This window comes from Jiangella asiatica (genome assembly GCF_004349065.1).
Lineage (GTDB): Bacteria > Actinomycetota > Actinomycetes > Jiangellales > Jiangellaceae > Jiangella > Jiangella asiatica.
Window position 1 is genome coordinate 57,672 of record NZ_SMKZ01000009.1, and the last position, 53,368, is coordinate 111,039.

57 protein-coding genes (2 of these 57 only partly in view) are annotated in these 53,368 nt (G+C 71.1%); 24 read left to right on the forward strand and 33 right to left on the reverse strand.

What is annotated here, in order from left to right:
* From E1269_RS08610 to E1269_RS08625, 4 genes are all read right to left on the reverse strand, one after another.
* Positions 1-508 carry the 5' end (the start) of a tripartite tricarboxylate transporter permease gene (locus tag E1269_RS08610; protein WP_131893403.1) on the reverse strand. 1,007 nt of this gene lie to the left of the window's left edge, so only the first 508 of its 1,515 coding nucleotides appear in the window; it begins with the start codon at positions 506-508; the stop codon falls past the left edge of the window.
* Position 509: 1 nt separating this feature from the next.
* The gene (locus E1269_RS08615; RefSeq protein WP_131893405.1) at positions 510-1,019 is read right to left on the reverse strand and encodes a tripartite tricarboxylate transporter TctB family protein; all 510 of its coding nucleotides are present in this window, start codon (positions 1,017-1,019) and stop codon (positions 510-512) included.
* Positions 1,016-2,026, reverse strand: coding sequence for a tripartite tricarboxylate transporter substrate binding protein (locus tag E1269_RS08620; RefSeq protein WP_131893407.1), 1,011 nt, complete (start codon positions 2,024-2,026; stop codon positions 1,016-1,018). Before E1269_RS08620 ends, E1269_RS08615 begins: the two co-directional genes overlap by 4 nt.
* Positions 2,027-2,110: 84 nt before the next feature.
* Positions 2,111-2,641, reverse strand: a complete 531-nt coding sequence (locus E1269_RS08625; RefSeq protein WP_131893409.1) for a MaoC family dehydratase — start codon at positions 2,639-2,641, stop codon at positions 2,111-2,113.
* 203 nt (positions 2,642-2,844) lie between these two features.
* On the opposite strand from E1269_RS08625, the gene E1269_RS08630 reads away from it, so the two are divergent.
* Both E1269_RS08630 and E1269_RS08635 read left to right on the forward strand, forming a co-directional pair.
* Positions 2,845-3,414, forward strand: coding sequence for a carboxymuconolactone decarboxylase family protein (locus E1269_RS08630; RefSeq protein ID WP_131893411.1), 570 nt, complete (start codon positions 2,845-2,847; stop codon positions 3,412-3,414).
* A 7-nt stretch (positions 3,415-3,421) separates the two neighbouring features.
* Positions 3,422-4,597: an MFS transporter gene (locus E1269_RS08635; RefSeq protein ID WP_131893413.1), complete on the forward strand. Its 1,176-nt coding sequence runs from the start codon at positions 3,422-3,424 to the stop codon at positions 4,595-4,597.
* A gap of 10 nt (positions 4,598-4,607) precedes the next feature.
* Here the strand turns inward: E1269_RS08635 and E1269_RS08640 are convergent, their stop codons facing one another.
* The 6 genes from E1269_RS08640 to E1269_RS08665 form a co-directional block, all read right to left on the reverse strand.
* The gene (locus tag E1269_RS08640) at positions 4,608-5,381 is read right to left on the reverse strand and encodes an alpha/beta fold hydrolase (protein WP_131893415.1); all 774 of its coding nucleotides are present in this window, start codon (positions 5,379-5,381) and stop codon (positions 4,608-4,610) included.
* A complete protein-coding gene (locus E1269_RS08645) occupies positions 5,368-6,021 on the reverse strand; it encodes a cyclase family protein (RefSeq protein WP_131893417.1) in 654 nt (217 codons plus the stop codon). The genes E1269_RS08640 and E1269_RS08645 overlap by 14 nt, the downstream gene beginning before the upstream one ends.
* Positions 6,022-6,083: 62 nt before the next feature.
* Positions 6,084-6,785, reverse strand: a complete 702-nt coding sequence (locus tag E1269_RS08650) for an alpha/beta fold hydrolase (protein WP_162606289.1) — start codon at positions 6,783-6,785, stop codon at positions 6,084-6,086.
* Positions 6,782-7,930, reverse strand: a complete 1,149-nt coding sequence (locus tag E1269_RS08655; protein ID WP_131893421.1) for a beta/alpha barrel domain-containing protein — start codon at positions 7,928-7,930, stop codon at positions 6,782-6,784. Before E1269_RS08655 ends, E1269_RS08650 begins: the two co-directional genes overlap by 4 nt.
* A 1-nt stretch (position 7,931) precedes the next feature.
* The gene (locus E1269_RS08660; protein ID WP_203433194.1) at positions 7,932-8,717 is read right to left on the reverse strand and encodes an enoyl-CoA hydratase/isomerase family protein; all 786 of its coding nucleotides are present in this window, start codon (positions 8,715-8,717) and stop codon (positions 7,932-7,934) included.
* Positions 8,718-8,787: 70 nt separating this feature from the next.
* The gene (locus tag E1269_RS08665) at positions 8,788-9,819 is read right to left on the reverse strand and encodes a TIGR03617 family F420-dependent LLM class oxidoreductase (protein ID WP_131893423.1); all 1,032 of its coding nucleotides are present in this window, start codon (positions 9,817-9,819) and stop codon (positions 8,788-8,790) included.
* Positions 9,820-10,009: 190 nt separating this feature from the next.
* On the opposite strand from E1269_RS08665, the gene E1269_RS08670 reads away from it, so the two are divergent.
* Genes E1269_RS08670 through E1269_RS08690 form a run of 5 tightly spaced genes read left to right on the forward strand, consistent with a single transcriptional unit; the run spans position 10,010 to position 15,558 of the window.
* Complete coding sequence (locus tag E1269_RS08670; protein WP_131893425.1) at positions 10,010-11,164, forward strand: acyl-CoA dehydrogenase family protein; 1,155 nt, start codon at positions 10,010-10,012, stop codon at positions 11,162-11,164.
* Between the two features lie 39 nt (positions 11,165-11,203).
* Positions 11,204-12,205 (forward strand): tripartite tricarboxylate transporter substrate binding protein, encoded by a 1,002-nt coding sequence (locus tag E1269_RS08675; protein ID WP_131893427.1) that lies wholly within the window; start codon positions 11,204-11,206, stop codon positions 12,203-12,205.
* Positions 12,206-12,218: 13 nt separating this feature from the next.
* Positions 12,219-12,821 carry a tripartite tricarboxylate transporter TctB family protein gene (locus tag E1269_RS08680; protein ID WP_131893429.1) on the forward strand — a complete coding sequence of 201 codons (603 nt, stop codon included), beginning with the start codon at positions 12,219-12,221 and terminating at the stop codon, positions 12,819-12,821.
* Positions 12,818-14,365 (forward strand): tripartite tricarboxylate transporter permease, encoded by a 1,548-nt coding sequence (locus E1269_RS08685; RefSeq protein WP_131893431.1) that lies wholly within the window; start codon positions 12,818-12,820, stop codon positions 14,363-14,365. Before E1269_RS08680 ends, E1269_RS08685 begins: the two co-directional genes overlap by 4 nt.
* Positions 14,365-15,558 carry a CaiB/BaiF CoA transferase family protein gene (locus E1269_RS08690; protein WP_420810609.1) on the forward strand — a complete coding sequence of 398 codons (1,194 nt, stop codon included), beginning with the start codon at positions 14,365-14,367 and terminating at the stop codon, positions 15,556-15,558. Before E1269_RS08685 ends, E1269_RS08690 begins: the two co-directional genes overlap by 1 nt.
* A gap of 16 nt (positions 15,559-15,574) precedes the next feature.
* Here the strand turns inward: E1269_RS08690 and E1269_RS08695 are convergent, their stop codons facing one another.
* A complete protein-coding gene (locus tag E1269_RS08695; protein WP_162606290.1) occupies positions 15,575-16,555 on the reverse strand; it encodes an alcohol dehydrogenase catalytic domain-containing protein in 981 nt (326 codons plus the stop codon).
* 109 nt (positions 16,556-16,664) lie between these two features.
* Here E1269_RS08695 and E1269_RS08700 point away from each other — a divergent pair, with 109 nt between their 5' ends.
* The 3 genes from E1269_RS08700 to E1269_RS08710 are packed head-to-tail and all read left to right on the forward strand — an operon-like array spanning position 16,665 to position 19,327.
* Positions 16,665-17,714 carry a zinc-dependent alcohol dehydrogenase gene (locus tag E1269_RS08700; protein WP_162606291.1) on the forward strand — a complete coding sequence of 350 codons (1,050 nt, stop codon included), beginning with the start codon at positions 16,665-16,667 and terminating at the stop codon, positions 17,712-17,714.
* 10 nt (positions 17,715-17,724) lie between these two features.
* Entirely contained in the window at positions 17,725-18,552 is an 828-nt protein-coding gene (locus tag E1269_RS08705) for an SDR family oxidoreductase (RefSeq protein WP_131893439.1), read from the forward strand.
* A gap of 4 nt (positions 18,553-18,556) precedes the next feature.
* Positions 18,557-19,327 carry an IclR family transcriptional regulator gene (locus E1269_RS08710; protein ID WP_131893440.1) on the forward strand — a complete coding sequence of 257 codons (771 nt, stop codon included), beginning with the start codon at positions 18,557-18,559 and terminating at the stop codon, positions 19,325-19,327.
* Positions 19,328-19,572: 245 nt separating this feature from the next.
* Here E1269_RS08710 and E1269_RS08715 read toward each other — a convergent pair whose 3' ends face one another.
* Both E1269_RS08715 and E1269_RS08720 read right to left on the reverse strand, forming a co-directional pair.
* A complete protein-coding gene (locus E1269_RS08715) occupies positions 19,573-21,102 on the reverse strand; it encodes a golvesin C-terminal-like domain-containing protein (RefSeq protein WP_203433196.1) in 1,530 nt (509 codons plus the stop codon).
* Between the two features lie 112 nt (positions 21,103-21,214).
* Positions 21,215-22,657, reverse strand: a complete 1,443-nt coding sequence (locus E1269_RS08720) for a helix-turn-helix transcriptional regulator (RefSeq protein WP_203433198.1) — start codon at positions 22,655-22,657, stop codon at positions 21,215-21,217.
* Between the two features lie 122 nt (positions 22,658-22,779).
* Between E1269_RS08720 and aceA the strand changes: the two genes are divergently transcribed.
* Positions 22,780-24,114: an isocitrate lyase gene (gene aceA, locus E1269_RS08725; RefSeq protein WP_131893446.1), complete on the forward strand. Its 1,335-nt coding sequence runs from the start codon at positions 22,780-22,782 to the stop codon at positions 24,112-24,114.
* A gap of 352 nt (positions 24,115-24,466) precedes the next feature.
* Here the strand turns inward: aceA and dhaM are convergent, their stop codons facing one another.
* From dhaM to dhaK, 3 genes are read right to left on the reverse strand one after another with little or no spacing between them, the layout of a single operon-like run.
* The gene (dhaM, locus tag E1269_RS08730; RefSeq protein ID WP_131893577.1) at positions 24,467-24,859 is read right to left on the reverse strand and encodes a dihydroxyacetone kinase phosphoryl donor subunit DhaM; all 393 of its coding nucleotides are present in this window, start codon (positions 24,857-24,859) and stop codon (positions 24,467-24,469) included.
* Positions 24,860-24,861: 2 nt separating this feature from the next.
* A complete protein-coding gene (gene dhaL, locus E1269_RS08735) occupies positions 24,862-25,491 on the reverse strand; it encodes a dihydroxyacetone kinase subunit DhaL (protein WP_131893448.1) in 630 nt (209 codons plus the stop codon).
* Positions 25,492-25,493: 2 nt separating this feature from the next.
* On the reverse strand, positions 25,494-26,486 hold the full coding sequence (dhaK, locus tag E1269_RS08740) for a dihydroxyacetone kinase subunit DhaK (RefSeq protein ID WP_131893450.1): 993 nt from the start codon (positions 26,484-26,486) through the stop codon (positions 25,494-25,496).
* Between the two features lie 104 nt (positions 26,487-26,590).
* On the opposite strand from dhaK, the gene E1269_RS08745 reads away from it, so the two are divergent.
* Positions 26,591-27,235 (forward strand): IclR family transcriptional regulator, encoded by a 645-nt coding sequence (locus E1269_RS08745; RefSeq protein WP_239000834.1) that lies wholly within the window; start codon positions 26,591-26,593, stop codon positions 27,233-27,235.
* Between the two features lie 28 nt (positions 27,236-27,263).
* On the opposite strand, the gene E1269_RS08750 is transcribed toward E1269_RS08745, so the two are convergent.
* Entirely contained in the window at positions 27,264-27,737 is a 474-nt protein-coding gene (locus tag E1269_RS08750; protein WP_131893454.1) for a hypothetical protein, read from the reverse strand.
* Between the two features lie 37 nt (positions 27,738-27,774).
* A complete protein-coding gene (locus E1269_RS08755) occupies positions 27,775-28,251 on the reverse strand; it encodes a hypothetical protein (RefSeq protein WP_131893456.1) in 477 nt (158 codons plus the stop codon).
* 145 nt (positions 28,252-28,396) lie between these two features.
* On the opposite strand from E1269_RS08755, the gene E1269_RS08760 reads away from it, so the two are divergent.
* The gene (locus E1269_RS08760) at positions 28,397-29,872 is read left to right on the forward strand and encodes an FAD-dependent monooxygenase (protein WP_131893458.1); all 1,476 of its coding nucleotides are present in this window, start codon (positions 28,397-28,399) and stop codon (positions 29,870-29,872) included.
* 73 nt (positions 29,873-29,945) lie between these two features.
* On the opposite strand, the gene E1269_RS08765 is transcribed toward E1269_RS08760, so the two are convergent.
* Positions 29,946-30,410 carry an Lrp/AsnC family transcriptional regulator gene (locus E1269_RS08765; protein WP_131893460.1) on the reverse strand — a complete coding sequence of 155 codons (465 nt, stop codon included), beginning with the start codon at positions 30,408-30,410 and terminating at the stop codon, positions 29,946-29,948.
* Positions 30,411-30,543: 133 nt separating this feature from the next.
* Between E1269_RS08765 and hppD the strand changes: the two genes are divergently transcribed.
* Positions 30,544-31,752, forward strand: coding sequence for a 4-hydroxyphenylpyruvate dioxygenase (gene hppD, locus E1269_RS08770; RefSeq protein ID WP_131893462.1), 1,209 nt, complete (start codon positions 30,544-30,546; stop codon positions 31,750-31,752).
* A 57-nt stretch (positions 31,753-31,809) separates the two neighbouring features.
* Here hppD and E1269_RS08775 read toward each other — a convergent pair whose 3' ends face one another.
* Entirely contained in the window at positions 31,810-32,904 is a 1,095-nt protein-coding gene (locus tag E1269_RS08775) for a sensor histidine kinase (RefSeq protein ID WP_131893464.1), read from the reverse strand.
* The gene (locus tag E1269_RS08780; protein WP_131893466.1) at positions 32,897-33,580 is read right to left on the reverse strand and encodes a response regulator transcription factor; all 684 of its coding nucleotides are present in this window, start codon (positions 33,578-33,580) and stop codon (positions 32,897-32,899) included. The genes E1269_RS08775 and E1269_RS08780 overlap by 8 nt, the downstream gene beginning before the upstream one ends.
* Positions 33,581-33,667: 87 nt before the next feature.
* Here E1269_RS08780 and E1269_RS34180 point away from each other — a divergent pair, with 87 nt between their 5' ends.
* The gene (locus E1269_RS34180) at positions 33,668-34,354 is read left to right on the forward strand and encodes a M15 family metallopeptidase (protein ID WP_131893468.1); all 687 of its coding nucleotides are present in this window, start codon (positions 33,668-33,670) and stop codon (positions 34,352-34,354) included.
* Between the two features lie 183 nt (positions 34,355-34,537).
* Here the strand turns inward: E1269_RS34180 and vanX are convergent, their stop codons facing one another.
* Genes vanX through vanH form a run of 3 tightly spaced genes read right to left on the reverse strand, consistent with a single transcriptional unit; the run spans position 34,538 to position 37,134 of the window.
* Positions 34,538-35,146 carry a D-Ala-D-Ala dipeptidase VanX gene (gene vanX, locus E1269_RS08790; protein ID WP_131893470.1) on the reverse strand — a complete coding sequence of 203 codons (609 nt, stop codon included), beginning with the start codon at positions 35,144-35,146 and terminating at the stop codon, positions 34,538-34,540.
* Positions 35,136-36,182 carry a D-alanine--(R)-lactate ligase gene (gene vanA, locus E1269_RS08795; protein WP_131893472.1) on the reverse strand — a complete coding sequence of 349 codons (1,047 nt, stop codon included), beginning with the start codon at positions 36,180-36,182 and terminating at the stop codon, positions 35,136-35,138. The genes vanX and vanA overlap by 11 nt, the downstream gene beginning before the upstream one ends.
* The gene (gene vanH, locus E1269_RS08800; protein WP_203433236.1) at positions 36,175-37,134 is read right to left on the reverse strand and encodes a D-lactate dehydrogenase VanH; all 960 of its coding nucleotides are present in this window, start codon (positions 37,132-37,134) and stop codon (positions 36,175-36,177) included. The genes vanA and vanH overlap by 8 nt, the downstream gene beginning before the upstream one ends.
* A gap of 344 nt (positions 37,135-37,478) precedes the next feature.
* On the opposite strand from vanH, the gene E1269_RS08805 reads away from it, so the two are divergent.
* Positions 37,479-38,675: a lipid II:glycine glycyltransferase FemX gene (locus E1269_RS08805; RefSeq protein ID WP_131893476.1), complete on the forward strand. Its 1,197-nt coding sequence runs from the start codon at positions 37,479-37,481 to the stop codon at positions 38,673-38,675.
* Here the strand turns inward: E1269_RS08805 and E1269_RS08810 are convergent.
* Positions 38,579-39,160, reverse strand: a complete 582-nt coding sequence (locus E1269_RS08810) for a hypothetical protein (protein WP_203433204.1) — start codon at positions 39,158-39,160, stop codon at positions 38,579-38,581. The genes E1269_RS08805 and E1269_RS08810 overlap by 97 nt on opposite strands.
* A gap of 172 nt (positions 39,161-39,332) precedes the next feature.
* Between E1269_RS08810 and E1269_RS08815 the strand changes: the two genes are divergently transcribed.
* On the forward strand, positions 39,333-39,776 hold the full coding sequence (locus tag E1269_RS08815) for an ArsR/SmtB family transcription factor (RefSeq protein WP_131893478.1): 444 nt from the start codon (positions 39,333-39,335) through the stop codon (positions 39,774-39,776).
* Entirely contained in the window at positions 39,776-40,699 is a 924-nt protein-coding gene (locus tag E1269_RS08820) for a cation diffusion facilitator family transporter (protein WP_131893480.1), read from the forward strand. Before E1269_RS08815 ends, E1269_RS08820 begins: the two co-directional genes overlap by 1 nt.
* 82 nt (positions 40,700-40,781) lie before the next feature.
* Here the strand turns inward: E1269_RS08820 and E1269_RS08825 are convergent, their stop codons facing one another.
* The 3 genes from E1269_RS08825 to E1269_RS08835 form a co-directional block, all read right to left on the reverse strand.
* A complete protein-coding gene (locus tag E1269_RS08825; RefSeq protein WP_131893482.1) occupies positions 40,782-41,729 on the reverse strand; it encodes a type IV toxin-antitoxin system AbiEi family antitoxin domain-containing protein in 948 nt (315 codons plus the stop codon).
* Positions 41,730-41,833: 104 nt separating this feature from the next.
* Complete coding sequence (gene fahA / locus E1269_RS08830) at positions 41,834-43,057, reverse strand: fumarylacetoacetase (protein ID WP_131893484.1); 1,224 nt, start codon at positions 43,055-43,057, stop codon at positions 41,834-41,836.
* A complete protein-coding gene (locus tag E1269_RS08835) occupies positions 43,054-43,926 on the reverse strand; it encodes a hypothetical protein (RefSeq protein WP_131893486.1) in 873 nt (290 codons plus the stop codon). Before E1269_RS08835 ends, fahA begins: the two co-directional genes overlap by 4 nt.
* Positions 43,927-44,097: 171 nt before the next feature.
* Between E1269_RS08835 and E1269_RS08840 the strand changes: the two genes are divergently transcribed.
* The gene (locus E1269_RS08840) at positions 44,098-45,300 is read left to right on the forward strand and encodes a homogentisate 1,2-dioxygenase (protein ID WP_131893488.1); all 1,203 of its coding nucleotides are present in this window, start codon (positions 44,098-44,100) and stop codon (positions 45,298-45,300) included.
* Between the two features lie 127 nt (positions 45,301-45,427).
* On the opposite strand, the gene E1269_RS08845 is transcribed toward E1269_RS08840, so the two are convergent.
* Together E1269_RS08845 and E1269_RS08850 are read right to left on the reverse strand one after the other, a co-directional pair.
* Positions 45,428-46,363, reverse strand: coding sequence for an ABC transporter permease (locus E1269_RS08845; RefSeq protein WP_203433206.1), 936 nt, complete (start codon positions 46,361-46,363; stop codon positions 45,428-45,430).
* Positions 46,360-47,298 (reverse strand): ATP-binding cassette domain-containing protein, encoded by a 939-nt coding sequence (locus E1269_RS08850; protein ID WP_131893490.1) that lies wholly within the window; start codon positions 47,296-47,298, stop codon positions 46,360-46,362. Before E1269_RS08850 ends, E1269_RS08845 begins: the two co-directional genes overlap by 4 nt.
* A 132-nt stretch (positions 47,299-47,430) precedes the next feature.
* On the opposite strand from E1269_RS08850, the gene E1269_RS08855 reads away from it, so the two are divergent.
* The 3 genes from E1269_RS08855 to E1269_RS08865 are packed head-to-tail and all read left to right on the forward strand — an operon-like array spanning position 47,431 to position 50,131.
* The gene (locus E1269_RS08855; protein WP_162606292.1) at positions 47,431-48,636 is read left to right on the forward strand and encodes a sensor histidine kinase; all 1,206 of its coding nucleotides are present in this window, start codon (positions 47,431-47,433) and stop codon (positions 48,634-48,636) included.
* A complete protein-coding gene (locus E1269_RS08860) occupies positions 48,633-49,304 on the forward strand; it encodes a response regulator transcription factor (RefSeq protein ID WP_131893494.1) in 672 nt (223 codons plus the stop codon). Before E1269_RS08855 ends, E1269_RS08860 begins: the two co-directional genes overlap by 4 nt.
* Positions 49,301-50,131, forward strand: a complete 831-nt coding sequence (locus tag E1269_RS08865) for an HAD family hydrolase (protein ID WP_203433208.1) — start codon at positions 49,301-49,303, stop codon at positions 50,129-50,131. The genes E1269_RS08860 and E1269_RS08865 overlap by 4 nt, the downstream gene beginning before the upstream one ends.
* Before the next feature lie 121 nt (positions 50,132-50,252).
* On the opposite strand, the gene E1269_RS08870 is transcribed toward E1269_RS08865, so the two are convergent.
* On the reverse strand, positions 50,253-50,813 hold the full coding sequence (locus E1269_RS08870) for a P-loop nucleotide/nucleoside kinase family protein (RefSeq protein ID WP_203433210.1): 561 nt from the start codon (positions 50,811-50,813) through the stop codon (positions 50,253-50,255).
* 58 nt (positions 50,814-50,871) lie between these two features.
* Between E1269_RS08870 and E1269_RS32805 the strand changes: the two genes are divergently transcribed.
* Positions 50,872-51,045: a winged helix-turn-helix transcriptional regulator gene (locus E1269_RS32805; RefSeq protein WP_203433213.1), complete on the forward strand. Its 174-nt coding sequence runs from the start codon at positions 50,872-50,874 to the stop codon at positions 51,043-51,045.
* Here E1269_RS32805 and E1269_RS08880 read toward each other — a convergent pair.
* Both E1269_RS08880 and E1269_RS08885 read right to left on the reverse strand, forming a co-directional pair.
* Positions 51,042-51,638: an isochorismatase family protein gene (locus tag E1269_RS08880; protein ID WP_131893500.1), complete on the reverse strand. Its 597-nt coding sequence runs from the start codon at positions 51,636-51,638 to the stop codon at positions 51,042-51,044. The two genes, E1269_RS32805 and E1269_RS08880, sit on opposite strands and share 4 nt — an antisense overlap.
* Positions 51,635-52,897, reverse strand: coding sequence for a nicotinate phosphoribosyltransferase (locus E1269_RS08885; protein WP_420810610.1), 1,263 nt, complete (start codon positions 52,895-52,897; stop codon positions 51,635-51,637). The genes E1269_RS08880 and E1269_RS08885 overlap by 4 nt, the downstream gene beginning before the upstream one ends.
* A gap of 269 nt (positions 52,898-53,166) precedes the next feature.
* Between E1269_RS08885 and clpS the strand changes: the two genes are divergently transcribed.
* Positions 53,167-53,368: the 5' portion of an ATP-dependent Clp protease adapter ClpS gene (gene clpS / locus E1269_RS08890; RefSeq protein WP_131893504.1), read on the forward strand. Its footprint extends 98 nt past the window's final position; only the first 202 of its 300 coding nucleotides appear in the window; it begins with the start codon at positions 53,167-53,169; its stop codon lies off the right edge, out of view.

The following is a 53,368-nucleotide window of genomic DNA, read 5'->3' on the forward strand; positions in this document are numbered from 1 at the left end:
CTTTGAGCATCTGGATGCCGCGGGACAGCCCGACGACGCCGACCAGGCCCACCACCACGAGGCCCACCATCTCCGGCGGCCCGAAGTCGACCGCGATGCCGGCGAAGACCGGCGCGAGCGCCATCAGCAGCACGATGGTCAGCGTGCCGGCGACGAACGAGGCGATCGCCGCGATGGCCAGCGCCTGTCCGGCCCGGCCCTGCCGCGCCATCTGGTAGCCGTCGAACGTGCTCACGACGGTGGACGCCTCGCCGGGTGACGACACCAGGACGGAGCTGATGGTGCCGCCGTACTGGGTGCCGTAGTACAGGCCGGCGAGCATGATGAGCGCGGTCACCGGCTCCAGCCCGAGAGTCAGCGGCATGAGCAGCGCGACGCCGGTGGCCGAGCCGAGTCCCGGCAGCAGCCCGATGACGGTGCCGAGGATGACTCCGACGGCGCAGAACAGCAGGTTGTGCAGCGACAGCGCGGTCTGGAAGCCGCCGATCACGGGGTCGAGCGCGTCCACGTCAGCCTCCCAGCAGGACGCCGACGGGTAGCGGGACGGCCAGCAGCCGGATGAAGATCAGCCACGAAAGGACGAGGATGGCGAGGGTCGCCGCGGCCGCCACCCACACCCGCAGCCTCTCCACCAGGAGCATCAGCGCGAACGACATCGCGCCCAGCGCCAGCAGCAGGCCGATGAACGCAGTGGCGAGGAGTACGGCGACAACGCTGCCGAAGACGACCCACGGCCGGGCGGCGCGATCCGCCGCCGCATCCCCGCCGGCGGCCCCCGGCGACGGCGAACCGTCCGGCGACGGCGACGGCGACCGACCTGCCGCCGCGACGGGTGCGACCCCGGCGACGGCCAGCGCCGCGCCGAGGCCGACCAGCGCGAGCCCGGCCAGCAGGGGCATGAGGCCCGGGCCCATGCGCCCGTCGTGGACGACGCCGTAGCGCTGGCCGCCGACGCAGAACCCGATGCCGAGCGCGCCCAGCACCAGCCCGGGCAGCCGGGCCTCGACCGTCGTCCTCATCGGCCGAGCACTTCCCGGATCAGCGCCTCCTGGTCGGCCAGGTACTGCTCGAAGTCGTCGCCGCGCTGGAAGGCCGGCAGGGCGAGCGAGGTCTCGAGGTACTCCTCGTACGCGGGGGTCTCGGTCCACTGCTCCAGGCAGTCGGCGTAGAACGTGACGGCCTCCTCCGGCATGCCCGGCGGGCCGATGAGCCCGCGCCACTGGCCGAAGGTGACGTCGAAGCCCTGCTCGACGGCGGTGGGCACGGGCGCCATCGGGCCGTCCTGGTAGCGCTCCTCGGCGAAGACCGCGAGGGCCCGGGCGGTGCCGGCCTCGACCTGACCGACGATGTCGCCGGCGCCGCCGAGGACCGCGTCGACGTCGTTGCCGAGGATGGCCGCCGTCGTCTCGCCGCCGTTGTTGAACACGACGGACTCGAACTCGATTCCGGCCTGCTCCTCGAGCAGTCCGCGGATGATGTTGTCCGGGCCGGACACGCCGACCACGCCGACGGTGACCTTGCGGGTCTTCGCCTCGTCGACGAGGTCCTGCAGCGACGTGATCGGTGATGCGGCCGGCACCACCAGGCTGACGGTGTCGTTGGCGATCCGGGCGATCGGGGTGTAGTTCTCCCACGTGAAGGGGGTGTCGACGAACAGCGGCAGCGTGGTGAGCTCGGTGGTGGACGCCATGATCATGTCGCTCTTGCCCTGCTGCTGCATAAAGTACGTGTAGCCGACCACGCCGCTGCCGCCCTCGCGGTACTCGACGTTGCCGGTGACGCCGTCGGCGCACTGCTCGATGCCGGCGAGCATGGCGCGCGCGACCTTGTCGGTGCCGCCGCCGGCTCCGAACGCCGCGACCATCGTGAGCGGGCCCTGGGGCGTCCAGTCCGAGCTCTCGGAGGCGTCGTCACCGCCCCCGTCGCCGGAGATGCCCTCGACGCCGCAACTGGTGATCGCGAGGACGGATGTCAGCAGGAACGCCATCCCGGCTCTCAGCCGGAGACTCGGCCGATGCGTCGTCATTGACCCACTCCTTGTCTGGACGGTGCGGTGCTCACTCGGTGCTCAGCGGACGTCTTGTTCCTCTCGTGAGCTGTACGGCCGAGCTCAGCGCCCGGGCGTCGGCGCGCCCGGCACAGGGGCGCCGTCGGCGGCGGGCTTGAAGCGGGGGGAGCCCTCGCGGGTGTAGATCATCGCGGCCCGCCTGTAGGTGATGACGGTGGTGTCGTCCTGCTTGTAGCCCCGCGTGCTGACCTCGACGATCCCGGCGTAGGGGCGGCTCTTGGACGGCCGCTTGCCGATGATCGTCGACTCGGCGAAGAGCGTGTCGCCGACGAAGACCGGTGCCGGCAGGCGGACCTCGTCGAAGCCCAGGTTGGCCACGGCGTTCTCGCTGATGTCGGCGACGGTGAGGCCGTTGATGATCGCGAGGGTGAGGCCGCTGTTGAACAGGTAGGTGCCGAACTCGGTCTTCTTCGAGTACTCGATGTTGATGTGGTTCATGTTGGTGTTGCAGGTCAGCAACGTGAACCAGATGTTCTCGGCCTCGGTGACCGTGCGGCCGACCGGGTGCTTGTGCACGTCGCCGACCTCGAAGTCCTCGAAGAAGTTCCCGACCCATCCGTACTTGACGCTCATCGCCTGATCCCGTCCCTCGACTCGGCCGAACGCTCACGTAACGCGGCAATGTCCTGCTGAATGGACAGACAGTCCAGCACGCGGACAACGTCGATGTCCAGAGTTTTGCAAGATCAATGTCCGTGCGATGGACTATCTGCCCGTTCTACGGGATCATCGGGCGAGGTGAGTCGAGGGGGTTCCCCGACCGAGAGGGAGAGTCGATGGCGCGCGTCCCGTACCTGTCCGAAGCGGACCTGGCCCCGGCCGACCGGGACATGATGGCCCGGCCGATCAACCTGTTCCGGGCGCTGGCCAACTCGCCCGGCGGCATGCGCCGGCACTACGAGTTCGGCGAGTGGATCCGCTGGGAGTGCGAGCTGGACCCCCGGCTGCGCGAGCTGGCGATCCTGCACGTCGGCTACCTCACGGCCAACGCCTACGAGTTCAGTCACCACGTCGAGATCGGACGGCGCTTCGGCGTCACCGACGCCGACGTCGACGGACTGGCACGCTTCGCCGCCGGTGAGCCGAGCGGCCTGAGCGAGCTGGAGGACCTCGTGCTCGCGGCCGCCCGCGAGCTGACCGAGGACGCCGGCCTCGCACCGTCCACGTGGGCGGCGCTGTGCGAGCGGCTGCCGGCCCCGAGGGTCACGGAGCTGGTCATCGTCGTCGCCTTCTACAACTACGTGGTGCGCGTGCTGAGCGGCCTGGACATCGACGTGGAGGACGAGTACCTGCCGTACCTCGACCGGTTCCCGCTGCCGGACACCCGGTCCGGCGCGCCGAGCTGACGCGCGCGTGAGCGGCCGCCGCGCGCTCGCGCTCGCGCTCCTGTCCACCGGCTACGGCGGCATGCCGGTCTGGCTCGCAGCCGGCTTCGCGCCGCAGCTCACCGCCGAGCTCGGGTTCGACGACGTCGGGCTCGGCGCGGCGGTCGGGCTGTACTTCGCCTTCTCCGCCCTCATCGCGGTACCCGCCGGCCGCCTGGTCGAGCGGGTCGGCTGGACCACCGGGGTCTGCCTGACCACGGGGATGAGCGCCGCCGGGCTGGCCGGCATCGTGGTGTTCGCCGACTCCTGGGCGACGCTCGCCTGCTGTCTGCTGGTCGGCGCGTTGGCGAACGGCACCTCGCAGCCGGCGGCCAACCTGGGCATCGCCAGTGTCATCCCGCTGCGCCGGCAGGGCATGGCCTTCGGCGTCAAACAGGCGGCGATGCCGGCGACGACGCTGCTCGTCGGCCTCGCGCTGCCGGTGTTCGACGGCGGGAGCTGGCGGGGCGCGTTCGCCGTCGCCGCCGGCGTCGCGGTCCTCGTGTGCCTCTGGGCGCTGACGCTGACGACGGCGCAGCGGCGCGCCCGGCCGTACCCTGCGCCGGACGACCTCCCGGCCGCGGCGCGGCCCGGCCGGCGCCGCCCGATGCGGCCGGTGGTGGTGCTGGCGGCGGCGGCAACCCTGGCGGTCGCGGCCGCCACCAGCCTGGGCGGGTTCTTCGTCGTGTTCGGCGTGGACCGAGGACTGACGCCGGCGCAGGCGGGGCACCTGCTCGCCCTCTGCAGCGTCGTCGGCGTGACGTCGCGGCTGCTCGTCGGCTACCTCGCCGACCGGCGCGGACGCCGGCACCTGGTGTCGGTGGCGGCGATGATGGTCGCCGGCTCCGGCGGCCTGGCGTTGCTGGCACTCGACGCCGGCATCGGGCCGCTGGTGCTCGGCGGTCTGCTCGGGTTCGGCTTGGGGTGGTCGTGGAACGGCCTGTTCGCGTTCGCCGTCGTGCTCAACAGCCAGGGGTCGCCGGCGCTGGCCACCGGCATCGTGCAGGCCGGCATGGGCACCGGCGCCGCGGCCGGGCCGCTGGCCTTCGGCCTGGCGATCGAGGCGTGGTCGTACTCCGTGGCGTGGCTCGGGACGGCGGTGCTGCTGCTGGCCGCGGCCGCCGCCGTCGTCGTCGCACGACGGATGATCGCCCGGCACCGCTGAGCCGCGGGCGTCATGGCAGCGAGCGCAGGAAGTCCCCCAGGAGCGGCACGAACAGGTCCGGGCGCTCCAGCGGCCCCATGTGCGGGGCGCCGGGCATGATGTGCAGGCGGGCGCCGGGGATCGCGTCGGCCAACTCCCGCGACATCGCCGGTGGGGTGGCGACGTCCGCGTCGCCGGTCGTGACCAGCGTCGGCACCCGCACCGAGCGCAGCCGGTCGAACGTGTTGTGCTCGGCGATGGCCCGGAACGTGGCCGCCCAGCCGCCGACGTCGTCGGCCAGCAGGCGCTCCCGGACCCGCGTCACCATCGGCGCGTCCATGAAGCCGGCGGTGAACCAGCGGTCGATCGCCGCAACGGTGACGGCCGCCATGCCGCCGCGCTCCGCCGTCGTAGCCCGGCCGAGGAAGATCTCACGCTCGGCCGGGGAGGTGGTGCACGACGTGCCGGACAGCACGAGTGAGCGCACGTCGCCGGGATGGTCCAGCACGAGGGCCTGCGCGACGAGCCCGCCGAAGGACTGGCCGACCAGGTGCACCGGCCCGACGCGAAGCGAGTCCAGCAGCAGGTGGACGTCGTCGGCGATGTCGGACATGCGCCACGGCGACCCGGTGTGCGGCGAGCGGCCGTGCCCGCGCAGGTCCACCCGGACCACGCGGTACTCCGGGGCCAGCGCTCCGGCGACGGCCTCCCAGAACGTCAGGTCCAGCCCGACCGAGTGCAGCAGCAGGACCGGCTCGCCGTCGCCGTCGACCCGGTGGTGCAGGGTGCGGTCAGGCTGGGACATCGAGCACCATCCGGACGTGGCCGGCGTCTCCGCCCCGGACGATCAGCGGGAACGCGCTCACGTGCACCCGCCTCCCGGCCGCGGGCGCCAGGCTGGCCAGGTTCTCGGCGATGAGGATCTCGCGACCCAGCAGGGTGTGGTGCACCGGGAAGCCGAACCCCTCCGGGCGGCGCGGCAGCGGCAGATCCGGTGTCACGACGTCGACGCCGACCAGCCCGACGCCGCGCTCCACCAGCCACTCGGCGAGGTCCGGGTGCAGGCTGGGGTGGTCGTGGTAGTCGTCGGTGCCGAACTTGGCCGCCCAGCCGGTGTCCAGCAGCAGCATGTCGCCGTCCCGGAGCTCCGGCCCGCCGTCCAGGACGTCCTGGACGCCGATGGTCTCGCCCGGCGCGCGCCGCACGGAGACCACCACGCCCGGGCCTGTGAAGCGCTCCAGCGGAATCTGGTCGATCGTCTTCGCGCCCGGCAGCACGTGCGACGGCGCGTCGATGTGCGTGCCGGCGTGTGACGGGATGGTCAGCTGCGTGACCTCGACCGGCTCGCCGTCGGCCAGCCGGCGCAGCGGCGTGATCGACACGTCGGGCAGGGTCAGCGCCTTCGGCATGCCGCCGTACAGCGGCTGGGTCACGTCGACGAGCATCGGTGCCGGCTCCTTGCGGTGAGAGGGACGGGGACGGGGGCGCGGCCAGGTCTCAGCCTGTCTCAGCCGACCCGGGCCAGGTGTTCCATGACGGTCGCGCGGAACGCCGCTGGTTCCTCCAGCATGGCCAGGTGCGGCCCGTCGACCTGGACCAGCCGCGCGTCCGGCAGCCCGGCGGCCAGCGCGGCCACCACGTCCGGCGGCGTCGACACGTCGTACCGGCCGGCCACGCAGGTGGTCGGCACGGTGATCTCGGCCAGCCGATCGGTGACGTCGTGGCCGGCGAGGGCCCGCCAGACGGCGGCGAGCGCCGTCGTGTCGATGGTCTCCAGACAGGACCGGGCGTAGGCGACGGGCTCGGCGGGCTCACCGCTCAGCGCGGCGGCGGTGAACCACCGTCGCATGGTGGTCCGGATGGTCTCGGCGCGCGGATCGGCTTCGGTGGCCGCGGCCCGGTCCAGCAGGACCTGGGTGGGTGTGCCGGCGGTGGTGCAGGCCAGCACGAGTGAGCGGACGAGGTCCGGGTGCGCCAGCGCCAGCTGCTGCGCGACCATCCCGCCCATGGACAGCCCGACGACGTGCGCCGGCTCCGGTAGCCAGCCGGCCACCTCGTCGACCATGTCGGCGAGGCTGAGGTCCGGACGGGGCCGGCCGCGCCGGCCGTGCCCGGGCAGCGTCGGGCCGAGGACCGTCGCGGGCAGGTCCAGGTAGCGGGCGGACCGGCCGTCCAGGCCGGCCGAGTGCAGCAGGAGGACGGGCGTCACGGCAGCCGGTCCCGGGCCGGCGAGACGATGGGCTCCGGCCACGGTGACATCGCGCCGCGGTGGGCCTCGGGACCGAGTCGGAAGTGCTGCGCCTGGTCGAGCGTCTCGATGAACGGCAGGTCCATCGGGTAGAGGCGCTCCCCCCGGGGCCGGCCGCCGGCCTTGGAGACGTGACCGTACAGGCGGTGGCCGACGATCCGTTCGGCGAGCACGACGGTCTCGATCAGCGCGTCGAGGTCGACGCCGGTGTCGTAGCCGAGCTCCTCGAGCAGGTACACGAGGTCCTCGGTCGGCATCAGGGTCGCGGCGCGGCCGTTGCCGCAGTACGGGCAGCCGGCCATCCCGCCGATGCTGGCGTCGAGCATGAGCGTGTGCCGCTGGTCGAGCGTTCGCAGCGCGGAGTAGACGGAGATCGGCGCGACGCCCCGGGTGTTGTGCAGGTGCAGGTGGAACGTGCGGACCGACGGCCAGCGCCGCAACATCGCCTTCAGGTCCTGTTCGACCTGGTCCGGCAGGTGCCAGCCCATCGGGTCGGCCAGCAACACCCGCGTGACCTCCACGCCGGCGTCCTCCCAGAGCCGGACCTGCTGGTCCAGCAGCTCCATGCGCCGCTCGTGGGTGAACTCGCCCAGCCAGTTGGAGCCCCAGGTCGCGCCCAGCCCGACCTGCGCCCGCGTCGCCCCGTCCGCGACGGCCCGCTCGACGGTCGCCGGCCAGGACGCGATCTCCTGCTCCTGCGACCGGTTGGTGTTGCGGCGCGCGAACACGTCGCAGACGTGCGCGGACGTGGCCGGCAGCGTGCCGTCCAGGGAGAGGGGCGGTACATGCTGGGCGCGGCGCTCGACCCCCTTCGCGTTGAGTGCCAGCGCCGTGTAGACGACACCGTCGCGCGGGGTGAAGCCGGCGACGACCTGGTCGATGTGAGCCATCTGAGGCGTCCACTTCGGGCTGACGAAGCTGCCGACGACGATGCGGCGCAGTCCGGTGCCGGACAGTGCGTCCAGCAGCTCGATCCGGTCCGCCACCGAGATGGCGGCGTCCTCGATCTGCAACCCTTCGCGCATGCCCTCCTCGACGATGACGACGCTCGGCCAGCCGGCCGGGCCGGCGGCCGCGTCGGGGAGCGTCGCAGCTGGCTCGCTCATCTCAGCGACCCTTCCACTCGGGCGTCCGCTGCTCCAGGAAGGCCCGGACGCCTTCCGCGCGGTCCTCGCTCAGGTACGGGTTCGGGCCGGCGTTCAGCCGCAGCGCCGCGTGCACCGACAGCTCCCACCCCTTGGTGGCCATCTCCTTGCAGCGGCGCAGGGTGAGCGGGGCGTTGGCGACGATGGAGCGCACCAGCTTCTCGCTCTCCGCGGCCAGCTCGGCGGCCGGCACCACCCGGTTGTAGAGACCCCACCGCAGCGCCTCGTCGGCCGGGATCGGGTCGCCGGTGTACAGCATCTCGAGAGCGACCGCGCGGGGGAGCAGCCGCGGCAGGAGCACGGTGGCGAAGTTGGCGCCCATGCCTCGCTTGGCCTCAGGCATGCCCATGAAGGAGTGGTCCGCGGCGATGCGCAGGTCGCAGGCAAGCGCCAACTCGCAGCCGCCGGCGACCGCCGGGCCGTTGAGGATCGCGATGGTCGGCTTGTACGTCTCGAGCACGACCTCGTAGAGGTTGCGTCCCGCGCCGGTCATGGGCACCGGGATCTGCCGGCCCTGGCGAGCCAGCTCGTCGAACTCCTTGAGGTCGCCGCCGGCGCAGAACGCGCGGTCGCCGGCTCCGGTCAGCGCCACCGCCCACACGTCGGGGTCCTGGTCCGCGGTGCTGAACGCGTCGACGAGCGCCGTCATCACCGACTGGCTCAGCGCGTTGCGTCGCTCCGGGCGGTTGATGGTCACGTACATCACGCGCTCGCGGACCTCGACGAGCACGTCCTGTTCTGGAGTCACGGGAGCGGGCCTCCTTCCGTGGTGGGATGTAACGCACCATACAACGGACACACTGTTCACTCTGTGAGACTTACCTCACGGGCCGTGTCAAGGCCGCCCACGCCCGGTCCCACCCGTCGCCGGACGGGCGCGGGTCGAGCGGCTGGTGCGGTGCCACCCGGTCCAGCAGGCCCTGATAGCGCTCGCGCAGCGTCGCGCCGACCTCGTCCGGCGCGGCCTCGACGGCGAACTGGCCGAGCATCTCGTCGGTGACCAGGCCGGGCAGGTCGTCCCAGCGGCCGTCGCGGGCGAGCTGGGTGAGCGCCGCGCCGGCCGACTCCCAGCCGTGCACCTCCAGCACGGTGCGGTAGCTCGGCGTGGAGGCGTAGAAGGCCAGCCGCTCACGGACGGCCCGGCGGGCGCGGTCGCGCTCGGCGGCGTCCGTGCCGGTGACGACGAACGTGCTGGCGGAGACGGCGACGGCGGACGGCCCGCGGCCGGCCGCCGCGGCGCCCCGGGCGAGGTTCGGCATGGTGACCTCGCGCAGGTAGGCGGTGCTGTGGAACGGGTGGACGTGGAAGCCGTCGCAGAGCTCGCCGGCCACCGCCGTCAGGCCCGGGTTCACCCCCGCGATCGATACCGGGATGTCCGGATGGTCGATCGGGCCCGGGTCGAACGCCGGCGTGAGCAGGGTGTGCGCGTAGAACTCGCCGTCGTGGCGCAGCCGCGTCCCGTCCTGGAACGACCGCCAGATCGCGCGCAGTGCCGTCACGTAGTCGCGCATCCGGGCGGCCGGCCGGCCCCACGGCATCGCGAAGCGCCTGGTGACGTGCGCCTTGACCTGTGTGCCCAGTCCCAGCAGGAACCGGCCGCCGGACATCCGTTGCAGGTCCCAGGCCAGCTGCGCGACCACCATCGGCGACCGTGAGAACGCGATGGCCACCGACGTGCCGACCCGCAGGCGGGTGGTCGCCGCGGCCGCGTAGGCGAGCGGCAGGAACGCGTCGTGCTTGTTCTCGCTGCTCCACAGGGCGTCCAGGCCGAGCCGTTCCGCGCGCCGGGCGACGTCCTGGACGTCGGCCGGCGTGAGTGCCTCCGGCGGGAGTCGTGCGTCGAGTTCCATGCGACCTCCGGCGTTGTTACGGACCGGTATCTAGACAGTGAAGGTACCGTGTGGTGAACTGAACGTCCATTACACGGGACGATGCCCGGCGCGTCCGCTCCGCACGGCGGTGACCCCGCCGCGGTGCGCCTCGGTTCGCATCCGATCCCGCGTCTTCCGCACCGCCGCGAGGTTCAGGAAGGGGCCGACCATGGATTTCGAACTCTCCGAGGAGCGTGCGGAGATCCGGCAGACGGTGCGCCAGCTGTGCGCGAAGTTCCCGGACTCCTACTGGAGAGAGCTCGACCAGAAGCGCGCCTACCCGGAGGAGTTCCTGCGCACGATGTTGGACTCGGGATGGCTGGGCGTGCTCATCCCGACCGAGTACGGCGGCAAGGGCATGGGCATGACCGAGGCCGCCATCATCATCGAGGAGATCAGCCGCTCCGGCGGCAACGCCATCTCCTGCCACGCGCAGATCTACAACGTGGCCATGCTGATGCGGCACGCCTCGGAGGAGCAGAAGCGCCGTTACCTGCCCAGGATCGCCGCCGGCGAGCTGCGGTTCCTGGCCTTCGGGCTCACCGAGCACAACGCCGGGCAGAACACCACGCGGCTCGAGACGAGCGCCGTCCGCGACGGCGACCACTACGTCGTCAACGGCAGCAAGAACTGGCTGTCCCGGATCCAGCACTCCGACCTGCTGCTCCTCATCGCCCGCACCACGCCGTTCGAGCAGGCGGCCCGGAAGACCGAGGGCATCACGGCGTTCCTGGTCGAGCTGCCGGTCGAGGGCATCCACGTCACCCCGGTGCCGCTGATGATGAACATCGAGACCAACGAGGTGACCTTCGACGACGTGCGCATCCCCGCCAGCAGCATGGTCGGCGAGGAGGGCAAGGCGTTCCGCTACATCCTCGACGGCGTCAACGGCGACCGCATCGCCGCGGCGTCGGCGGCCATCGGCGACGCCCGCTGGTTTGTCGACAAGGCCCGCGACTACGCCAACGAGCGGGTCGTCTTCGACCAGCCGATCGGCAAGAACCAGGCCGTCCAGTTCCCCATCGCGCGCGCCTACGCCAACACCGAGGCCGCCAGCCTGATGAGGTTCAAGGCCGCGACGCTCTACGACGCCGGCCGGCCGTGCGGGCCGGAGTCCAACATGGCCAAGCTGTTCGCGTCCGAGGCGTCCTGGGGCGCGGCGGAGGCGGCCATGTCGACCTACGGCGGCTACGCCTTCGCCGCCTCCCGCGACATCGAGCGCAAGTTCCGCGAGACGCGGCTGTTCCTCAACGCTCCCGGCTCGAACAACCTGATCCTGTCGTACCTGGGACAGCACGTGCTGGGCATGCCGAGGAGCTTCTGAGGCCGCCGGGTCACCGGACAGCAGGAGAGGAGTTCACCGATGGCGGTGAACCGCAGTGCGGTACGAGTGCGGCTGGCCGCGGCCGCGGCCGGTCTCGCGGTCCTGGCGTCGTGCACCGCGCAGAACAGCGTGAGCGCCGAGAACTACCCCCGCAGCGCCGTGCGCCTGGTCGCGCCGGCCGCGGCCGGCGGCGGCTACGACACGACCGCCCGGACCATTCTCGAGGTGGTGAAGGACGACGACCTCGTCGAGGTGCCGATGACCGTCGAGAACCGCGACGGCGCCGACGGGTCGGTGTGGATGGCCGAGATGTCGTCGAGCTTCGAAGGCGCCGACAACGTGATCTCAGTCGGCGGCACCGCGTCGATGTACAACGACGTGCGCGGCGAGACCGAGGCCACCTTTCACGACGTCACCCCGATCGCGGCGCTGATCACCGAGTACTACGTGCTGGTCGTGCCGGCGGACTCGCCGTACGACTCGCTGGACGACGTGCTCCAGGCCGTGCTCGACGACCCGCAGTCGGTGCCGGTCGGAGGCGGCAGCCTCGACCGGGCGGTGTTCGACCTCCTGGTCCTGGCGGCCGGTGGCGACCCGTCGCAGACCAACTTCGTCGTCTATCCCACCGGTGCGGAGCAGGTCGTCGGCCTGCTCAACGGCGACCTGGCCGTCGGGGTGTCCGGGACACCGGAGTTCGCCGGGCAGATCGCCTCCGGTGACCTGCAGGCCCTGGCCGTGACCAGCGACGAGCGACTGAGCGGCGAGCCGTACGACGACGTGCCGTCGGTGACCGAGCTCGGCTACGAGGTCTCCCTGGCGAACTGGCGGTGCGTCTACGGACCGGCCGGCATGCCCGACTACGCGGTCCGCTACTGGCGCGGCGTGCTGGAGGAGATGGTCGGCACCGACGCCTGGGGCGCAGCCGCCGAGCGCAACCAGTGGGAGACCACGTTCACGACCGGCCCGGACCTGACCGAGCTGATCGACACCACGTACCAGGAGATCGAGGACGCGTACCGCGCCGCCGGCGTCATCGACTGAGAGGAGGATCGGCATGACCGGGATCGAGTCGAGAGAATCCCCCAGGCTGCCGCTGCTGCGGGGGAACGCGGATGCCGTCGCCGGGTTGGTGGTGGCCGCCTTCGGCGTCTTCTTCGCCGTGGCCGCCGTGAACGTCGAGGCCAGTCCGTTCGCCAACACCGTTCTGGAACCCGGCGACCTGCCGCTGGTCGTCGCCGTGGGGTTGATCGTCGCCGGGCTGGCGCTGACGGTGCAGAGCGTGGTGCGTGCTCGGCGGCGGGCCGTGGACGTCGTGGGCGCCGCCGCGGGCCGTGCGGCCCGGGCCGACCCGGCCGCGAGCGACCCGGCCGGGAGCGGCGTAGCCGGGAGCGGCGGAGCCGAGCCGCGTCCGCGGCCGGACCGGCGCGACCTGCTGGTCTACGGCGCGCTGCTGGTCGGCTACGTGTTGACCCTCATTCCGCTCGGCTACATCGCGTCGACGTTCGTGTTCATCCTCGTCGGCTCCATGTACCACGACCGCCTGCACCTCGTCCGTAACGTCGTCTACGCCGTGGTCTTCTCCATGGGCGTCTTCGTGGTGTTCAACTACGCGCTGGGAGTCATCCTGCCCCCGGGAGTCATGGGGTTCATGCCATGACCGACATCCTCGGAGATCTGGCGACCGGCTTCGGGCACGCACTCACGCCGGCCAACATCGGCTGGGTCCTGCTGGGCGTGCTGGTCGGGACGGTCGTGGGCGTGCTGCCCGGTCTCGGCTCCATCACGGCGATCGCGCTGCTGATCCCGGTGGCGTTCGGGCTGGACCCGCTCAGCGGGCTGATCATGCTCTGCGGTGTGTACTTCGGCTCGCAGTACGGCAGCTCCACCACCGCGATCCTGGTGCAGACACCGGGCGACATGGGGTCCGTGGTCACGACCATCGACGGTCACGAGATGGCCAAGGGGGGCCGGGCGGGACCGGCGCTGGCCACCGCCGCCATCGGCTCGTTCCTGGCCGGAACGCTCTCCGTGGTCGCGCTGACCTTCTTGTCCCCGTGGCTGGCCGACGCCGCCCTCCAACTCGGCGCGGCGGAGTACTTCCTGCTCATGCTCCTGGCTCTGCTCCTGGTGTCGACGCTGACCACCGGCTCGTCGCTGAAGGCCGTCATCTCCGCGCTGATCGGCCTGGCACTGGCGACGGTGGGCATCAACCCCGGCAGCGGGGTGCCGCGGCTGACGTTCGGCTCCTTGGAGCTCAGCAGCGGTTTCGACTTCGCGCTGGTCGCGATCTCGATCTTCGCGGTCGCGGAGGCGGCGCGGGTGCTGTCGGTACGGGGACGGTCCGCCGAGAAGCGTGAGGTCGGCCGGATCTGGATGTCGAAGGAGGACTGGCGGCGCTCGGCCGGGCCGTGGGGCCGCGGCTCGGTGGTCGGCTTCGTCATCGGCGTGATGCCGGGAATCGGGCCGTCGCTGGCGTCGTACGTCTCGTACATCCTGGAGAAGACGGTCAACCGAAAGCACCGCCGCGAGTTCGGCAAGGGCGCCATCGAGGGCGTCGCCGGGCCGGAGGCGGCCAACAACGCCGGTGTCGGCGGCGCCTTGGTGCCGATGTTCACCCTCGGCATCCCCGGCTCGTCGACCACGGCGCTGCTGCTGTTCGTGTTCACCATGTACGGCCTGCAGCCGGGACCGCAGCTGCTGGAGACCAACTCGACGCTGGTCTTCGGGATCATCGCCAGCCTGTACATCGGCAACGTGGCTCTGCTGGCTCTGAACCTGCCGCTGGTGGGGCTGTTCGCGCAGTTGCTGCGCATCCCGACGCCGCACCTCTACCTCGGGGTCACCGCGTTCGCCGTGCTCGGCGTCTACGTGCTGAAGTTCTCCCAGTTCGACCTGTACGTGATGATCGCGTTCGGGGTGCTCGGCTTCCTCATCGCGCGGTACGGGTTCTCCGCGGCCACGCTGGTGCTCGGCATGGTCCTCGGGCCCTTGCTCGAACAGAACCTGGAGCGGGCGCTGAACATCTCCGGCGGCGACCCGGCGGTGTTCGTGGAACGGCCCATCTCGCGGGTGCTGGTGGTCCTGATCGTGGTCGTGCTGCTGGTGCCGCTGCTGAGCCTGCTCGCCCGGCGGCGCCGGGACCGCCGTCCGCTCGTGGACGCCGCGGCGCCGGGCTCGGAGCGTGCCGAGAAGAAGGAGTGATGCGCGTGCCCGCTCTGGACCGGGTGAAGGTGCTGGACGTCACGCAGGTGCTGGCCGGCCCGTTCTGCGGTCAGCTCCTGGCGGACATGGGAGCCGACGTCACGAAGATCGAGCCGCCCGGCACCGGCGACCAGTCCCGCACCGCGCTCGGGTTCACCATGAAGGGCGACGACACCGCCGCCTTCCTGGCGATCAACCGTGGCAAACGGAGCGTGACGCTCAACCTCAAGGAGGACGCCGGGCGGGAGATCTTCCACGCGCTGGCGCGCGACGCCGACGTCGTCATCGAGAACTTCCGGCCCGGAGTCGCCCGCCGGCTCGGCATCGACTACGAGACGCTCGGCGCCGTCAACCCCCGGATCATCTGCGCCAGCATCTCCGGCTACGGCCAGACCGGGCCGTACGCGAACCGGCCGGCGCACGACCTCATCGCCCAGGGCATGACCGGCCTGATGAGCGTGACCGGCGAGCCGGGCGGTCCGCCGGCGAAGGTCGGCATCTCCATCGCCGACCTCTCGGCCGGGCTGTTCTGCGCGTTCGGCATCCTCTGCGCCTACGTCGCGCGGGAGCGGACCGGCCGCGGCCAGTACGTCGACACGTCCATCTTCGAGGCGCCGCTGGCGCTGTCGGTGTTCGAGTCGAGCGAGCTGTGGGGGCTGGGCCGGGTACCGCGGCCGCTGGGGTCCACCAACCGCACCGCGGCGCCGAACCAGGCGTTCCGGGCCCGCGACGGGTACCTCAACATCTGCGCGGCCAACCAGCGGCTCTGGGCGCGGCTGTGCGCCGTCCTCGGCCGGGACGACCTCGTCGGCGACCCCCGCTTCGCCACCAACGACCTGCGCATGACCAACCGCGCGGAGCTGGAGACGGAGCTCGAGGCGACGCTCGCCGACCGCGACGCCGACGAGTGGGTCCGGCTCATCCTCGACGCGGGCGTCCCGGCCGGGCCGATCCTCGACTACGGCCAGGTCTTCGACGACCCGCACACCCACGCGCGGGACATGGTGGTCGAGATCGAGCACCCGGTGGAAGGGCTGCTGCGCGGGCTCGGCATCCCGGTGAAACTCAGCGACACGCCTGGTGCGGTCCAGCGTCCCGCGCCGCTGCTCGGCGAGCACACCGACGAGGTCCTGCGCGGGCTCGGCTACTCCGACGCCGACGTGGCCCGGCTGCGGGAGAACGGGGTGGTCTGACGGGCCACCGCCGGCATCACCGGCCGGGCTCGACGACCACCTTGAGCGACTCGCCGGAGCGGGCCAGGTCGAGCGCCTCGGCGTACCGCGACAGCGGCACGGCGGTCCCCACGATCATGGAGGTGTCGACGGCGCCGGCCACGAGCGTGCGCACCGCCCGGGCGAACGTGTCGCGGGTGGTCATGCTGCCCCGGATCGTCAGCTCGCCGGCGAACACCTCGTACGGCGACAGCGGCACCTCCGTCGTCGGCGCGGCCACCCCGATCTGCACGAACGTGCCGCCGCGCCGCAGCCGCCGCAGCCCGTCGCCGATGGCCGGACCGGCTCCGCTGGCGTCGAGGACCAGCGGCCACGCGTCGACGGCGGACTCGCGCGCGTCCGGCAGCGCCTCGTCCGCGCCGGCCTTGCGTGCGCCCGGCAGCCGCGACTCGTTCGGGTCGACGACGGTGACACGGTCGGCGCCGAGCCGGCGCGCCATCTGGGCGGTCAGCAGGCCGACTGTGCCGGCGCCGTACACCAGCACCTCGGCGGCCGCCGGCGACGGCGCCAGGTCGAACGCGTGCAGGACGCAGGCCAGCGGCTCGGTCAGCACCGCCGTCCGGTCGTCGACGGCGGGGTCGACGACGTGGCAGTTGATCGCCGGCACGGCCACCAGCTCGGCCGCGCCGCCCGGCAGCGAGACGCCGATGGCCAGCCGGTTCGCGCACAGGTTGAGGCGGCCCTCGCGGCACCACGCGCAGGCGCGGCACGGCACGCCGGGGTCGACGACGACGCGGTCGCCCGGTCGTGGGCCGGTGACGCCGGGACCGGCCTCGACGACGGACCCGGTGACCTCGTGCCCTGGCGTCACCGGGAAGCGCGCGGTGGCGAACTCGCCGTCGAGGATGTGCAGGTCGGTGCCGCAGATGCCGGTCAGCGCGACCTCCACGGTCACCTCACCGGGCCCGGGCCGGGGGTCGTCGGCCGGTCCGACGCGCACGGACCCGGGCTCTGTCATGACGGCAGCTCGCATGGGCGATCGTCTCCAGTCTCAGGCCGCTGTGGGGCTGGACATCCATCTGTCCGCGTGGTGGACTAATTGTCCGTTCAGTAGGAAGGTACGCGTTATGGAGGCGGTCGTCTACACCGGTCCGGGTGAACTGTCCGTGGCCGACCGCCCGGCGCCGCGGCCCGGCCCCGGCGAGGTCGTCGTCGACGTGTCGCACGTCGGGATCTGCGGATCCGACCTGCTGATCTGGGCCGGCGGACTGGACCGGGTCCGGCCGCCGGTCGTCCTGGGACACGAATTCAGCGGGGTGGTCACCGACCCGAACGGCTGCCCCGGCGTCGCCGCGGGTGACCGGGTGGTGGTCGAGCCCCTGCTCGCCTGCGGCGAGTGTGGCGCCTGTCAGGCCGGCCAGCGGCACGTGTGCCGGCGGCTGCGGTTGATCGGCATCGACGTGGACGGCGCGGCGGCCGCATACGTGGCGGTGCCGGCGGCCCGGCTGCACCGGGTCCCCGACCGACTGAGCCTGCGCGACGCCGCGCTGGCCGAGCCGACGGCCGTCGCCGTCCACATGGTGCGCCGGGCGGGCGTGGGCGTGGCCGACCGGGTGCTCGTCGTCGGCGGCGGCCCGATCGGCGCCCTGGTGGCGGCGGTGTGCCGGGTGGCCGGCGCCGCCACGCTGGTGGTGAGCGAGCCGAACACGTACCGCCGGGAGTTCCTGGCCGACCTCGGGTTCTGCACCCACGACCCGGCCGCGCAGCCGGGCGGCGCTGACCTCGCGGCGCTGGCCGGCGGCGACGGTGACGGCCGGGATGCCGCCGGGCGCGCCGTCGACGGGTTCGACGTCGCGTTCGAGCTCACCGGCGTGCCGGCCGGGCTCGCCGCGGCCGTCGGGGCCACGGCCACGCACGGCACCGTCCTGCTGGGCGGCCTGCCGCACGGGCCGGTACCGGTGCAGGTGGCGGAGGCGGTGTTCAAGGAGCTCTCGCTGGTCGGCTCGCGCGTCTACACCTCGGCCGACATGGCCGACGCGGTCGGCCTCATCGCCTCCGGAGCGGTACCCGCCGGGCGCCTGGTGACCCGCGAGGTCGCGCTACCCGACGCCGTCGACGGCGCCTACGAGTCGCTGCGGGCGGGCCGCGACGACATGAAGATCCTCATCACGCCCTAGCGGAGGCAGGATGCACAGCACACCCGAACGCAGGCTCGGCAGCATGGCCGGCCGGGTCGCCCTGGTCACCGGTGCCAGTAGCGGCATCGGCGCGGCGATCGCCCGCGAGTTCGTCGCGGCCGGCGCCCGGGTCCACGGCGCCGCCCGCCGGGCCGACGCGATCGTCGAGCAGGTCGGCGCCGACGCCGTCGCCCGCGAACGGTGTGTGCCCCACGCCCTGGACGTCGGCGACCCGGTGGCCGTCGACGACCTCGCCGCCCGGCTGCACGCGGAGGACCCCGTCGACACGCTGGTCTGCGCCGCCGGGTTCAACGTCACCGACCGCCGGCTGGCGCAGCTGACGAACGAGGCCTGGGACGAGCTGGTCCGGGTCAACCTCAGCGGGACCTTCTACGTCCTGCGTGCCGTGCTCGACCAGCTGCGCGAGCGGCAGGGCGACCTCGTGGTCATCTCCAGCGTGGCGGGATCGTGGCCGGACCACAGCGGGCCCGGCTACGGCGCCACCAAGTCCGGGCTGCTGGGCCTCGCCCGCGGCGCCGGCATCGACGAGCACGCCAACGGCGTTCGCGTGTCGACCATCCTGCCCGGCATCGTCAACACACCGATCCTCGACGATCGCCCGGTGCCTCCATCGCCGGAGCTGCGCGAGTGGTGCGTCCAGCCCGAGGACGTCGCCGCCGCCTGCCTGTGCGCGGTGACCCTGCCGGCGCGGGCCAACATCGCGGAGATGACCATCGTCGCCACCCGGCTGCAGTCCCTCGGAAAGACACAGAACGCCAACCCACAGCTTCCCGAAGAGGTCTCGCCACACGGCACGGGTGTCCGGCAGATAGGATGATGGAATGGCGGGTGAAGGTGGGTTGCGGCTGGTGCGCAAGGCCGTGGAAGTGCTCGACCTGCTGGGGGAGGGCCGCGAGCTGACCATCGCTCAGCTGGCCGAACGCAGCGGCGAGCCGCGCAGCTCCCTCTACCGGCTGCTCGGAACCCTCGAGCAGCTGGAGATGGTGGAGCCCACCGAGCGGCGCGGCTACTTCCGCCTCGGCGTCCACGTCATGCGGCTCGGCATCGCCAGCGTCGAGGGACGGGGCCTGCGCGAATGCGCGCGGCCCGCCCTGGAACGGCTGCGCACCGAGACCGGCGGCCTGACCGCCTACCTCGTCGTGCGCCGCGACCGCGAGGCCGTCTGCATCGAACGGGTCGAGGGCACCCGGGTCGCGTCCATGGCGCTGAAGCTCGGCGGCGCGCTCCCGCTGCACGCCGGCGCCGCGCCTCGGGCGCTGCTCGCGTTCTCCGCCGAGGATCAGTGGCGCGAGTACACCGACGGAGGCGAGCTGCGCCGGCTCACCGACAACACCCCGGCCGAACCCGAACGGCTCTACGAGGTCCTCGCCCAGGAACGGGCCGAAGGCATCTGCGTCAGCGACGGCGACGTCACGGTCGGCATCGCCGCCATCGGTGCGCCGATCTTCGACCACGACGGCGCCGTCGTCGCCGCCATGTCGGTCAGCGGCCTGCGCGACGAGGTCGTCGGCCCCAACGCCGCGAAGGTCAAGGACCTGGTCGCCGAATGCGCCGCCGACGTCTCCCGCGCCCTCGGCCACCGCACCAGCTGACCGGCCGCCCGCTGCTCCGACCTTCGGGGGCAGCGACCAGGGGGACGGCAGAGGTATCACGAGGATCGTGTGTGCTTCACCATGCTTGGAACCCTGGTGAGGCGCGGGAACGCCTGGTGACGTGGGGGCCGGACGGGGGCGGGCGCCCGCCGGCGGTCCGCCTACGTCGAGGACGGTCGCCCGCGGCTGTAGGGGGGCCAGTCGCGGGCGACCGCCAGGGCTCCGGGGTGCCCTCGCCGGAGAGCTCAGGTGGTGGAGCTGATCCGGACGGCGTCGGCCTCGATGGAGCCGGCGGTGGAGGTCCAGCGGCTGACGCCGACCACCTGGCGGTTGCCGGCCGCCAACGAGAACGTTCCGATGAGGACCCAGCGCCCCCCGTTGGCGCGCTGGTCCACGTACACCGTCTGATTGCCACCCGAGGCGGCGACGATGTACGGAGTGCGGGAGTTGTTGGCCGGGTCCTGCGGGTACCAGACCTCGACCCGGTAGCTGCCTGCGGCCGGGATGTCGGCGCTGAACCAGGCCGGGTCGCTGGAGAGCACGGGCTGGGCGTGCCGGTGGTTGCTGCCGTACTGTCCAGGTGCCGATGCCGTCGCCCAGTTGCCGCTGGCGGTGAAGGCGCCGCCGTTGTCGACGATGACGCTCCACGAGGGATCGCCGCCGTCGCCGCGCACGTAGTCCATGTAGCGGGTCCAGTCCCAGTGCGGGCCGGGGTCGGTGTGCGTGGCGCCGGGAGCCTCGCTGTGGGCGATGATGTGCGTGCGGTCCAGGGGGATGCCGTAGCGGTCGCAGACGTGGCGGGTGAGGGTCGCGGAGGAGCGGTACATCGCCTCGGTGTACCAGGACGCGTCGTCCACCCAGCCCTCGTGCTCGATGCCGATCGAGCGGTTGTTCGTGTTGCCGACGTGCCAGGCGACGTCCTTGTTGCGCACCATCTGTGTCACTTCGCCGTCGGAGGAGCGGATGACGTAGTGGGCCGAGACGTTGGCGCTCGGGTTCTGGAACCACGAGATGCAACCGGCGTAGGAGCCCTGGACGGTGTGGATGACTACCCGATCGATCGCGTAGTCATTGGGACGGTTCGCGACCCGGTAGTTGCCCGAGTTGGCCGCCACCCACCGCGCCGGCGGGTAGTCCTCGGTCATCGTCTCGAACCGCTGCGCGACGGTTGGCACGTCGGCGAACGCGCCCAGCTGGGGCCGGACCGTCCGGGCGTCGACGGTGAATGTCTCGCCGCCGGCGTGCAGCGACAGCCCGCGGGCCAGCGCCTGGTAGACGGCGTCGGCCTCGAGCCGGGCGACCGAGGCGTCGGAGAACGCCGAGTATCGCGCGACCGGCTCGTACCAGGCGTCGACATCGGCACGGTCGGCGGCGCCGAGCCCCGCGGCGTCGGCCAGCGAACGCAGCAGCGCGGCGGCGCCGTCGACGTTCGCCGCCACGTCGGTGCGCAGCGCGGCGGCGGAGTGACCGCTCAGTCGCGCGGCGGTGGCCAGCGTGTTCGTCGTGTGGTTGCTGGCCAGGTGCATGACGCCGTAGCCGCCGGCGGCGCTGGGCTGTCCGGCGTGGTCATTGATGCGGGTGACGGTGTACGACAGCGCGACCAGCACGTCGCGGGGGACGCCGTAGCGCTTCGAGGCGGCGGTGAACGCGGCGCGCAGCCCGGCCACCGGCCGGACCGGGGAGCCGGCCGCCTGGGCGGACACGGTGACGACGGGGGTCACGACGAGCGCGGCGCCGAGGGCGATGACCGCGCGGCGAGTGGGTTGACTGGTCACGGTGGTTCCCATCTGTCGCCCGGGGACGGTCGCCGGTTGCGGTGGAGGCGAGTAACAGCAGAACCTACCGACAGTTTGTCGTTGTGTCACCACATTCTGGGAGAATGTCCGGTTAACCCGCTCCGGCGCCGGAGTGTCGCTCGAGGAAGGTATACACGTCGGTGACGTCGACACCGGGAAACGTGCCTGGCGGCAACGCGGCCAGCAGGTGCGAGTGCACCCGCGCGCTGGGCCATGCGCGGTGCCCCCAACGCGAGGCCAGCGGCGCCGGCGGGCGGCGGCAACACGACGGGTCGGGGCAGCCAGAGCTGGCTCGCACGGTCGTCTCGCGACCCTGGAACCACTTCGAGTGCGCGTAGGGCACGCCGACGTCGACCGCGAAGTCGCCTTCGGGGGTGCTCTCGACGTGGGTGGTGCACCAGTAGGTGCCGCGGCCCATGTCGGTGTACTGGTGGTGGGTGGCGTAGCGGTCCGGTGCGGCGAACACCGCGCGGGCGGCCCAGTAGCGGCAAACCATCTGGCCCTCGATGGCCCCGGTGACGTCGGTCGGGAACGTGACGTCGTCGTTCTCGTAGGCCTTGTAGATGACGCCGTCCTCGCCGACTCGCATGAAGTGCACCGGCAGCCCCAGATGGTGGGTGGCCAGGTTGGTGAAGCGGTGCGCCGCGGTCTCGTACGAGACCGCGAACACGTCGCGGAGGTCGTCGATGGCCAGCTCGCGCCGAGCCTTGGCCCGTTGCAGGAAGTCGGCGGCGGCGGCCTCGGGCATGAGCAGCGCGGCGGCGAAGTAGTTGGTCTCGACGCGCTGGCGAAGGAAGTCGGCGTAGTCGGCGGGCTCGCGGTGGCCCAGGGCGAAATGGCCGAGGGTCTGCAGCACGATGGTGCGCGGGTCGTGCCCGCCGCGGCCGGCCGTCGGCAGGTAGATGCGCCGCTCCTCCAGGTCCGTGATCGACCGCGTCGCCCGCGGGAGATCGGCGGTCCGGTGCAGGGTGAAGCCGAGGTGGGCGGTCAGCTCACCGATGCCGCGCTCGGTCAGCGGGCCGCCGGCGTGCCCGACCGCGCGCGAGATGCCGGCCGCCACCTGCTCGATCTCGGCGAAGTAGTTGCCCCGCTCGCGCATCCGAAGGCGCAGCTCGGCATTCGCGCGCCGCGCCTCCTCCGGCGTGGCGGCCTGCTCGGTCGCGCGGCGCTGCAGCTCGCGATGAAGGCCGACCAGTGACTCCAGCACGTCGGTGGGCAGCTTGCCGCTGACCCCCACCTGCGGCAGCCCGAGCGAGGAGTACAGCGGCTCGGCCTGCGCGTGCTGCAGGGCGATCTCCAGCGCCGCCCGGTGCGACGGCGGCTCGGGCTTCAACAGGTCCGCGACCTCGACGCCGAGCGCCGTCGCGATGGCCTGCAACAGGGTGAGCCGCGGCTCACGGCGGCCGTTCTCGATCTGGGAGAGCAGCGACGGTGCCCGGTCGACGGCCGCGGCCAGATCGCTGAGCGTCAGCCCGGCGGCCTTGCGTGTGTGCCGGATGCGCCGCCCCAGCGTGACGATGTCGAGATCAGCCATCACTTCTCGCCTTGTGAAAGTCCGTCGAATTTCACCCATCGTAGCGGTGGTACGCCGCCACGAGCGGTCGTCACGGTGTTGTTGTCCGAGTTTTCACTCACCACGACACAAAAGGAGCGAACATGACGGCGACACTCGACGCCCAGGGCAAGGAGTCGCAAGCGACGGCGCCGACGGTGGGCGACCGGCAGGCAGCCGAGGCGGCCGACCTGGCCCGGGAGTGGGCCACCGACCCACGCTGGGCCGGGGTCAGCCGCACCTACACGGCCGAGGACGTGGTGCGGCTGCGCGGCACGGTCCGGGAGGAACACACGCTGGCCCGTCGCGGTGCGGAGCGGCTGTGGCACCTGCTAGGGCGGGACCAGCACGTCGCGGCGTTGGGAGCCATCACCGGCAACCAGGCCGTGCAGATGGTGCGGGCCGGGCTCGAGGCGATCTACCTGTCCGGCTGGCAGGTCGCCGCCGACGGCAACACGTCCGGCAACACCTACCCCGACCAGAGCCTCTACCCGGTGAACTCGGTGCCGACCGTCGTCCGCCGGATCAACAACGCGCTGCTGCGTGCCGACGAGATCACCTACGCCGAGCAGGCGGACCCCGGCTTCGACTGGCTGGCGCCCATCGTCGCCGACGCCGAGGCCGGGTTCGGCGGTCCGCTCAACGCGTTCGAGCTGGCCAAGGCTCTGATCGCGGCCGGTGCCGCGGGCATCCACTACGAGGACCAGCTCGCCTCGGAGAAGAAGTGCGGCCACCTCGGCGGCAAGGTCCTGGTTCCCACGTCGCAGCACGTCCGGACGCTCAACGCGGCACGATTGGCCGCCGATGTCGCAGGCGTGCCGACCATCGTCGTCGCCCGCACCGACTCGCTGGCCGCCGAGCTCATCACCAGCGACGTCGACCCGATCGACCGGCCGTTCCTGACCGGAGAGCGGACGGCGGAGGGCTTCCACCGGGTGCGCTCCGGCATCGAGCCGGTCATCGCCCGGGCGCTGGCGTACGCGCCCTACTGCGACCTGATCTGGGTGGAGACCGGCACGCCCGACCTCGGCCTGGCCCGCCAGGTGGCCGAGGCCGTGCATGAGCGGTTCCCCGGCAAGCTGCTGGCCTACAACTGCTCGCCGTCCTTCAACTGGAAGGCCCACCTGGACGACGCGCAGATCGAGACGTTCCAGCGCGAGCTGGCCGCGCTCGGCTACCGCTTCCAGTTCATCACCCTGGCCGGGTTCCACCAGCTCAACTACGGCATGTTCGACCTGGCCCGCCGCTACGCCGAGGCCGGCATGACCGCTTACGTCGACCTGCAGCAGCGCGAGTTCGCCGCGGAACAACTCGGCTACACCGCCACCCGGCATCAACGCGAGGTCGGCACCGGCTACTTCGACATGGTCTCCACCGCGCTCAACCCCGACAGCGACACCCTCGCGCTGAAGGGCTCGACGGAGGAAGCCCAGTTCTGACACTGTCCGCGCGGGCCGCCTCCTCAGAACTCCCCGTGGGAGCGGGCGGCGGCGACCAGGACGTCCTGGCGCTGCCGTCGGGTGTGCCGGCCGGCGTCGACCCACCGTTGCGAGACCTGGTCGACCCGCCGGACCACGCCGGAGCGGACGGTGCGGAAGACGACCTCCGGCTCAACCCGCTCGGTCCAGGGATGAGGCTCGTCGTCCGACCGCTGACGCCCATCACCAGGGGGTAGAGCACCAGAAGTCCTGGTGGTGTCGCCGATCGTTGATGATCACCGCGGGGCGCCGCACAGTCTGCTGAGTCGTGCCGGGCCAATGCAACGCGGCGGCGGCGGCGAGACCCCGGCAATCAGAGCTTGCGCATCGACCAGGCGCCTTCGGCGGAGTCGACGACGGCGTCGAGGTCCTGCCCGGTGGAGGCCAGGACCGCGGCCGCCACCGCGCCCTCGGTGAACGGGGCGTCGGCGAGGCGGACGCGGGGCGGGTCGTCCTCGTCCTCGAGGTCGACGAGGAGCGTCTTCGCGGTGAGGACGGAGCTTCCCATGTCCATGATCACGCACACTCCGTCGCCGCTTTCGGCCGAGCGGACGGCCGCGGCGATGAGCTCGATGCTGGTGCCGAACCGCCCGTCGTCGGTGCCGCCGGCGGGGCGGACGGCGACCTCGGGCCCGGCCAGCTCGCCGGCGAGCTCCGCGACGGCGCCGGCCAGGGCCGAGCTGTGCGAGACGAGGACAATGCCCACCGTCACGCCGTGACCTCCGCCAACGCGCGGAGCAGCAGCGCCGTCGACGCCGCGCCGGGGTCCTCGTGGCCGACACTGCGCGGGCCGAGGTAGCTGGCGCGGCCCTTGCGTGCCTGCAGCGGAATGGTGGCCGCCAGCCCGGCCTCGGCCGCATCGGCCGCCGCGAGCGCGGCGGCCGGCAGCGAGGCGCCGTCGGCGGCCAGGTCGTTGAAGGCTCGCACGGCAGGACCGAGCGCATCGACCATCGTCTTGTCGCCCTCGGCCGCGCTGCCCAGCTCGACGATGGCGGTCAGCATCGCCTCCAGCGCGGCGCCGAGCTGCACGGCGTCGGCGTCGGTGGTGTCGCCGAGGGCCTTGCCGGCCCGGCGCAGCGCGCTGCCGTACAGCGGCCCCGAGGCGCCGCCGGTCTTGGCGACGATGCCGCGCCCGGCGACCACCAGCACCTCGCCCGGAGTGCTGGGCTCCTTCTCCGCGATCCCGGCCACGGCGGCAGTCAGGCCACGCACCAGGTTGGCGCCGTGGTCGCCGTCGCCGATGGCCGCGTCCAGCGCGGTGAGCCGGGCCTCGTCGGCCTTGACCACCGTCGCGGCCGTGTCGATCCAGGCGACGGCGGTCTCGGTGTCGAATCCCATGCTCACCGTCCCCAGCGCAGCGCGGGCGTGGACACCGGCGCATCCCACAGCCGCAACAGTTCGTCGTCGAGCTGGGTGAGCGTGACCGAGAAACCGGACTGGTCGAGGCTGGTGATGTAGTTGCCGACCAGGCTGCGGGCGACCGTCGCACCGTGGCCCTCGATCCAGGCTGTGGCCTCAGCGAACGCGCCGTACAGCTCGATCAGCGGGGTGGCGCCCTGACCGTTCAGCATGACCAGCAGGTTGCCCGAGACCGGCAGGTCGGCGTGGATGACGTCGAGCGCATAGGCGATCAGCTCGTTCATCGGCGCCATCGAGCCGCGCTCGCGGCCGGGCTCGCCGTGGATGCCGACGCCCAGCTCGACCTCGTTCTCCTCCAGCGCGAAGCCGGGCTTGCCGGCCGCCGGAACGGTGCCGGCGTGCAGGGCGATGGCGAAGGACCGGGTGCGCTCGTTGACGCGCGTGGCGACGGCGGCGACGGCGTCGAGGTCGGCGCCCCCCTCGGCGGCGGCACCGGCGATCTTCTCCACGAACACGGTGCCGCCGACGCCGCGCCGACCGGCTGTGTAGGTGGAGTCCTCGACCGCGGCGTCGTCGTTGGTGACGACGCTGACCACGCGGATGTCCTCGTCCTCGGCCAGTTCCGCTGCCATCCGGAAGTTGAGCACGTCGCCGGTGTAGTTCTTGACGATGTGGAGCACACCCGCTCCGGCGTCCGCGCGCTGCGTGGCCAGCAGGATCTGATCGGGAACCGGTGAGGTGTAGACCTCGCCCGGCGCGGCGGCGTCGAGCATGCCGTAGCCGACGTAGCCGCCGTGCAGCGGCTCGTGGCCGGAACCTCCACCGGAGACCAGGCCGACCTTGCCCTGCCGTGGACCGCCCGCCAGCGAGATGACCCTGTTCTCGACGTCGACCTCGAGCGAGGGGTGTGCGGCGGCCAGGCCGCGCAGTGCGTCGGTGACGACCGTGTCGGGCGAGTTGATCAGCTTCTTCATCGACGGACCGACCTTTCCACGAGGCACGGATGACATCTGCGAGCCACAGTACGCGCGAATGCGGCCGCTGAGGTCGCGCGCCGGGAAGCTCTATGGTTGGGCCCGTGGTGGAGATCTCGCAGACCCTCGATCGCGGCCTGCGCCTGCTCGAGGTCCTGGCCGGGTCCAGCAGCGGTCTCACCGTCGCCGAGGCTTCGGGTGTGCTCGGCGTCAACCGCACCATCGTCTACCGGCTCCTCGCGACGCTGGAGCAGCACGGCCTCGTGCGCCGGGTCGCCGGCGGCCGGTTCTGCGTCGGCTTCGCGGCACTGACGCTGGCCAGCAGCGTGCACCCGCTGCTGCGGCAGGTGGCCCAGCCGGTGCTGCGCTCGCTCGCCGAGGACGTCGGCGCCACCGCTCACCTCACCATCGCCGACGGGGTCGAGGCGCTGGCCGTCGCGGTGGTCGAGCCGACGCGGACCGACTACCACGTGGCGTACCGGGTCGGCACCCGTCATCCGCTCGAGCGAGGTGCGGCCGGGCGGGCCATCCTCGCCGGCCGGTCAGGCGACGTCCGGGCCGAGGCGCCGGGCTTCGTCGCCACCACCGGTGAGCTCCAGACGGGGGCCAGCGGCGTGGCGGCCCCGGTGCCGGCCGTGGCCGGAGTCGAGGCGAGCGTCGGTGTCATCGCCCTCGGCGAGCTGGACGCCGAGTCCATCGGGCCGCGGACGGTGCGCGCGGCGGTCGAGCTGGCGCGCCGGCTCGGCTGACGCGCGGTGGCGTCGCTTCGTGATGGCGTCACTCCGCGACGGTGATCTCGACCTCATTGGAGACGCGGCTCTCGTCGTCCACCTGGACCACCCGGTAGCTGTTGGGGCCCAGCTGTTCCGGCGAGACGAAGCCGCCGAACGTGCCGTCGGCGCGGGAGACGGGCGCGATGGGGGTGTCGGCGTTGGGGAAGTCGGTCCACTCGCCCTCGCCGACCCGGTGCTGGAGCTTGACCTGGATGCCGGCCTCGGCGGGTGCGATGGTGCCGGAGAACGTGACGATCCCGCGCGGCGGGAGCGTGGTGGGGTCGGCGGCCAGGGTGATGCCGCTGTCGGGCGGTTCTTCGCCACCGGTGGAGGCGTCATCAGGCGCGCCGGTGCGGCTGGAGCCGTCGGGTGCGGCGTCACCACCCTGGGAGCCGATGACCGCGCCACCCGCGAAGCCGACGACGGCGGCCGCGGCGAGGCAGGCGGCGAAGGCGCGGCGGGTGGCTTCAGTGGGCATCGGCGCCTATTCAAACATTCGCCGCTGACACCCCGCGTCAGCCGATGGTGACTTCGACCGCGTTCGAGACCACCGAGTCGTCGTCCACCCGGACCACGCGGAAGCTGTTGACGCCTTCGCGCTGCGAGTTGAGCCGCGACGTGCCCTGGCCGTTGGCGTCGGTGGTGATGAGGTTGACGTTCGGGAAGTTCTCCCACTCGCCGCCGTCGACGCTGCGCTGGATCTGCAGCTCGACACCTTCCTCCGCCGGCTCGATCGACACCGCGAGGCTGATGTCCTCGTTGGGGGCGACGGACGTGGGATCGGCGGAGAGGGTGACGCCGGCGGTCGCCTCCTCGGTCGGCGTTGCGGGGGTCTCGCCGACCGGCGTGGTGCTTTCGGGTGGCGTGGAAGCGGAGGAGCCCGGCTCCTCGCCGCCTTGCTGGCCGCCGACGTAGGCACCGCCGGCGAAGCCGACGATGGCGGCGGTGATCAGGCTCGCGGCGAGCGCGCCGCCGGAGGCTCGACTGGACATCGAACCCATTCAATCGCGACACCCGGGGTCCGAGGCAAGTCGGCGTCCGCGCGACGGTCGCCGTGACCTGGGGTGACGTCGAGTGTGAAGGGTGCCACGCGTAGATCGGCACCGTCGGCGGGTACGGTGCCGCAAGGAGGTAACGATGAGTGACGCGTCGGACGTCGTGGTCGTCGGCGGCGGACCCACCGGCCTGCTGCTGGCCGGTGACCTGGCCGCGGCGGGGGTGTCGTGCACGCTGCTCGAGCGGCGCACCGAGCGCCCGCCGCTGACCCGGGCCTTCGCCGTCCACGCCCGCACGTTGGAGACGTTCGACGCCCGGGGCATCGCCGAGCAGGTGGTCGGGTCCGGTACGCGCGTCAGCTCGCTGAACCTGTTCGGCTCCATCGAGGTGGACCTGTCGGCGCTGCCCACGCGGTTCCCGTTCGTGCTCGTCACCCCGCAGTACAACGTCGAGGACGTCCTGGAGCGGCGGGCCCGCGCCGCCGGCGCCGACCTCGTCACCGGGACCGAGGCCGTCGCGCTCAGCCAGGACGACGACGGCGTCGAGGTCGCCGTCGCCGGGCCGGACGGCGAGCGGCGGCTGCGCGCCTCGTACGTCGTCGGCGCCGACGGGCTGGACAGCACGATCCGGCGCGCGTTGGACGTGCCGTTCCCCGGCGAGGCCGTCGTGCGCTCGGTCATGCTCGCCGACGTGCGGCTGGCGGAGCCGCCCGACGACGTGCTGGTGATCGGTGCCGGGGACGACGGGTTCGCGTTCATCGCCCCGTTCGGCGACGGGTGGTACCGCGTCATCGCGTGGGACCGGCACCTGCAGCGGCCCGAGGACGACCCCGTCGATCTCGACGAGATCCGCGCCGTCGCCGCGAAGGTGCTCGGCACCGATCACGGCATGCACGACCCGCGCTGGCTGTCGCGGTTCCACAGCGATGAGCGGCTGGCTCCGACCTACCGGGTGGGCCGGGCGTTCCTGGCCGGCGACGCCGCGCACGTGCACTCGCCGGCCGGCGGGCAGGGCATGAACACCAGCCTGCAGGACGCCGCGAACCTCAGCTGGAAGCTGGCCGGCACCGTGCACGGCTGGGCGCCGGACCCGCTCCTGGACACCTACGACGAGGAGCGGCACGCCGTCGGGCAGAGCGTCGTGCAGGGCAGCGGCACGCTGCTGCGGATGGCGTTGATGGGCTCGGCGCCGCTGCGCGCCGTCCGCAACGTCGCCGGCGCCGCGGCCGCCCGCATCGGGCCGGTGCGGCGCAAGGCCGGCGAGTTCGTGTCCGGCCTGGCCATCGGATACTCGCGCGCCCGGGGCGACCATCCGCTCGTCGGCCGGCGGGTTCCGGACGTGACGGTGCTCGGCCTGGACGGCGAGCGGGAGCGGCTGTACGAGAAGCTGCGCACCGGCCGGTTCGTGCTGCTGACCGGCCAGGACCACCACGGCCTGGTCGACCCGTGGGCCGGCCGGGTCGACCTCGTGTCCACGCTGGACCGGTCGCAGGGGCTGACGCTCGTCCGGCCCGACGGCTACGTCGCGTGGGCCACCGACACCAAGCCCATCATGCGCCGCGACGTCGAGCTCCGTGCCGCCCTGATCACCTGGTGCGGTGACCCAGCCCGCCAGTAGGTCACCCGGGTCGCATCGACCGCGCCCTCTCTCCCCGGCCCGCACCGCTCGCGTTGATCTTGGGGTGGGGCGCTCAGGTGGACGCCGCGGACTCGACCAGCGGCAGGATGCGCGGCGCCACGACGGTCGAGAGGGCGATCAACGTCGAGGTCCGGACGATGTCGTCGTCGCCGACGAGGTCGTCGATCACCCGCTGCAGGTCGTCGTTGTCGCGAGCGACGATGCGGCACAGCAGGTCGCCCTGGCCGGTGATGGTGTGCACCTCGAGCACCTCGGGGATGCGGCCGAGGTGGGCAGCCACCGACTCGCGGGCGCCCTGCCGGATGTCCAGGGACGCGAACGCGGTCACCCGGAAGCCGAGCGCGGCTGGATCGACCGTCGGGGCGAAGCTCGCGATGACGCCGGTGTCGCGCAGCTTGTCCAGCCGGGCCTGCACCGTGCCGCGGGCGACCTGGAGCCGTCGCGACGCCTCGAGCACGCCGATGCGCGGCTCGCGGGTGAACAGCTCGAGGATGCGGGCGTCCAGCTCGTCGATCATGGGCTTGTAGCCTCCTCGGCAGACTGATCAATCTGCACACCGAAATGATGGTTACGGTGTTCAGACCGTACACCGTGACCACCGTGTTGCGCGGCACTTGCCCACCTGGTCGCGACGACGGCAGAGTCCAGACATGACGGCCACCGATCACGCCCTGACCCCCGAAGAGCGCGACGCCGACCTCGACCTCGAGCAGCTCAAACAGCTGGTCGGCCTGGTCGAGTACGACGAGAGCAAGGACCCGTTCCCGGTCACCGCCATGGACGCCGTGGTGTTCGTGGTCGGCAACGCCACCCAGGCCGCGCACTTCTACCAGTCGGCGTTCGGCATGGAGCTGGTCGCGTACTCCGGACCCGAGACCGGCAACCGCGACCACAAGGCGTTCGTGCTCAAGAGCGGCTCGGCGCGGTTCGTGCTGAAGGGCGGCGTCGTCCCGGACAGCCCGCTGCTGGACCACCACCGCCGGCACGGTGACGGCGTCGTCGACCTCGCCCTGGAGGTGCCCGACGTCGACCAGTGTGTCGCGCACGCCCGCACGCAGGGTGCCACCGTGCTGGAGGAGCCGCACGACGTCAGCGACGAGAACGGGACCGTCCGGCTCGCGGCCATCGCCACCTACGGCGAGACCCGCCACAGCCTGGTCGACCGCTCTCGCTACACCGGCCCATACCTGCCCGGCTTCGTCGCTCGGACGTCGACGCACGTCAAGCGGGACGGCGCGCCGAAGCGGCTGTTCCAGGCCGTCGACCACTGCGTCGGCAACGTCGAGCTGGGCAGGATGGACTACTGGGTCGACTGGTATCGCAAGGTCATGGGCTTCGTGAACATGGCCGAGTTCGTCGGCGACGACATCGCCACGGAGTACTCCGCGCTGATGTCGAAGGTCGTGGCCAACGGCAACCACCGCGTGAAGTTCCCGCTCAACGAGCCCGCCGTGGCGAAGAGGAAGTCGCAGATCGACGAGTACCTGGAGTTCTACGGCGAGGCCGGCTGCCAGCACATCGCGCTGGCCACGGGCGACATCCTCCGGACGGTCGACCAGATGCGCGCCGAGGGCGTGGAGTTCCTCGACACCCCCGACGCCTACTACGACGACCCCGAGCTGCGCGCCCGCATCGGCACCGTCCGCGTGCCGGTCGAGGAGCTGAAGAAGCGCGGCATCCTTGTCGACCGCGACGAGGACGGCTACCTGCTGCAGATCTTCACCAAGCCGATCGGCGACCGGCCCACCGTGTTCTACGAGCTCATCGAACGACACGGCTCGCTGGGCTTCGGCAAGGGCAACTTCAAGGCGCTGTTCGAGTCGATCGAGCGCGAACAGGAGCGCCGCGGGAACCTCTGACCTCTGTGGTCCGCCCCAACCAGCTGGCCAACACGTGACCAGGTGTGCGGTACCCGGCTAGTTGGCTGTATGTGGTGGCGGAGCGGGCAGCTCAACGGCGACATGGAGTCCGCCAGCGGGGCGGGAGGTGAGGGTGAGGGTTCCGTCGTGCGCTTGGACGATGCTTCTGACGATTGCCAGGCCGAGGCCGACACCCGCGTGGTCGGTGCGTATGCGTGCGGTACCGCGCTGAAACGGTTCGGTGAATGTCGAGACCAGCTGTGGGCTGAGCATGTCGCCGGTGTTCTCGACGGTGAGCGTGACGGACCCTGGACCGGTGGCGGTGTCGACCTGCACGGTGCCGTGTTGGGGAAGGTTGTGGACGATGGCGTTGTGCAGGAGGTTCGTGGTCATCTGCAGCAGGAGCGCATGTGAGCCGAAGGCGGGGGTGATGTCCCCGGAGGTCTCGATGGCGACGCCGTGCTGTTCCGCGAGGGGGAGGAGTGTCTCGGCGGCTTCTTCCGCTATGAGGGACAGGTCGACGGGTACTGGGGTGAATGACCGTTGGTCGGCGCGGCTGAGCAGGAGCAACGCCTCAGTGAGGTCGATCGCTCGAGCGTTGACGAAGTGGAGGCGTTCGACGAGTTCGCCGTTGTCGCGGTTCGGATCCTTGCGGGCGACGTCGAGAAGTGTCTGTGTGATCGCCAGCGGGGTGCGTAGTTCGTGTGAGGCGTTGGCCGCGAATCTCTGCTGCTCGGCAACGTGTGCTTCGAGCTGCTCGAGCATGGCGTCGAAGGCGTCGGCGAGTTCGCGGAACTCGTCTTTGCGGCCTTCCAACTCGATCCGGTGGGAGAGCGACCCGTTCGCGGCCCTGCGGGTGGCGTTGGTGATGCGCGTCAAGGGAGCGAGCATCCGTCCGGCGAGGAACCATCCCCCGACGAGCCCGAAGACGAGCAGGAACGCCAGCGCCTGGGTCGCTCTCGGGACGAAGGCGCGCTCGAGGTCGGAGCGGCTGGGCATCGGTAACCGGTTGGGGCTGTAGATCGCGTCGGGTACGTAACGCAGCAGGAACACCCACACGACGGCGAGCAGCAAGGCACCCGCGAGCATGAGGAACCCGGCATAGCTGAGGGTGAGCTTGAGACGGACGCTCAACCCTGGCCGCCTATCCATGGTTTGGTTCCTCACGTTCGGCGTCGATGCGGTATCCGACGCCGGGCACCGTGGCGATCAGCCAGGGCTCGCCGAGCCGTTTGCGCAGGGCTGAGACGGTGATGCGCACGGCATTGGTGAACGGGTCGGCGTTCTCGTCCCACGCCCGTTCCAGGAGCTCTTCGGCGCTGATGACACCGCCTTCGGCGGTGACGAGGACTTCGAGCACGGCGAACTGCTTGCGGGTGAGCGCGACGTAGCGGCCGTCGCGGTAGACCTCGCGACGGAACGGGTCCAGCCGCAGGCCCGCGATCTCCCGCACGGGTGGCCTGTTGTGGGCGCGCCTGCGATCGAGTGCTCTGAGACGGAGCACGAGCTCTCGGAGGTCGAAGGGCTTCGTCAGGTAGTCGTCGGCACCGAGCTCGAACCCGGAGGCCTTGTCGTCGAGCCGGTCGGCAGCGGTGAGCATGAGGATCGGCATGCCGCTGCCGGAGGCGACGATGCGTTTGGCGATCTCGTCGCCGGTGGGGCCGGGGATGTCGCGGTCGAGGACGGCGATGTCGTAGGCGTTGATGCTGAGCAGTTCCAGAGCGGTGTCGCCGTCACCGGCGATGTCGGCGGCGATCGCTTCCAGGCGTAGGCCATCACGAATGGCCTCTGCCAGGAAGGGTTCGTCCTCGACGATCAACACACGCATGTTCTCGATGCTACGAGCCGGAACATATCGTCGGCATACCGAAAACGACATACGCGCTGGCAACACCCGGCTGCCTTGACTGCAGGCATGAGCTACAGCCGATCAGCACGAACCACGGCCCGCCGAACCCGATCGACCACCCTCGCCGCCCTCGTCGTCATCAGCGCGGCGCTCACCGGCGTCCTCGTCTACCAGTCGCGGGCGGCCTCGTCCTCCTCGGTCGAACCACCCTCCCCGGCGCCACCACCATCCTCGGCGGCCTCGCCGCCATCGGCCGCATCGCCTGACGACACTCGTCACCGCCACCGCGATGGTGCACTCGGCGAGGCCGATGGTGCCGTCCCCGACGGCGTGACGGTCTTCGACGACGACATTCCGGCACTGGCCAACCTCGACCCCGACCTGCTCGATGCCCTGCGCCGAGCTGCCGCTGATGCCGCGGACCACGGGGTCGAGTTCATCGTCAACAGTGGCTGGCGAACCCCTGCGTACCAGGAGCGACTACTCCGTGAGGCGGTTGCGAAGTACGGCTCGGAAGAGGAGGCCGCCCGATGGGTGGCCACCCCCGACACCTCTCCCCACGTGGCGGGGCACGCGATCGACATCGGGCCCTCCGATGCCACGGCGTGGCTGTCCGAGCACGGCGCCGACTACGGGTTGTGCCAGATCTACAGAAACGAACCCTGGCACTACGAACTGCGCCCCGAAGCGATCGATCACGGCTGCCCGCCCATGTATGCCGACCCTACGCACGATCCGAGGATGCAGCAGTGACCAGCACGCTCGGGATGCGGGCGAGCGCCATCCATGATCATCAACCGGTGGCGACACCATGACGTCGCCACCGGTTGATGATCAGGGCCAGACACGACTCCACCGGCGAGGCACACCTCACTAACCTCAGCACCTGCACGCCGGTCGCCCGTAGCGCCGCGGCCGCTTCCTCGGCCGGCTCGTCTAGGTGATGGCAAAATCGAAATAGGTGTCTGGATAGGGTTCGTCCTTCAGTGTGTAATGCCACCACTCGTGGTCGTACCGATCAAAACCGCAGGCCTCCATGACAGAACAAAGGTGTTGGCGGTTTCTCGCTTCGGCCGGCGTGATCCCCCTTGCTCCATGATGTGAGATCGAATCCATCAGATCATGGTCGCCGCCCATGGGTGCGAGCTCACCGGTAGCCAGGTGATAGAGCGTCAAGTCGACGGTGCTGCCCCGACTGTGGCCCGACTCAGTGGCCACATATCCTTTTTCGAACATCTCGGCCCGGTCGATGTTCGGATAGTGTCGTAGCTTCGTCCGGCCGTCCTCCGGCTGCTTCGACCAGCGCAGAAACCGATCGACGGCGCGTCGAGGGCGATAACCATCCCAGAGAACCAAGCCGAAGCCGAGGGATTCGGCCTCTTCTCGCGCGCTCTCCAGGGCTGCGCACAGAGCCCTCGTGCCGACGATTCGATTTGCCTGGTACCCGTCCACCGGTGTTCCGGTGAAGTTGTCCCACGTCGCGTACTTGGCATCCCAGCGTATTCCGGGTACGAACTCGTCCACAAAGACGAAATCAGCGTTCATCGTCTTTTCCGTCCAATGCGAACGACACCATCCGGTCGATCACGTCGGCAAGCTGCAACCCCGCGGCTGCCATCATTCTCGGGTAACGGCTGTACGAGGTCATGCCAGGCAGAGTATTGACCTCGTTGAGGACTACGGTTCCGTCCTCCGTGAGGAACATGTCCACCCGCGACAACCCCCGGCAACCCAGGGCGCGGTACACGACCTTCGCCGTCTCCTGGACGAGCGAGCGTGCCTCTGCCGAGATGTCCGCGGGGACGATTGGTGTCGAGTTTTCGGAACCGCTTTCGGGCTCACTTTCCTGATGAATTCTGAAAAAGCCATGAGACAGAGCAATTCGATCTACCTCGCCCGCGGTCAGCTCCAGATCGTTTCCCAGGACGGCACATCCGACCTCGCTGCCGACGACAGCCTCTTCGATCAACACCTTCGCGTCATACTGGCGTGCGGTGTCCACCGCACTCAGCAATTCTTCCTTTTGGGATACCTTGCTGACGCCGAACGACGACCCCGAACGGGCCGGCTTCACGAAGACGGGATAGGAAAGCCGGTCGGGGTCGATGTCTTCGTTCGACGTGACGGTCCAGAAGTTCGGTGTGGCGATTCCCGCACTTCGAGCGACCATGTACGCAAGGGATTTGTCCATGCACAGGGCAGAACTCTGGACATCGCAGCCTACGTAGGGGATGCCGGAGAGCTCGAGCAGACCCTGGATCGCACCATCCTCGCCGAGCTTGCCGTGCAGGACGGGCAGCACCAGGTCCAGGCTGATCGTCTCGTATTTCCCGTGTTCCAGAACAAGCAATCCGGGTGCGCTTCTGTCCGGCGACAGGACGGCTGGACGGCAACTGCCGTTCTCCCAGTTCGTGTCGGGGCCGTCACAGAGCTTCCAGGCTCCGCTCTTCGTGATCCCGATGTAGAACGGTTCGTACTTGTCGCTGTCGAGGTTCTTTGCGACCTCTTGCGCGGATTTGACGGAGATGGGATGCTCTTCGGAGCAGCCGCCGAATATGACTGCGATTCTCAACCTATCCATGCTGATTTCCGCTTTCGAAGGTAAGGCAATTGAGGATGGAGTTTTCAACAGCGTCGCTCAGGGCATGGTCCGTGTAATAGGCGGTGTGTGGGCTGATGAGCACATTCGGCAGGTCTTGCAGCCGCAACAGCTGCTTGCTTCCGATGGGTTTGTTCCTGCAGTCGGCGTAGAATATCCCTTCCTCACCCTCGAGGACATCCAACGCCGCACCGCCCAGTCGGCCGCTTTCCAACGCCGGAACGAGGGCCTCGGTGTCGAGAAGCGAACCGCGTCCGGTATTGATGATGAACGCGCCGTTCTTCAGCTGCCCGATGCGTCGACGATTCAAGAGATGGTGAGTGTCCGCGTTGAGCGGCGTGTGGAGCGTTACAATATCGCTTCGCCGTAGCAATTCATCGAGGGTAACGTAATCGGCCGAAGTCGTGGGTCGTTTGTCATAAGCCAACATGCGGCAGCCGAAAGCCCGCAATCTGTCCATGACCGCTGCGCCGATGCGCCCTGTTCCGATGACCCCGATGGTCAGATCGCGCAATTCCCGCCCGGGTGCGTCATTCAACCTGTAATCATGAACGTCCGCTCGGCGGATGACCGATTTTGCATTCCGGACCGCCATCAGCATCAGCATCAGTGTGTAGTCAGCCACGCTGTCGGGCGAATAGGCGACGTTCTCGACCGAGATGCCGACACTCTCTGCGTATTTCACATCGATATGGTTGTAGCCGATGCTTCTCGTGGAGACATACGCTACGCCGGCCCGGCCGAGCGCAAGAAGTGTGGAATTCGTGATCCGAGTCTTGTGGCCGACGCTGATGCAGCGGTTTCCGGACGCCAGGTCGATATTGGCTTCGGATACCGCTGCATCTGTGATGGTTGGAACGACGTCGAAGCGAGGTGCCATCTCCCGGAACAGGACGGCCTCGTCCTGCCCGCATCCATAGATGGTGATTCTCATTCTTGGCGCGGCGCCGGCTGCCGCGCGATGTTCGCCATGGTGGTCGGATGCGGCCGAGGAGGACGAGGACACCAGCGGCCGGTTCCGGCGCGACGCTGTTCGTGCTTGCTCGCTGTAGCTCACGCCTGCAGTCAAGGCTGCCTGGTGTTGTCGGCACGTATGCGGTTTTCGATATGCCGACGATATGTCCCGGCTCGGAACATCGAGCGCATGCTCGTGTTGATCGTCGGCGACGAACCCTCTTCCGCGCCACCTCCCCGACCCACAGGAGGAGCTGCGTACGCGGCCGAACGGGATCACCTGGCCGGACGCCGTGATGCGCTGGCCGGTCGACCGGCGTGAGCATGGCTTTTCGGGTTCGGACCATCACGGCGAGTGAGCACGTCGCGTTCAACGCGACCCAACCCTCGGTGAGCTTCCTGCAGACCCCGGCCTGGGCCGCGGTGAAGAATGAGTGGGGATCGGAGTCGCTGGGCTGGTTCGACGGCCACGACCGGCTGGTCGGCGCGGGCCTCGTGCTGTATCGCTGGCTGCCCAAGATCAAGAAGGCGCTGGCCTACCTGCCCGAGGGACCGACGATCGACTGGGCCTCGAACGATCTGGCCGGCTGGCTCGAACCGATGGTGATGCACCTGAAGCGCTCCGGTGCCTTCGCCGTACGCATCGGGACGCCGGCGGTGGCCCGCACCTGGAGCGCTGCGACGATCAAGTCCGCGATCGCCGACCCGACAGTCACCAAGCTCAGCGACCTACCACCGGACACGCTGAACCGCGCCGCCACCCGGGCACACAACCAGCTCCGGTACCTGGGGTGGCGTCCGCCGAAAGACGACGACGAAGGATTCTCCGCCGGGCAGCCGCGCTGGGTCTTCCAGCTCCCGCTGGCCGGCAAGGGCGAAGAGCAACTCCTCCAGGGGATGAACCAGCTCTGGCGGCGCAACATCAAGAAGGCCACCAGGGCGGGCGTCATCGTGACCAAGGGCGGCGTCGAGGACCTACCCGACTTCCATCGGATCTACGTCGAGACCGCGAAACGTGATCACTTCACCCCGCGGCCGTTGCGCTACTTCCAGACCATGTTCGAGGCGCTGCTGGCCGAGGACGAGGACCGGATCCGGCTCTACCTCGCCCACCACGACGGTGACCTCGTCGCCGCCACGACCTGGGTCCGGGTCGGAGTACACGCCTGGTACAGCTACGGCGCCTCCACCACTGCCAAGCGGGAGGTACGCGGATCCAACGCCGTGCAGTGGAAGATGATCACTGACGCACTGGCCGCCGGCTGCGCGGTCTACAACCTGCGCGGTATCACCACCACCGTGGACGAGAACGACCCGCACCTCGGCCTGATCCAGTTCAAGGTCGGCACCGGCGGTCACGCCGTGGAGTACCTCGGCGAATGGGACCTGCCGCTGAATCGCCTGCTCTACAAGGCATTCGACGTCTACATGTCGCGTCGAGGCCGAGGCAGTGTGTCGGCGGTCTGCACCAGCCCGTACACGAAGCGCGCCAGCCGCGGTTCGCCGCCGGGCGCGGTGTAGGCGACGAGCCACCGGCTGGGCGCGTCGCCCTCGAGGTGCCGGATGTCCGCGTACGTCTGCTCGACGTCACCGACGACGCACGACCACGGCTCCAGCTGCCCGTCCGCGGGCAGCTGGGGCACGGCACCGCCGCGCTCCCTGGCCAGCCAGCCGTTCACGACGCTTCCGTTCGCGCCGGTCAGCACCTCCCAGCGCAGGTCCGGCCAGAGCGGCAGGTACCAGTGGAACAGCCGGCACGGCAGGTCACCGATCAGCACCTCGCTCTCGCCCACCGGCTCACCCAGAACGAGGCGGTAGCGCCGTAGGCCGCGGGGCACCCGGCGCGACCGCTCGACCGACTGCCAGAACGCGTTCGCCTGCCGCTGTTCGGTGCGGGTGACACCCAGTCGCTCGCGCGCCTGCTCGACGAGCTCCGGCTGGTAGTCCTGCATCCGCCGGAGCAGGACCAGCTGGAACTCCGTCACGCCGAACCCGCTCATCGCCATCCGGCCAGTGTTCCAGTGGGTCTCGCCTTCAGCTCCGGATGGGGTTCGACCCGTTCGGCCTCGTGCACCCAGGTCGCCGAGTTGGCCGGCGGCGCCGCGTCCGGCCAGGCGACGCCGGCGCTCTGAGCGGGGCTGCTCGGCAGACATCGGCGGCACGCGCTATCATCGGCGTATGACGATGAATCGGACGTCCGTCGACGCCGCCGCCGTCCAGCTGTTCCACAGCCTGGCCGACCCGGCGCGGCTGGCCATCGTGCGGCTCCTCGGCGACGGCGAGCGGCGTGTCGTCGACCTCACCGCGGAGCTGGGGCTGGCGCAGTCGACGGTCTCCGGTCACCTGTCGTCGCTGCGCAACGCCGGGCTGGTGGAGCCGCACCCGCACGGGCGCTCGACCTTCTACGCCCTCACGAGGCCGGAATTGTGGCGGCTGATGGCCGCAGCCGAGGACGTCCTGGCCGCCGACGGGGTCCCGGCGCGGCTGTGTCCCGAGCGGCACCGTCCGGAGGCGACGTCGCCAGCAGACGCCGGGCACGGTGACGCGGCACATGCCGAGTCCGGGCACCGCGCCCGGCCGGACGTCGACGCGCCCGCCACCCGTCCGGGCAGGCCGCACTGATGGGCCACGGTCACGGGCACGGCATGCCGCGGGGCACCGCGTCGTACGCCCACCGTCGCCGGATGGTCGCCGTCCTGGCCATCCTGGTGGTCATCATGGCCGTCGAGGTGGTCGGCGCGCTGATCTCCGGCTCGCTCGCGCTGTTCGCCGACGCCGGCCACATGCTGGCCGACGGGCTCGGCGTCGCGCTGGCGCTGCTCGCCACCACCGTCGCGGCCCGGCCGGCGAGCACCGCGCGAACGTTCGGCTGGCAGCGCGCGGAGATCCTGGCGGCGCTGACCAACGGCGTCGTGGTGGCGGTCATCGGGGTGCTGGCCATCGTCGTCGGCGTGCGCCGGCTGGCCGACCCCGGCGAGATCGAGACCGGCATCATGCTGGCCGTCGCCGTGGTCGGCCTGGCCGGCAACCTCGGCGGGCTGCTGCTCCTGCGCTCGGGCCAGCGGCACAGCCTCAACGTGCGCGGCGCCTATCTGGAGGTCCTGGGCGACACTCTCGGCTCGGTCGCCGTCGTGGGCGCCGCCGTGGTCATCATGACCACCGGCTGGGTCCGCGCCGACGCGGCGGCCTCGGTGCTGATCGGGCTGATGATCCTGCCGCGGGCGTGGCTGCTGCTACGCGACGTGCTGGACGTGCTGCTGGAGGCGACGCCCAAGGGCGTCGACCTCGAGGACGTCCGCCGGCACATGCTGGAAGCCCCCGGCGTCGTCGACGTCCACGACCTGCACGCGTGGACCATCACCAGCGGCGTCCCGGTGCTGTCGGCGCACGTCGTCATCGCCGAGTCCGCCGAGCCCGGGTGCGGCGCCGACTCCGTCCTCGACGGCCTGCACCGCTGCCTCGCCGGCCATTTCGACATCGAGCACAGCACGTTCCAGATCGAGCCCATGGGCCACGTCGAGCACGAGCACGCCGCCCACCCATAACCCCGCGGCCCACCGCGCACCCGCCCACCGCCCCATGATCATCAACGATCTCGGGTGCTATGACCCCCGAGATCGTTGATGATCATGGGAAGGAGGAGGCGACGCACGTGGGGCCGCACGGGCGCCGGGTCCCGGTCCAGCCGCGGGTTCGGAGCACCGCCGCCTGCTCGAGCGCGACGCCGCACGGGTCGCCGAACACGTCGGCGTGACCGTAGCGAAGCGTCGCGTGGCCCTGGACGGTGGCGCGATTGTCGCGTCGGCGGTCGCGGAACCGTCCATCGCCGGCATGGCCGACGCGGCCGTCGAGCTCGACGCGGACCGAGTACGGCTCGTAGTCGACGTCGATCCAGATCGCGCGGCCGCCGGCGACACGCCGTTGCCGGGTGCCCACGGGCAGTCCGTGCGCCCTTTCGACCCGGCGCAGGTGACGCAGCTCCAATGGCGACTGGGCACCGGAGGCGACATCGGTGAGCATCGCCTCCAGCATCGGTCGCCCGCGGATCTTCTTTCGCCGTCCAAGCGCGTCGGCCAGCCGCTCCGGTGTCGTGGTCCGGCGCTGGCCGGCCGAGGTCACCCAGCCCTCGGCCTCACGCGGATGGGGTGCGGAGTCGACGAGGTCCAAAACGGTCTCTTCCACACGAGTTCGCGGTGGGAGCCTCGTGGGATGCCGGGTGACCGGGAGCCGGTGGGCGTAGTGCACGCGAACGACCTGGACCTTGCTGCGCACATGGCGGTCCGCGGGAGCGGTGACGTGCACGGTTGGGCCGGGATCGTCGCAGATGCCGTCGAGATAGGCGGCGGTCCGGTGGCTGGCGACGGCGCCACGGCCAGCCCGCAGGATCGCCGCCCACACCTGTGCCTCGAACGTCAGCGGACCGGTGACGGTGGCGTAGACGGCTGTGTGAACGCGATTCCAGCGGCCAGACTCGACGAGCCACTTCAGCGCGTCGTCCGTCAGGCCGTGCTCCAGCGCCTGGGCGCGGCTGACGATGCCGTGCTGCCGTGCCGCGAGGTCGTCGAGCGAGGACATGCCGTCGAGCGTGACCGACGCCGCGGCGGAGCGCCAGCACCAATCTTCGCCCTGTGGATACCCATGATCATCAACGATTTCGGGTGCTATGACCCCCGAGATCGTTAATGATCATGGGAGCGGGGCGGGGTGATCTGGCCCGTCACAGCGCCGAGGTGGATGCGGGTGTCGTCGGGGCCGGCGGCGGTGGCGCTGATGGTCACGGTGTCGCCGTCCTCGAGGAACGAGCGGCTCGAGCCGTCGGCCAGGGCGACCGGCTCGGCGCCGTTCCAGGTCAGCTCCAGAAAGCAGCCGCTGCCGCCGGGACGCGGCCCGCTGACGGTGCCGGAGGCGAACAGGTCGCCGGTGCGGACCGAGGCGCCGTTGGCGGTCAGGTGCGCGAGCTGCTGCGCGGGCGTCCAGTACATGCCGGCGAACGGGGGCCGCGACACGACCGTGTCGTTCCAGGTCACGGTGAACTCCAAATCCAGGCCCCACGGATCGGCGTCGCGCAGGTACGCCGCCGGTTCCGGGTCGCGCGGCGGCGGGTCGACCCGTGCGTGCGAGAGGGCGTCCAGGGGCACCACCCACGGTGAGATGGACGTCGCGAACGACTTGCCCAGGAACGGGCCGAGCGGCACGTACTCGAAGGCCTGGATGTCGCGTGCGGACCAGTCGTTGACCAGCACCATCCCGAAGACGTGCTCGGTGAAGTCGGCGACGGGGACCGGTGCACCCAGCCGCGACGGCGTGCCGACGACGAAGCCGGCCTCGACCTCGATGTCCAGCCGCAGCGACGGTCCGTGCTCGACCCGTCCGTCGGCCGGCGGTCCTATGCGGCGAAGTCCGGACGGGCGGGTCACCGGGGTCCCGGAGACGACGACGGTGCCGGCGCGGCCGTGGTAGCCGATGGGCAGGTGCCGCCACGCCGCGGGCAGCCCGGGAGAGTTGGGGCGGAAGAGCTGCCCGACGTTCTCGGCGTGCGTCTGCGAGGCGTAGAAGTCGACGTAGTCGCCGACGTCGAAGGGCCGGCGCAGCTTCACGTCGCGCACGGGTACGAGATGCGGCTCGACGAGGTCGCGGTGCGGCTCGCCGGTGACCAGCTCGAGCAGCCAGCCGCGCACGGCGTCCCAGGCGCGCCGGCCGGCGGCCAGGAACGGGTTGAGGGTGGGCTGGGCGAACAGGTGTGCCCCGTCCAGGCCCCCGGTCGCGGCCAGCGGCGCCAGGTCGAGCACGTGGTCGCCGACGGCGACGCCGACCCGGGGCTCCTCACCGGGCGTGGAGAAGATGCCGTACGGCAGGGTCCAGGCGTCGAACGCGGCGCCGTCGGGGAGGTCCAGCCAGGTCACCGCGTGACCTTATCGGGTCCGGCGAGCAGCCCGAGGGCGATCAGGTCGCCCAGCGGTTCGGCGATGCTGCACGAGCCGTATGAGGCGAACCACCGCCGCGCGGAAGCGGCTCGTACGGCGTCGAGGTCGCCCACCGCGGCGGCGAGCCGGGCGCCGTCGTCGACCGAGAGCGCTGCCTCGACGTCGCGGGGCTCGCCGCCATCCAGCGCCGTGGCGACGCCCAGCAGCACGTTGAGGAATCCGTGCTCGACGACGCCGCCGGCGCGCGGTCCGCGGACCGCGTGGTGGAGCCCGGCGGTGAACTTCATGGCGATGCCGCGGTCGAGGCAGGCCAGCACGAACGCGGTGACCTCGGCCGGCGACGGGACGGCGTCGGGTTCGGCGCCGCCGGTGCGCAGCTTGGCCCGGTAGCCGGACTCGGCGATGACGTCCAAGGCGTTCTCCCACCCGGGCTCGCGGGGCACCTCGACGTAGGCGGGCTCGTCGTCGTCCGGGCCGCCGAGGGCGGCGTCGAGGGCGGCGACGGTGCGCCGCGCCGTCTCGCCCGGCGGCGACCCGCGCAGCGGCACCTCGACCCCGCGCAGCACCAGCTGGCCGTCGTGCGCGACGGTGTCGACCGCCTCCAGGATGCCGCCGGTCCCGGCGTCGACGACGACGGCGACGCCGAGCGGTTCCGGCTGGTCGCGCACCAGGGCGCCCAGCTCGTCGAGAGCCGATGACGGGCACAGCAGCGGCCCGACGAGTCCCGCGTACCACGCCGTGCGGTGGCCACCATGAGCGGCGACGGCGTCGGGCAGCGGCAGGTTGCCCGGCGGGAAGACGGCGGCGTCGTCGACGAGCCGGTCGAAGATCGCGGGGATCGTCTCCATGTGCGCATCCTCTCCTGCGCGGCGCCAGCGCCGGCCGGTGGTCCCGACCGTCCTTGACACCACTGCGTTCATCCTCGACGCTGGTCGATATGCGGGCAAGTGTGTCCGATAATCGGCACATGCCAGCGAACCGCGAACCAGCACCAGCTCACCAGAGAAGGTGAACGGCAGATGTTCTATCGCAGTGTGGGCGAGATCCCGCCGAAGCGGCACACCCAGTTCCGCCGGCCCGACGGCGGTCTGTACCGGGAGGAGCTGATGGGCGAGGAGGGGTTCTCGTCGGATTCCTCCCTGCTCTATCACGTGGGTGTGCCGTCGGCCATCGTGGACTCGCGGGTCTGGGAGCTGCCCGACGCGCGCACCGTGCCCAACCATCCGCTCAAGCCGATGCATCTGAGGCCGCACGAGTTGTTCCCCGGCAACGACTGGAAGGCCGCCGACGTGGTGACCGGGCGGCGGCTGCTGCTGGGCAACGGCGATGTGCGCATCGCCTACGTGGCCGCGGGGGAGTCCTCGCCGCTGTATCGCAACGCGATCGGCGACGAGTGCGTCTATGTCGAGGACGGTGAGGCGAGGCTGGAGACGATGTTCGGGCTGCTCCACGTGCGCCAGGGTGATTACGCGATCATCCCGCGGGCCACCGTGCACCGGTGGGTGCCCACCGGGGACGGGCCGCTGCGGGCCTACGTGGTGGAGGCCAACTCGCACATCGCGCCGCCGAAGCGGTACCTGTCGCGGTATGGGCAGTTCCTCGAGCACGCGCCGTACTGCGAGCGCGACCTGACCGCGCCGGCCGAGCCGCACCTGGTGGAGCAGGCCGATGTCGAGGTGTTCACCAAGCATCGCGGGCACGGCCCGTCCGGGCTGGTGGGCAGTGTCGTCACCTACCCGACGCACCCGTTCGACGTGGTCGGCTGGGACGGGTGCCTGTACCCGTACACGTTCAACGTCGCCGACTTCGAGCCGATCACCGGGCGGATCCATCAGCCGCCGCCGGTGCACCAGGTGTTCGAGGGCTACAACTTCGTCATCTGCAACTTCGTGCCGCGCAAGGTCGACTACCACCCGCTGGCGGTGCCGGTGCCGTACTTCCACTCCAACGTCGACTCCGACGAGGTCATGTTCTACTGCGGCGGGGACTACGAGGCGCGCAAGGGCTCGGGGATCGGGCAGGGCTCGATCACGCTGCATCCGGGCGGGCACTCGCACGGCCCGCAGCCGGCCGCGGTCGAGCGGTCGCTGGGCAAGGACTACTTCGACGAGCTCGCGGTCATGGTCGACACGTTCCGGCCGCTGGAGATCGGCGAGGCCGGCCAGACCAGCGACGACGGCGCCTACGCCTGGACCTGGAGCGGCCGCGGCCCGCAGAGTTGAAAAAGTCTCCGCATCGCTCCGACAGGGTCAGGATCATCTCCGTCCGGCGGCTGCCTTCTCGCTCACCTGAGCATCGGCGATCGACCCCGCGATCACGGGGCCGATTGCCGATGATCAAGCAGCAGCGTCAGGCGACGTCTCGGCGCCTCATGAGGACGGCGGCGACGACAACGAACGCCACCAGGTAGGCGGCCGTGAGCAGCGCGGCCGGTCCGCCGTCGAGCACGGTCAGCACCCCGGGCGTACCGTCGCCGTCGGGCTCGTTCGCGGCGCCGAGTGCACCGGCCAGCGACCCGCTTGCGGTGCCCGGCAGCACGTTCGTGACGTACTCGACGCCGCTGAGCAGGTTGCCGACGCCGCGCAGCAGGTTCTCGACCACCAGCGACCACACCAGGCCCAGGCCCACCGCGAGCGCCGGGCTGCGGGTCAGCACCCCGACCAGGACACCGCCGGCCGCCCACATGCCGCTGATGAGCAGGCCGGCGCCGACCGACTCGGCGAGGGCGCCCAGCGACGGCCACACGATCGACTGCCCCTCTGCGGACGCGATGAGCACGGAGGCGGCGACGTCGATGGCGAGCGTCGCGGCGACCACCCCGGTCACAATCGTGGCCACCGCGGCCAGCGTCCCGCCGAATGCGGCCAGCCGGCCCGGCCCCTGCGTCAGCACGGTCTTCCAAGTGCCCCAGCCGAAGCCGCTGCCGGTGGCCAGCGCGCCGAGGATGAACATGATCGCGCCGCCGAACATCGGCATCCCGCCAGTGAAGATCTGCGGGATCGCCGACGGCATCAGCTCAGCCAGCAGGCTGTCCGACGCCACGCCCTCGGTGGCGAAGCTGGTCGAGCCGGTCGCGTAGGCGACGTAGTTGAACACATAGGTGAAGGTGAGGTTCAGTAGCAGCCAGACGCTCACCATGACCCACACCGCGGGCCACGCACGCAGCCGCAGCAGCTCCGCGCGAGCGCTCGCGGCCATGCCGGCGAGCGGTCCGGGGACGGTCCGTCGTCCGGTCCTGCCTGGTGCGGTCGTCACGGCCGCCACCTCCGTCGTCGTCGTGCTCATCGTTCCTCCTCCACGGGCGCCGCGGCGCCCACACCGGGTCCGGCGGCGTCGCCGGTCATCTCGAAGAAGACGTCCTCCAGCGACCGCTCGGACGGCCGGATCTCACGGATGTCGACGCCGGCACCGACCAGCGCCCGGGCCAGCTCCGGTGCCCAGTCCTCGCCGAGCTCGAGGCTCAGACCGTCGTCGAGCAGCTGGACCGCGTCGTCACCGGCCACCCGCATCGCCACGGCCAGGGCCTGGTCGACGGGATCCGCGCGGACCAGCAGGGTGCTGCCGCCACGCAGGTCGGCGACGGTGCTCTCGGCGAGCAGTCGCCCGCCGGCGATCACACCGACCCGGTCGCAGATCTCCTGGACCTCGCTGAGCAGGTGGCTGGACAGCATCACCGTCTGGCCCTGACCGGCCAGGTCGACGATGAGCCGGCGCATGTCGGCCATGCCGCCGGGGTCCAGGCCGTTGGTGGGCTCGTCGAGCACCAGCAGGTCCGGCTCGCCAAGCAGCGCCGACGCGACGCCCAGCCGCTGCTTCATGCCCAGTGAGTAGGACTTGAACGCGTCGTCGCCACGCTCGGCCAGGTCGACCCGCTGCAGGGCCGACTCCACCGCGCGGTCCGGCACCCGCTGGTAGCGGGCCATCACGCGCAGGTTGTCGCGCCCGGAGAGGTACGGGTAGAAGCCGGGTCCTTCGATCAGCGCGCCCGTGCGGGCGACGGCGCCCGGCTCGCCCGGCCCGTGGCCGAGGACGGTCGCGCTCCCACTGGTGGGACGGACCAGGCCGAGCAGCATGCGCAGCGTGGTCGTCTTGCCGGCTCCGTTCGGTCCGAGGAAGCCGTACACCTCGCCGCTGCGGACGGTGAGGCTCACGTCGCTCACGGCGAGCCGTTCGCCGTAGCGCTTGGTCAACCTGTCGGTGACCACGATGGTGTTCGTCATGGCTCAACGCTCTCGCCGGCCGGCCGTCGCCCGCGTCGTGCCGGGAGCGGCATCGCGTGTACGCAGATCGACGTACGCGGTTACGCCCGAGGATCGATGCCTGGCACGCCGCCGGCGCCTATGGTCGGAGGCGTGAAGTGGACCGACCGTGTCAACGTGTGGGCGCAGGATGCCGCGCTCGCGCTGCTGTTGCTGTTCGTGGGCATCGGCGGGACGCACGCGGCCACCGAGGGACAGGAGTGGAGCCGCGACCCGGAGCCGTTCACCTACGTGCTCGTGGTGATCGCGACGGTGTCGCTGGCGTGGCGGCGGCGCTATCCGCGCGGGGTGCTCGTCGTCAGCGGGGCGGCCGTGCTGACCTACCTGGTGGTGGGCTACGCCTACGGCCCGATCATGTTCACCATCGTCGTCGTCTGTTACACGGCCGGCTCGTCGCTGCCGCTGCGGGAGGCGCTGCGGTGGGTCGGCGGCTACTACGTGCTGATGTTCGCCGTGTCGATGGTGCGGATCGTCGACGAGTCCGGCTCCGACCTGTGGCGGCAGGTGACGGGCTGGGGGATCGCCTCCATGGCCGCGTTCGCCGCACCGGTCGCCGTCGGCGCCGCGCTGCGGACCCGGCGCGAGTCGCAGGAGGACGTGCGGGCGGCGCTGGCGCGGCGCGCGGTGTCGGAGGAGCGGCTGCGCATGGCCCAAGAGCTGCACGACTCCGTCGGGCACGGGCTCGCCGTCATCGCCATGCAGGCCGGCGTCGCGCTGCACGTGCTCGACCGCAACCCGACGAAGGTCCGCGAGGCGCTGGAGGCCATCCGCGACACCAGCCGCGCCTCGCTCGACGGCCTGCGCGCGGAGCTGCAGGAGCTGCGCAGCCCGGTCAGCGACGAGGCGCCGCGCCGGCCGGTGCCCGGGCTGGCCGAGGTCGAGGTGCTGCTCGAACGCATCCGGGCCGGCGGCGTCGAGGTGTCCGCGCGGCTGCCCGATCCGGCCGAGGACGGCGCCGAGCTGCCGCCGGAGATCGACGTCGCGGCGTACCGGATCGTGCAGGAGTCGCTGACCAACGTGCTGCGGCACGCCGGTGCGACCCGGGCCGAGGTGCACGTCCGCCGCGCTGGCGACGAGCTGCTGCTCGACGTCACCGACAACGGCGCGGGCGCGGAGGCCGGGACGTCGTCGCCGGCGGTCGGGTCCGGTACCGGGATCGCCGGCATGCGGGCCCGCGCGGAGGCGCTGGGGGGCCGGCTGCAGGCCGGGCCACGCACCGGCGGCGGGTTCGCCGTCCACGCCCGGCTACCCCTGGCGCGCGCGGACCGAGAGCCGGACATGTCAGGATCGACGTCATGAGTGACGGCACGATCAGGGTCGCGGTGGTGGACGACCAAGCATTGGTCCGGATGGGTTTGCGCACCCTGCTGGAGACCGAGGACGACACCGAGCTGGCCGGCGAGGCCAGCGACGGGCGCAGCGGCGTCGACGTCGTGCGCCGCACCCGGCCCGACATCGTGCTCATGGACATCCGGATGCCGGTGATGGACGGACTGGCGGCGCTGCGCGAGATAACCACCGATCCCGGCCTCGCCGACGTCAAGGTCATCGTGCTCACCACGTTCGAACTCGACGAGTACGTCTTCGAGGCGCTGCGCGGCGGGGCCAGCGGGTTCGTCCTCAAGGACTCACCGCCCGACGAGCTGCTGCACGCCATCCGGGTGGTCGCCGACGGCGCCTCGCTGCTGTCGCCGTCGGTCACCCGGCGGGTCATCGAGAAGTTCAGCGCCCGCGAGGCGCCGGCCAGCGCGCCGCACCCGGAGCTGGACCGGCTCACCGAGCGAGAGCGCGAGATCGTCGCCTGGGTCGCCACTGGGCGGTCCAACGACGAGATCGCCGCCGAGCTGGTCGTCAGCCCTGCCACGGTGCGCACGCACGTCAGCCGGGCCATGGTGAAGCTGCACGCCCGCGACCGCGCCCAGCTGGTCGTGTTCGCGGTCCAGTCCGGTCTGACGCTTCCGGGATGAGCATGCGGGTGGAGACGTCGCCGTCCACGCGGGGGTCGGCGCGGCCGAAGGTAGTGGCGACCGACCTCGACGGCACCCTGCTGCGCAGCGACGGCACCGTGTCCGACCGCACCCGCGCGGCCCTGGCCCGGGCCGAGGACGCCGGTGCCACCGTGGTGTTCGTGTCCGGGCGGCCGCCGCGGTGGATCGACGAGCTGTCCGACGCCGTCGGCGCGCACGGCCTGGCCATCTGCGCGAACGGCGCCCTGGTCTACGACGTGCGCCGGCGCGAGGTGGTCGAGGAGCACGGTCTGCCCGGCGACATCGCGCTGCAGGTGGCGCAGGCCATCCGCGAGAGCGTCCCGGGCTCGACGTTCGCCATCGAGCGGCGGATGCGCTTCGGCCACGAGCCCACCTTCCGCGGCCGCTGGCCCGCGCCGCACGACACGCTGGTGGCCGATCTGGACGAGCTGCTCGCCGAGCCGGTGTCGAAGCTGCTGGTGAGGCACCCGGAGCTAGACGCGCGCGAGTTCGTGTCCCGGGCCGCCGCGGTGGTCGGCTCGCTGGCGACGTCCACGTACTCCGGCACCGACGCCGTGCTGGAGATCAGCGCGTCCGGCGTCTCGAAGGCGTCCACGCTGGCGACGCTCTGCGCCGAGCTGGGCGCGGACGCCCACGACGTCGTGGCCTTCGGCGACATGCCCAACGACGTGCCGATGCTCACGTGGGCCGGCACGTCCTACGCCGTCGCCGACGCGCACCCCGACGCCGTCGCGGCGGCCACCCACCGATGCGGGAGCAACGACGCCGACGGCGTCGCCGAGGTTTTGGAGCGCCTGTTCTCCTGACGTAAACCGGAAATGATCACGTTCAGCACGAAATCTCGTGTCGCACCATGCAGGTGATCCTGGTGACGCACGGGTGATCCTGGTGACGCACGGGTGAACGTGATCATCATTTCCGGCGACGTCAGCGGAGGACGGCGTCGAGCTGGCCGGCCAGCGGGAGCGCGTCGCGCCGGTTGTCGATCTCGTGGTGCGGCACCGGCGGCGGCACGCCGGGTTGCGTCGCGGCGACGAACTCGTCGAAGTTGGCCAGCTTCTGCCCGTCCCGGTCGTGCCCGCGGCCGAGAATGCGTTCGCGCAGCGTGTCGCCGTTCGACCGGACCCAGAGCAGGTGAACGGGGTCGCCGCCGAGCCGCTTGACGTAGGCCGCCCAGGCGTCCGGGTCGCGGATCTGGCCGGTGAACGGCGCGACCAGGACCACGGGGCAGCCGGCCGAACGGATCTCGGCCGCGGTGTCGGCCAGGCCGGCGTACTCGTGCACCTTGATGTGCTGGTCGTACCAGGGGCCCTCGCGCTCGCCGAAGGGCCGGCCGTGCGCCTCGAGCGTCGCCACCACGAAGTGCGCGTAGACGGTGTCCTTGTCCAGCAGCGCCGGCACCGGGTCGAGCCGGGCGGCGAGCTCGCGCGCGACCGTGGTCTTCCCGGCGCCGGGCGCTCCGGCGATCATCCAAACGGCGGCTCTCACGACGCCCGACCCTACCGGCCGGGCGGCCTCACACCCGCTCCAGGACCAGGTGAAGCCGGTGGTGACGGGGTTGCTCGATCTCGTCCAGCTGCCGGGGCCGCACCGGCATGTCGAGTACACTCTGACGCCGCTCGGGCTCAGCATGATCGGCGTGCTCGATGCGCTGTGCGCCTGGGGCGAGGAGCACTGGGACGACCTGCTCGAAGCCCGCGATCCCTCGGCCGCCCCCTAAGCCCGCACCACCGGCTGGCCCTCGAGCTGGACGCCGGCCGCGCGCAGCTCGTCCAACGCCCGGGCGGTGCTGTCGGCGGCGACCCCGGCAGTCATGTCCAGCAGCACCGTCGTCTCCAGGCCGGTGCGGGCCGCGTCGAGCGCCGTCGCGCGCACGCAGTGGTCGGTGGCGATGCCGACGACGTCGACGGCGTTCACCTCGTGGGTGCGAAGCCAGTCCGCGAGCGGGACGTCGTCGTGGGAGCGGCCCTCGAAGCCGGAGTAGGCCGCGGTGTACTCGCCCTTGTCGAAGACCGCGTCGAACGGCTGCGGGTCGAGGTTGGGGTGGAAGGCGACGCCGTCGGTGCCGGCGACGCAGTGCCGCGGCCAGCTGGTGACGTAGTCGGGGGAGTCGGAGAAGTGGTCGCCGGGGTCGATGTGGTGGTCGCGGGTGGCGACGACGTAGTCGTAGCGGCGTTCCCAGGGGTCGCTGTCGGTCCAGCGTTTGAGCACCTCGGAGATGGCGAAGGCGACGTCGGCGCCCCCGCCGACCGCGAGGCTGCCGCCCTCGCAGAAGTCGTTCTGCACGTCGACGACGATCAGTGCACGCTTCATGTCCGCTCCTCCCAGCGGGTGGGGATGGCTGGCTCACCGCGAGAGAGCTGCAGCGCGGTGGGTGGAAGCTCTTCGCGGGCGCGGCGATGCCGGTCGCGGGCGGCCGACAGGGGCTCACGGCCGACGACCTCGCCGTCGCGGATCAGCGGCATGAGCAGCGGGCGGTCGGTGGCGCCGCGGCTGTCGTCGGCGGGAGCGTGTTCGACGCCGATGACCTCGGCCTCCGCGACACCCCGGGCACCGAGCCGGCGCAGCGCGTACTTGCGGCCGCCGTGGCTGACCTTGCCGGCGCTCCTCTTCTCGACCGCGACCAGGTCGCCGTCGTCGTCCTCGCGGGCGACCAGCTTGTAGACCAGGCCCGCGGTGGGCGTGCCCGCGCCGGTGACCAATGCCGTCCCCACGCCGTAGGCGTCGACGGGGGCGGCGGCCAGCGCGGCGATGGCGTGTTCGTCGAGGTCGCTGGTGACGACGATGCGCGTCTCGGTCGCGCCGAGGTCGTCCAGCTGCCGGCGTACCTCACCGGCCAGCGAGAGCAGGTCGCCGGAGTCGAGCCGGACCGCGCCCAGCGATGTCCCGGCGATCTCGACGCCCAGCCGGACCGCCTCGGCGACGTCGTAGGTGTCGACCAGCAGTGTGGTGCCCTTGCCGAGGGAGTCGACCTGCGCGGTGAACGCGTCGCGCTCGCTGTCGTGCAGCAGCGTGAACGAGTGGGCGCTGGTGCCGCGGGTGGGCACGCCGTGGGTGCGGCCGGCCTCCAGGTTGCTGGTGGAGGCGAAGCCGGCGATGTAGGCGGCGCGCGCCGCGGCGACGGCGGCCCACTCGTGCGCGCGCCGCGACCCCATCTCGATGCAGGGCCGCTGTCCGGCCGCCGTCGTCATCCGGGACGCGGCCGTGGCCACCGCGGAGTCGTAGTTCAGCACCGACAGCGCCAGCGTCTCGAGCAGGACCGCCTCGGCGAAGCTGGACTCGACCACGAGCAGTGGTGAGTTGGGGAAGTAAGCCTCGCCCTCGCCATACCCCCACACGTCGCCGCTGAAGCGGTAGCCGGCCAGCCAGTCCAGGGTGCGCCCGTCGACGACGCAGGTGCGCTCCAGGTAGGCGAGGGCGTCGTCGTCGAACCGGAACGCCTCGATGGCCTCCAGCAGCCGGCCCGTGCCGCCGACCACGCCGTAGCGCCGGCCGCCGGGCAAACGACGCCCGAACACCTCGAAGACCGAGCGTCGCCCCGCGGTGCCCCTGGCCAGTGCGGCCTGGAGCATCGTCAGCTCGTAATGGTCGGTGAGCAGGGCTGTCGTAGCCGACACAAGCTCCAGAGTATGCGGCGGTACCGCGAATGGCCCGGGTTTCCGGGCGTTGTCGGCGTGGTCATGGCCGGAATCGCCTAGATAAGGGCCAGACTGGCGAAGCCGTAGTGTGAGGTGGATGATGAGATGTCGGAGCCGGGGGGAATGACCCGGGTCCGGCGCTGTGTTGCGCTTGTCAGCCAGTGGCGCGGGGTGATGGCCGGAAGATGACACCATTGGGGGCCATGATGACCGCACCAGTAGAGATCGAGCGTCCGGAGGCTGCGGAGGTACCGCAGGCCGACGTGCCCTGGGTCACGGTGGTGTGGAACGATCCGGTGAACCTGATGTCGTACGTCACGTACGTCTTTCAGACATACTTCGCCTATCCGAAGGTCAAGGCCGAGAAGCTCATGCTCGACGTCCACGAGAAGGGCAAAGCCATCG

What these genes read in the sequence shown, in the direction of transcription:
- E1269_RS34180 (WP_131893468.1), top strand. Translation starts at nt 33,668, where the DNA reads ATGAGCTACAGCCGATCAGCACGAACCACGGCCCGCCGAACCCGATCG.
- vanA (WP_131893472.1), bottom strand. Translation starts at nt 36,182, where the DNA reads ATGGATAGGTTGAGAATCGCAGTCATATTCGGCGGCTGCTCCGAAGAG.
- E1269_RS08865 (WP_203433208.1), top strand. Translation starts at nt 49,301, where the DNA reads ATGAGCATGCGGGTGGAGACGTCGCCGTCCACGCGGGGGTCGGCGCGG.
- E1269_RS08695 (WP_162606290.1), bottom strand. Translation starts at nt 16,555, where the DNA reads ATGACAGAGCCCGGGTCCGTGCGCGTCGGACCGGCCGACGACCCCCGG.
- E1269_RS08720 (WP_203433198.1), bottom strand. Translation starts at nt 22,657, where the DNA reads ATGGCTGATCTCGACATCGTCACGCTGGGGCGGCGCATCCGGCACACA.
- E1269_RS08880 (WP_131893500.1), bottom strand. Translation starts at nt 51,638, where the DNA reads ATGAAGCGTGCACTGATCGTCGTCGACGTGCAGAACGACTTCTGCGAG.
- E1269_RS08780 (WP_131893466.1), bottom strand. Translation starts at nt 33,580, where the DNA reads ATGCGTGTGTTGATCGTCGAGGACGAACCCTTCCTGGCAGAGGCCATT.
- E1269_RS08755 (WP_131893456.1), bottom strand. Translation starts at nt 28,251, where the DNA reads ATGTCCAGTCGAGCCTCCGGCGGCGCGCTCGCCGCGAGCCTGATCACC.
- vanX (WP_131893470.1), bottom strand. Translation starts at nt 35,146, where the DNA reads ATGAACGCTGATTTCGTCTTTGTGGACGAGTTCGTACCCGGAATACGC.
- E1269_RS08675 (WP_131893427.1), top strand. Translation starts at nt 11,204, where the DNA reads ATGGCGGTGAACCGCAGTGCGGTACGAGTGCGGCTGGCCGCGGCCGCG.
- E1269_RS08690 (WP_420810609.1), top strand. Translation starts at nt 14,365, where the DNA reads ATGCGCGTGCCCGCTCTGGACCGGGTGAAGGTGCTGGACGTCACGCAG.
- E1269_RS08685 (WP_131893431.1), top strand. Translation starts at nt 12,818, where the DNA reads ATGACCGACATCCTCGGAGATCTGGCGACCGGCTTCGGGCACGCACTC.
- E1269_RS08630 (WP_131893411.1), top strand. Translation starts at nt 2,845, where the DNA reads ATGGCGCGCGTCCCGTACCTGTCCGAAGCGGACCTGGCCCCGGCCGAC.
- E1269_RS08840 (WP_131893488.1), top strand. Translation starts at nt 44,098, where the DNA reads ATGTTCTATCGCAGTGTGGGCGAGATCCCGCCGAAGCGGCACACCCAG.
- aceA (WP_131893446.1), top strand. Translation starts at nt 22,780, where the DNA reads ATGACGGCGACACTCGACGCCCAGGGCAAGGAGTCGCAAGCGACGGCG.
- dhaK (WP_131893450.1), bottom strand. Translation starts at nt 26,486, where the DNA reads ATGAAGAAGCTGATCAACTCGCCCGACACGGTCGTCACCGACGCACTG.
- E1269_RS08805 (WP_131893476.1), top strand. Translation starts at nt 37,479, where the DNA reads ATGGCTTTTCGGGTTCGGACCATCACGGCGAGTGAGCACGTCGCGTTC.
- E1269_RS08670 (WP_131893425.1), top strand. Translation starts at nt 10,010, where the DNA reads ATGGATTTCGAACTCTCCGAGGAGCGTGCGGAGATCCGGCAGACGGTG.
- E1269_RS08705 (WP_131893439.1), top strand. Translation starts at nt 17,725, where the DNA reads ATGCACAGCACACCCGAACGCAGGCTCGGCAGCATGGCCGGCCGGGTC.
- vanH (WP_203433236.1), bottom strand. Translation starts at nt 37,134, where the DNA reads ATGAGAATCACCATCTATGGATGCGGGCAGGACGAGGCCGTCCTGTTC.
- E1269_RS08680 (WP_131893429.1), top strand. Translation starts at nt 12,219, where the DNA reads ATGACCGGGATCGAGTCGAGAGAATCCCCCAGGCTGCCGCTGCTGCGG.
- E1269_RS08835 (WP_131893486.1), bottom strand. Translation starts at nt 43,926, where the DNA reads ATGGAGACGATCCCCGCGATCTTCGACCGGCTCGTCGACGACGCCGCC.
- E1269_RS08710 (WP_131893440.1), top strand. Translation starts at nt 18,557, where the DNA reads ATGGCGGGTGAAGGTGGGTTGCGGCTGGTGCGCAAGGCCGTGGAAGTG.
- E1269_RS08775 (WP_131893464.1), bottom strand. Translation starts at nt 32,904, where the DNA reads ATGGATAGGCGGCCAGGGTTGAGCGTCCGTCTCAAGCTCACCCTCAGC.
- E1269_RS08640 (WP_131893415.1), bottom strand. Translation starts at nt 5,381, where the DNA reads ATGTCCCAGCCTGACCGCACCCTGCACCACCGGGTCGACGGCGACGGC.
- dhaL (WP_131893448.1), bottom strand. Translation starts at nt 25,491, where the DNA reads ATGGGATTCGACACCGAGACCGCCGTCGCCTGGATCGACACGGCCGCG.
- E1269_RS08810 (WP_203433204.1), bottom strand. Translation starts at nt 39,160, where the DNA reads ATGGCGATGAGCGGGTTCGGCGTGACGGAGTTCCAGCTGGTCCTGCTC.
- E1269_RS08885 (WP_420810610.1), bottom strand. Translation starts at nt 52,897, where the DNA reads ATGCTCCAGGCCGCACTGGCCAGGGGCACCGCGGGGCGACGCTCGGTC.
- E1269_RS08655 (WP_131893421.1), bottom strand. Translation starts at nt 7,930, where the DNA reads ATGAGCGAGCCAGCTGCGACGCTCCCCGACGCGGCCGCCGGCCCGGCC.
- E1269_RS08765 (WP_131893460.1), bottom strand. Translation starts at nt 30,410, where the DNA reads ATGATCGACGAGCTGGACGCCCGCATCCTCGAGCTGTTCACCCGCGAG.
- E1269_RS08665 (WP_131893423.1), bottom strand. Translation starts at nt 9,819, where the DNA reads ATGGAACTCGACGCACGACTCCCGCCGGAGGCACTCACGCCGGCCGAC.
- E1269_RS08860 (WP_131893494.1), top strand. Translation starts at nt 48,633, where the DNA reads ATGAGTGACGGCACGATCAGGGTCGCGGTGGTGGACGACCAAGCATTG.
- E1269_RS08825 (WP_131893482.1), bottom strand. Translation starts at nt 41,729, where the DNA reads ATGTCCTCGCTCGACGACCTCGCGGCACGGCAGCACGGCATCGTCAGC.
- E1269_RS08820 (WP_131893480.1), top strand. Translation starts at nt 39,776, where the DNA reads ATGGGCCACGGTCACGGGCACGGCATGCCGCGGGGCACCGCGTCGTAC.
- E1269_RS08625 (WP_131893409.1), bottom strand. Translation starts at nt 2,641, where the DNA reads ATGAGCGTCAAGTACGGATGGGTCGGGAACTTCTTCGAGGACTTCGAG.
- E1269_RS08700 (WP_162606291.1), top strand. Translation starts at nt 16,665, where the DNA reads ATGGAGGCGGTCGTCTACACCGGTCCGGGTGAACTGTCCGTGGCCGAC.
- E1269_RS08750 (WP_131893454.1), bottom strand. Translation starts at nt 27,737, where the DNA reads ATGCCCACTGAAGCCACCCGCCGCGCCTTCGCCGCCTGCCTCGCCGCG.
- E1269_RS08760 (WP_131893458.1), top strand. Translation starts at nt 28,397, where the DNA reads ATGAGTGACGCGTCGGACGTCGTGGTCGTCGGCGGCGGACCCACCGGC.
- E1269_RS08615 (WP_131893405.1), bottom strand. Translation starts at nt 1,019, where the DNA reads ATGAGGACGACGGTCGAGGCCCGGCTGCCCGGGCTGGTGCTGGGCGCG.
- hppD (WP_131893462.1), top strand. Translation starts at nt 30,544, where the DNA reads ATGACGGCCACCGATCACGCCCTGACCCCCGAAGAGCGCGACGCCGAC.
- E1269_RS08815 (WP_131893478.1), top strand. Translation starts at nt 39,333, where the DNA reads ATGACGATGAATCGGACGTCCGTCGACGCCGCCGCCGTCCAGCTGTTC.
- E1269_RS08620 (WP_131893407.1), bottom strand. Translation starts at nt 2,026, where the DNA reads ATGACGACGCATCGGCCGAGTCTCCGGCTGAGAGCCGGGATGGCGTTC.
- E1269_RS08845 (WP_203433206.1), bottom strand. Translation starts at nt 46,363, where the DNA reads ATGAGCACGACGACGACGGAGGTGGCGGCCGTGACGACCGCACCAGGC.
- E1269_RS08850 (WP_131893490.1), bottom strand. Translation starts at nt 47,298, where the DNA reads ATGACGAACACCATCGTGGTCACCGACAGGTTGACCAAGCGCTACGGC.
- E1269_RS08645 (WP_131893417.1), bottom strand. Translation starts at nt 6,021, where the DNA reads ATGCTCGTCGACGTGACCCAGCCGCTGTACGGCGGCATGCCGAAGGCG.